Source organism: Ensifer sp. LC163 (assembly GCF_001695855.1).
Lineage (GTDB): Bacteria > Pseudomonadota > Alphaproteobacteria > Rhizobiales > Rhizobiaceae > Ensifer.
The window spans coordinates 57,672-115,342 of record NZ_MBSS01000011.1; the positions used below are offsets into that span (position 1 = coordinate 57,672).

The window sequence follows — 57,671 nt, forward strand, 5'->3', positions numbered from 1 at the left end:
ATAGACGAACCGCCACGGCTGGCGGTTGCTTGCAGACGGCGCCCACCGGGCCGCTTCGAAGAAGGAAAGCAGATCGCGCTCTGCTATCTCCTCGTTGGTGAAGGCGCGGGGCGACCAGCGCTCCAGGAAGATTGCGTCGATTGGATGGTCGGCTTTTCTGTTGTCGGTCGCCGTCATGGACATGCCTCTTTTCTACAATGTCGTGAAATCCGCGACGAGCTGCGCCGGCTCGCTATGGTTCGATTCGTTTCGGACGCTACATGAGGACGGGTGCCGACGAAACCGGATTGAAAGCACGGAAATGCGAGCGCGCCCGGTGCCCGAGCCGGTCTGCAGAAAATGCAGAAATGGATGCGCGGGTCATTGCTGTTTTCAGGAAAAAAGTTGTATAAGTTCTGTAGATTTCGAGAGAGGACGGATCATGTCGTTTAAAGACCCATCATTGTTTCGCCAGGCTGCCTTGATTGGTGGTGAATGGATCGAAGCGGATGCCGCCAATGCGATCGATGTGACGAACCCGGCAACGGGCGAACTCGTCGGGCGCGTGCCGAAGCTTGGAGGTAAGGAGACGAAGGCTGCGATCGAAGCGGCGCGTCTGGCGCAGAAGGGTTGGGCTGCCCGCACCGCCAAGGACCGCGCCGGCGTGCTTCGCCGCTGGTTCGAGCTGATGATCGAGAACAAGGACGATCTCGGCCGCATCCTCACGCTCGAACAGGGCAAGCCGCTTGCCGAGGCGACCGGCGAAATCGTCTATGGCGCCAGCTTCGTCGAATGGTTCGCCGAAGAGGGCCGCCGCATCTATGGCGACCTGATCCCCGGCCACCAGCCGGATAAGCGCATCATGGTGATGAAGCAGCCGATCGGCGTCGTCGCCGCGATCACGCCCTGGAACTTCCCCAATGCGATGATCACCCGCAAGGCCGGTCCGGCCTTTGCCGCCGGCTGCGCCATGGTGCTGAAGCCGGCGGCACAGACGCCGTTCTCGGCAATTGCCATCGCCATTCTTGCCGAACGTGCCGGCCTGCCCAAGGGCCTGTTCAGCGTCATCACCGGCTCGGCCCGCGAGATCGGCGCCGAGATGACCGCCAACCCGGTGGTGCGCAAGCTGACCTTTACCGGCTCGACGGAGGTCGGTGCCGAGCTCTATCGCCAGAGTGCGGGTACGATCAAGAAGCTCGGCCTGGAACTCGGCGGCAATGCCCCCTTCATCGTCTTCGACGATGCCGATCTCGATGCGGCGGTCGAAGGCGCCCTGATCGCCAAGTTCCGCAACAACGGCCAGACCTGCGTCTGCGCCAACCGCATCTACGTGCAGGACAAGGTCTATGACGCCTTCTCCGACAAGCTGGCGGCGGCCGTGGCCAAGCTGAAGATCGGCAATGGTCTCGACCAGGGCGTCATCCTCGGCCCGCTGATCGACACGGCAGCGCTGGCGAAGGTGGAAGAGCATATCGCCGACGCCACTGCCAAGGGGGCTCGCGTGATCCAGGGCGGCAAACGCCATGCGCTCGGCGGCACCTTCTTCGAGGCGACGGTTTTGGCCGATGTCACCCAGGCGATGTCAGTGGCCCGCGAGGAAACCTTCGGCCCGGTCGCACCGCTGTTCCGCTTCAAGGATGAGGCCGATGTCATCGAGCAGGCCAACGACACCGAGTTCGGGCTGGCCTCCTATTTCTATGCCAAGGCCCTGGCGCGGGTGTTTCGCGTGGCCGAGGCGCTGGAATACGGCATGGTCGGGGTCAACACGGGGCTGATCTCCACGGCGGAAGCGCCGTTCGGCGGCGTCAAGCTCTCGGGTCTCGGTCGCGAAGGCTCCAGATACGGCATCGAGGAATTCACCGAGATCAAATATGTCTGCCTCGGTGGCATTGCCTGACGCATTTGTACGTTGATGCAATCTGATCGCGAAACCGGCCGGAAATCTCTGGCCGGTTTTTTCGTTTGCCGGTACAGAGGTTGCAGTCGTGAAAAGAGGAGATGACGCGATGCCGGCACCGACCAACCCCTTCAAGACCGCCCTTCGCGAGCAGCGCTTTCAGCTCGGTCTGTGGGTCGCGCTGGCGAGCCCCTACGCGGCCGAGGTGGTCTCCGGCAGCGGTTATGACTGGCTGTTGATCGACGGCGAGCATGCGCCCAACGACCTGCCGTTGTTGTCGGCCCAGTTTCGGGCGGTGGCGGCATCGGCCAGCCACCCGATCGTCCGCCTCCCCGTCGGCGAGACCGCGCTGATCAAGCAGATCCTCGATGTCGGCGTGCAGACGCTGCTCATCCCGATGGTTGAAAGCGTCGAGCAGGCGAAAGAGCTGGTTCGCGCAACCCGCTACCCGCCGCACGGCATCCGCGGTGTCGGCGCGGCACTGGCGCGCGCATCGCAATTCGGCCGGATCGCCGACTATCTCCACACCGCTAACGACCAGATCTGCCTCCTGTTGCAGATCGAGAGCCGTGCGGGCCTGGCGGCGATCGACGAGATTGCCGCCCTTGAAGGCGTCGACGGTCTGTTTATCGGCCCATCGGATCTGGCCGCGGATATGGGTTATCTCGGCAGCCCGGGGCGTCCGGAGGTGCGGGCGGCGGTCATCGACGCCTTCGCGCGCATTAAGAAGGCCGGAAAGGCGTGCGGAATCATGACGCTCGATCTCGCGCAGGCACGCGACTATCGCGATCTCGGCGCCGATTTCATGGCTGTTGGTACCGACGTCACCTCTCTCGTCCGGGCAACACAGGCTCTGCGTCAGGAGTTTTTGGGCGAGAAAAGCCAAAACGCCAGCAAGCAGGAATCCGGCTACTGATCGAGGATTTCGCTCAACATCGGCATGGCGACATCAGGGCTCCAGCGGCGGAAGTCGGCAATGCGCCGCACGATCTTCTCGGCGTGATGATTGGCGATATCGCTGAGCCGATGGTCAAGGAACGGATTTCGGAAACGGTCGAGCGTCGTCGCGACATAGGCGCTCGCCTGTTGTCCGAGACCGTTGGCGGCGAAGGCAGGCACGACTTCTTGGCCGTAGATATCTTCGAGTCGCCCGGCAATCTCCGTATCGCTAAGGATCTGCCGGACCGTTTCGCCGGGGTCGCGCGCCTGCCTGAGCCAGATGTCTGCGAGCACCGTGTGGCCGAGATTGAGGATATGGAGTTTCAATTTTTCGTAGGGCGTCAGGTCGTCGACCATCAGCACGCATTCATGCTCGCAAGGCGTTTTCAGCCCCGGTTGTCTCTCGATCGCCCATAGCGCGTAGGGCTCCGCCACGGCGCCGGCCGGCTCGATCGGTTCCGAGACGATCCGGTCGACCAGCGTATTGGCCCAGACGATCTCGTTTGCCAGCCAATTTGAAAATTGCCGCTCGCCCAGCCGCTCCCCCGCGAGCTCCAGCACGATGGCTTTGAGCACGTCGCCATTGCGCGACACCAGTTCACAGGGAAGGATGGTAAGCGGTTTGCCGCCGGCATCGAAACGGGCTTTCAGAAGCAGCAGAAGTTTACCGGGAAACGACAACGGCACCCGCACCGACAGGTCGTCTCCGGAGATGTCGTAGCCGGTATCGCCGGTATTCGAGATCAGGAACTCGGCCTCGTCCGCCACGATGTTGCAAACAGCATCCCAGTTGTCACTCGTCGACAGCGCGCGGGCGACGCTGGTGACCCGCTCGACCCTGTCCACCGGCCTGCCGTCGCAAAGCCCGCGGATCGCCACCGGATAGCCGCCGGGCTGCGTCAATGCCGCCAGACGTCCTACCCGCTCGGTCGAGCCTGTCGTCTGAACCACGGTGATTTGCCCGGGGGCCGCCTGCCGGTCCAGCGCCTCGCTGATGAAGAGATCGGCGTGCGCCTGAAGAAAGCGGCTCGTTCCAAACTGCACAAACGGTGTCTTCATGTCGCGGTCCAGTTAGCTGGCTATGGAATGGATTGCAGCAAGGTCTCGCGTGCCGAGCGCAGATGTCGTCGGCAGGCTTCCTCGGCGCGTTTGGGATCGTGTGACCTGAGCGCTTCGATATAGGCAAGATGCTCTTCCAGCGCGCGCGCGTTTCGCTGCCGCGCGTTGGTCTTGTTCCATTGGTAGTGGTAGTGGAACACGATCGAGATGACGTCGTAGAAATCGACGATGAAACGATTGCTCGACGACTTGTGCACCAAGAGGTGGAAGCGCTCGTCGAGCTCGGAGAATTCCTGGTAGCGGTTGTCGATGTCGGCGAGGATCTCGCGGTGCAGCGCCTCGATCTTGTTCAGCTCCTGCCAGGCCGAATGGCTGTCCGGCAGCGCAACGAAGCTTGCGGCCGAGCGAAGCTCGAACATCTCGCGGACCTCGGTCAGCTCCAGCGCAAACTCACGGGTGAAACCTTTGAGGATCCAGTGGCTGTTCGGTCGCTTCTCAATGAGCCCGAACCGGCTGAAGCGGATCAAAAACTCCCGCACGCTTGTGGTGCCGGTGCCGATCTCGCGCGCCAGTTCCAGTTCGTTGATCTGCATGCCCGGCTCGGCTCCGCCGGCCAGAATCCGGCGCATGAAGCTGCGCTCGATGATCTCAGCGAGCGAATCCGTTTCTTCCGTCGGGAAATAATCCTCCGGCTGCGGCTGACGCAGTACGATCTTCTTGCGTTTGTCCCAGGTGATCAGCTTCGCCTCTTCGAAGCGGCCGAGAATGGCGCGCACCGTCGTCCGGCTGACGCCAAGCACTTGACCCAGCTCCGGCTCGGAGGGCAGGGAGGATGTCTCAGCCAGCACTTTCAGGCAGCGGTTATAGGCATCCTTGAAGACGGTGTTTTGCTTTGCCATTGCCAGGATCCGGGCGGTTGGGGTTGCACGGGCGACGAGCCGCCGATCCGATCAGCTTTCGTCGCCCGCCGATCTAGCCTGCCGGCGGGCGCTTGTCTTCGCCTCTCGCACGAAAATCATGACGTTTCTCCCCTGTTGCCACCGTGGCCGCGGCGCGCTTCGTCCGTCCGACACTTGCCTCGATGCATAATACCCATTGACGGCAATCTGTCTATTGTGGATAAAAGACAAATAGACCCCTCTGCGAAATCGCAGAAGCTTTCACGGAGAAATTCAGAGTGTCTGTGCCGTCTTCAATCCTGCTGGCGCCTGAGGACAATGTGGTCGTGGCGACGCTGGCAATCGCTGCCGGCGAGGCCCTGCCGGGCGGCATTCGCGCCGCCACGAAGATCGATCCCGGGCACAAGGTCGCCATACGGCCGATCCATGCGGGCGATCCCGTGGTCAAATATGCCCAGGCGATCGGACGCGCGACCAGCGACATAGAAGCCGGCGAGCATGTCCATTCCCACAACCTCTCCTTCGATCAGGATCGCCTGGCCATCAGCCCGCAAGGTGCGCCGGAAGAGGCGAGCGCTGCCGACAGGGCGCGCACCTTCATGGGCTATCGGCGCGGAGACGGACGGGCGGCGACGCGCAACTACATCGGCATTATTGCCAGCGTGAACTGTTCCACCACCGTCTGTCGGGCCATCGCCGAGGAGGCCAACAGGCGCATCCTGCCGAAATATGATGGCATCGACGGCTTTGTCCCGATCGTCCACGATCAGGGCTGCGGCATGTCTTCGACCGGCGACGGGATGATGAACCTGCACCGAACCCTGGCCGGCTACGCCAGGCATGTCAATTTCGGCGGCGTGCTGATGGTCGGGCTCGGTTGCGAGGTCAACCAGCTGACACTATACGGACAGAGCGGCGCGGGGCAGGAAAAGCGTCACTTCAACATTCAGGAGGCCGGCGGCTCCCGACGCTCGGTGGAGCGCGCGCTCGGCATCCTCGATGAAATTGCCGAGGAAGTCGGCAGGCAACGTCGCGTGGCGATACCGGTCAGCGAGATCATCGTCGGCCTACAATGCGGCGGCTCCGACGGACTGTCGGGCATCACCGCCAACCCGGCGCTGGGAGCGGCGGTGGATATTCTGGCGGCTGCCGGCGGCACCGCCATCCTGTCGGAGACCTCGGAAATCTACGGCGCCGAACATCTGTTGCGCAGCCGCGCCGCCAACGGGGCGGTTGCCGCAAAACTCGACGGGCTGATCGCCTGGTGGGAAAACTACGTCGCGCTGCATGGCGCCTCGCTCGACAACAATCCTTCGCCGGGCAACAAGCGCGGCGGCCTCACCACGATTCTGGAGAAGTCGCTGGGCGCGGTCGCCAAGGGCGGGCGCTCGCCGCTCAATGCTGTTTATGGCTATGCCGAGCGCGTCACCGAACACGGGCTCGTCTTCATGGATACGCCCGGCTACGATCCGGTCTCGGCGACCGGCCAGGTGGCCGGCGGCGCCAATGTGATCGCCTTTACCACCGGCCGCGGCAGCTGTTTCGGCTGTCGGCCCGCACCGTCGATCAAGCTGACCAGCAACACCGCGCTTTTCCGGGCGATGGAAGAAGACATGGACATCGATTGCGGTGTGATCGCATCCGGGGACGCGACCATCGCCAGCCTTGGGCGCGAGATCTTCGATCTCATCATCGATACCGCTTCGGGAAAGAAGACCAAGAGCGAGCTTTTCGGTTACGGCGACAACGAATTCGTGCCCTGGCATCTCGGGGCGACACTCTGACGATGTGACGTTGCGCATGCCCAGGGGGAGGAGACAGGGAATGCAGACGAGAAAGATCGGCCGGACCGACCTGTCGGTGACCGAATACAGCTTCGGCGCGGCCGGCCTTGGCGGGCTCTACCGCGAATGCACGCGCGAAGCGGCGATGGAGACGCTGGACGCTGCATGGGCCACCGGCTTGCGCTACTTCGACGTTGCACCCTATTACGGGCTTGGTCTTGCCGAGCGGCGGGTCGGCGACTTCCTGCGCGACAAGCCGCGCGACAGTTTTGTGCTGTCCACCAAGGTCGGACGGCTGCTGCATCCCGTGCCGGAAGGTGAGGTGCCGGACTATTCCTACGTCAAGCCGCTGAACTTCGACGTGCGTTACGACTACAGCTACGATGCCATCATGCGCTCGGTGGAATTCAGCTATGCGCGCCTCGGCCTCAACCGTATCGATATCCTCTATGTCCACGATATCGGCGTCTACACCCACGGCGCCGCCCGCAATGCCGTTTATCTCAAGCAGCTTCTGGATTCCGGCCTCAAGGCGCTGGAGGAACTGAAGGCCGGTGGCGTGATCGCGGCCTACGGGCTCGGGGTCAACGAAGTCCCGGTTTGCCTGGAGGTGATGCGCCGCGCCGACATCGACTGCATTCTGCTTGCGGGGCGCTACACGCTGCTCGACCGTTCCGCCGTCTCAGAGCTCCTGCCGCTCTGCGAGACGAAGAAGACGTCGCTGGTCGTCGGCGGCGTGTTCAATTCAGGCATCCTTGCGACCGGCCCGGTCGCTGGCGCGCATTTCGACTACATGCCCGCCAGCGCTGAGGTGCGCGACAAGGTCGGCGCGATGGAGCGCATTGCCCGAGAGCGTGGTGTGCCGCTGGCCGCTGCCGCCATGCAGTTTCCACTCGACAATCCGGTGGTTGCCTCGGTCCTGCTCGGGACGGCGAAACCGGAGAGCCTGAAGCGCAACATGGACGCGCTGCGGCACCGAATGTCGACGGACGATTTCTCCGCCTTCGAGCCTTACACGCTTGTGGCGCCAGAGCTTGGATCGGAGGCGGTCCGGGCTTGATGCTTGAGGATGCGGGGCTGGTGCTTTTTCGGACTGAGCCCCGAATTTCACGTGCCGAAACGCGTTGTCGGAGCAGACAGTGCAGTCACGCAATTCGCAGCAACGACTGCTTGCAAAGCGGAGAGCGTTGTATTAGCGTTCCAATATGTTTTTTATCTATAAAAGATCGATTTGTAAGCACCTGGCGAATCGATCTCCATAAGGTGGAACGAGGTGCACTGAGAGGAGAAACCCAATGAGCATAACCAAGCACATTCTTTCCCGTCGTGCCTTCACCGCCCTGGCCGGCGCGGCGATGATCGCCACCATGGCGCCTGTCGCGTCCTTCGCGCAGGATGTAACCATCCCGATCATCGTCAAGGATACCACGTCCTTCTACTGGCAGATCGTGCTGGCCGGCGCACGCGCGGCCGGCAAGGACCTCGGCGTCAACGTTCCCGAGCTTGGCGCCCAGTCCGAATCCGATATCAACGGCCAGATCAGCATTCTCGAAAATGCTGTTGCCGGTTCTCCGGTTGCCGTCGTGATCTCGCCGACCGAGTTCAAGGCGCTTGGCAAGCCGATCGACGAAGCTGCCAAAGCGGTTCCGATCATCGGCATCGACTCAGGTGCCGATTCCAAGGCCTTCTCCTCGTTCCTGACGACCGATAACGTTCAGGGTGGCAGGATCGCCGCTGGTGGTCTCGCCGCAGCGATCAAGGAAATGTCCGGCAAGGAAGAAGGCGAGATCGCCATCATCACCAGCCTGCCGGGCGTCGGTTCGCTCGATCAGCGCCGTGAAGGCTTCCTCGACCAGATCAAGACGAAATATCCGGGCTTCAAGGTCGTGGCCGACAAATATGCCGACGGCCAGGCGACCACCGGCCTCAACATGATGACCGACCTGATCACCGCCAATCCGAACCTCGTCGGCGTCTTTGCCTCCAACCTGATCATGGCGCAGGGCGTCGGCCAGGCGATTGCCGAAAACAAGCTCGGCGACAAGATCAAGGTAATCGGCTTCGACAGCGACGAGAAGACCGTCGGCTTCCTCAAGGAAGGCGTGCTTGCGGGCCTGGTCGTCCAGGACCCCTATCGCATGGGCTATGATGGCGTGAAGACGGCGCTTGCGGTCTCGAAGAAGGAGAAGGTCGAGGCCAACGTCGATACCGGCGCCAATCTGGTGACCAAGGCCAACATGGCTGAGCCGAAGATCGACGCTCTGCTCAACCCGAAAGTGAACTAACGGCAATCGGCGGCAGGCGCGAGCTTCGCCTGCCGCCGAGAATACGGTTGCCAGCGGCCGGCTACGAGGGCCGGCCGCTGGCAGTCTGTGCGATTGGGAGGAATGCGCAGATGCCAGGTCTCGATGAGGTCAGTGATATCAAGAGCGGCGGTTTGAAGACGGCTGCCCGCCACCCCGTGCCGAAGGGCGAGCCGATCCTGGAAATGCGCGCGCTGCAGAAGAAGTACGGCGCTGTCGAAGCTCTGAAGCCTGCCTCCATCACATTCCTGTCCGGGGAGATTCACGCGATCGTCGGCGAAAATGGTGCCGGCAAATCGACGCTGATCAAACTTCTGACCGGCGTGATCCGGCGCACCTCAGGCGAAGTCTATTGGTGCGGCAAGTCGGTCCAGCTCGACAATCCGCATGAGGCGATCGCCCGCGGCATCAACGCCGTGCATCAGGAGGTGGTGCTTTGCCCGCACTTAAGCGTGGCCGCCAACATGTTCCTCGGCGACGAGATCAATAGCGCCGGGCTGATGCGCAAGCGCGCCATGACCGAGGCGGCCCAGAGTGTCCTCGACGATCTCGGTTTCAACCTGCCGGCCGCAGCGGCGCTCGGCAGCCTGACGATCGGCCAGCAGCAACTGGTCGCGACCGCCCGCGCCGCCATGCGCGGCACCCAGTTTCTGATCTTCGACGAGCCGACCGCCTATCTGACCCGTCAGGAATCCGCGCAGCTGTTCCGGCTCATTCGCCGGCTACAGGGCGAGGGTGTGACGATCGTCTATATCAGCCACCGCATGGAGGAAGTCTTCGAACTTGCCGATCGTGTCTCGGTGCTGCGCGACGGCACCCATGTCGGCACGCGAAAGATCGGCGAGACCAATGACGCCGAACTGATCACCCTGATGATCAATCGCACCATCGAGCAGATCTACCACAAGGAACATTTTCCGGCCGGCGAAGTGATCGTCGAGACCCGGGGCTTGAGCGGCCCCGGCTTCGAGGATGTGTCGCTTAACGTTCGCGCCGGCGAGATCGTCGGCCTCTATGGTTTGATCGGTGCCGGCCGCAGCGAATTCGCGCTAGGCCTCTATGGCCGCCATGCCTCGACCGCGGGTGAGGTTTACTGGCAGGAACGCAAGGTGAATATCGCCAACGAGCGGACGGCGATGGATCTCGGCATAGCGTTGGCGCCGGAAAGCCGACGCGATCAGGGGCTCTGCCTCAACCTGCCGATCGGCCTCAACATCAACCTGCCGGTCTTCGGTCGGCTGACGCGCGGGCTGACGATCAACCGTCAGAAGGAAATCGAGAATGCGGATCGGCAGATCAGGGATTTGAAGATCAAGACGCCATCGCGCCGCGTGCTTGTCTCGGCGATGTCCGGCGGCAACCAGCAGAAGATCGTCATCGGCAAGTGGCTGAGCCACGGCGCCAAACTTTTCATCTTCGACGAGCCGACGGTCGGCGTCGATGTCGGCACCAAGGCGGAAATCTACCGGCTGTTTGCTCGGCTTCTGGAGAAGGGAGCGGGGATCATCCTGATCTCCTCCTACCTGCCTGAAGTCTACGAGCTGTCCGATCGCCTGCACGTGTTCCGGCGGGGGCGGCTGGTCGCCAGCCACGACTATCGAGCGGCGAGCCACGAGGAAGTGCTGACGCAGGCGATTGGTGTCTGATCGCGGCAGTGACAATCAAGGGGAAGCAGGGAGGACGACGATGAGTGCTGAAACGGTCGATAGCGGAACGGGCCCGGCGCCGAGGAAGGGCGTGAGCATCCTGTTCGGCCTCACGCTTCTCGGGCTTCTGCTTTTCCTCTGGCTGCTCCTGGGGCTTGCCACCAACAGTTTCTGGACGCCCAACAACATCAGCAACCTGTTGCGTCAGGGCGCCATGACGGCGATCCTTGCCGTCGGCCAGACCTTCGTCATCATCACCGCCGGCATCGATCTCTCCGTCGGTGCCGTCGTCGGCTTCACCAGCGTGATCGTCGCCTGGCTGCTCGCCGCCGGCGTGCCGCTCTGGATTGCCATCATCCTGACGCTCGCCTTCGGCGTGCTGATCGGCGGCTTCCACGCCTTCGGTATCGTCCGCATGGGTCTGCCGCCATTCATCATCACGCTGGCGACCCTGACCTCGCTGCGCGGCATCGGGCTGCTCATCACCAACGGCTCGACGATTTCGATCACCAACGAGGCCTTCACCAATTTCTCCCGCGCCGACTTCCTCGGCGTGCCCAGCCTGTTCTGGATGGTGATCGTGGTGGCGATCCCGGCCTATGTCTTCCTGCACTTGAGCCGCTTCGGCCGCTATCTCTTCGCCGTCGGTTCCAACAGCGAGGCGGCACGCCTTTCCGGCGTCAACGTGCATCGCACCATCTATCTCGCCTATATCCTGTCCTCCACCTGTGCGGCCTTCGTCGGCCTGCTGCTGGCCTCTCGCATCGGCATCGGCAATGCCACTCAAGCCGAAGGCTGGGAGCTGCAGGCGATCGCCTCCTCGGTCATCGGCGGCACCAGCCTCTTCGGCGCGGTCGGCTCGGTGCACGGCCCGCTGCTCGGCGCCTTCATCCTCGCCACGATCAACAACGGCGCCAACCTGCTCAACGTCAATTCGTTCTGGCAGCGCATCATTACCGGCGTCCTGATCATCGTGATCGTCTATTTTGATCAGCTCAGGCGGCGCGGCGCGCGCTAGGCGCCAAACCTCCGACAACATACGGAAAATGACATGAAAGCCGTCCTCTGCCCGCAACCCGGCCGCCTGGAGATTGTTGAACGTGCGCCGGTGCCGGCCCCACCTTCGGGATGGGTCAGCGTGGCCGTCAGCCATGTCGGCATCTGCGGCACCGACTATCACATCTTCGCCGGCAAGCACCCGTTCCTGGAATATCCGCGGGTCATGGGGCACGAGATCTCGGCGACGGTGGTTGCCAATGGACCGGGGACGGCAATCGCTCCGGGGACGCCGGTAGTGGTCAACCCCTATCTCTCCTGCGGCGACTGTGTCGCCTGCCGCCGGGGCAAACCGAATTGCTGCACGGCGATCAAGGTGCTCGGCGTCCACACCGATGGAGCCTTCTGCGAGGAAATTCTCGTTCCCGAGGGCAATCTTTACCCGGCAATGGATCTATCGCCCGAGGCGGCAGCGACGGTCGAGTTCCTCGCCATCGGCGCCCACGCCGTGCGCCGGGCTGCCGCACCTGCCGGCGTTCGCGCCCTTGTCATCGGCGCCGGGCCGATCGGGCTTGGAACGGCCATCTTCTCGCGCATCGCCGGCCACGAGGTGACGCTGATGGATACCAGCAGTGAAAGGCTGGCCTTTGCGACCGACCGGCTTGGCTTCGGTTCCGGCATCGTTGCCGACGAAACGTCCGTCCGGCGCGTCGCCGTGGCCACGGGCGGCGATGGTTTCGATGTCGTCTTCGACGCCACCGGCAATGGCGGCTCGATGGAAGCGGCCTTCGGCCATGTGGCTCACGGAGGAACACTGGTGTTCGTCAGCGTGGTCAAGGACGACATTCGCTTCTCCGATCCGGAGTTTCACAAGCGCGAAATGACGTTGATCGGCAGCCGCAATGCGACGCGCGAGGATTTCGATCATGTCGTGAACTCGATACGTGAGGGGTTGGTGCCGGTGGAGAGATTGGTCACCCATCGAACGACGATGGATGCGGTGGTTGAGGATCTGCCGCGCTGGGCGAACGAGAAGTCGGGGCTGGTCAAGGCGATCGTCCGGATCGCCGCGGCGTGACGACCCGTTCTGCTGCGATGCGGAAGATCGGGCCGAGGACCGACCACGGTGGGCCGCTTCGGAAAAGGCTCTCGTCCTCCTCCAAAACCGCGAATTTCTGACGAAAACGCGCTCTTTCGGCCAGCTTCGAGCAAGTCCGTTTGTTAATTATCAGTAATCCGGGCGCATTCTCGCAGAAGGCGCTTGTATCGAGCCGAAACGGGTATAGTTGTTGCAGTGCACAAGAAACATGGTAGTCTGGCAGGGATTGCGGACACCAAGACAAACAATCGCAAGCTTGCGTCCGACTGGGAGCGGCGTTGTCGTTGATTGAACCAAGGGGTACGCTTCCTATGTTCTACCAGCTCTACGAACTGAACCATGCCATGATGGCGCCGTGGCGAACGGCGGCGGATGCCATGCGGCTTGCTTTCAGCAATCCGATGAACCCGATCTCGCACACCTATTTCGGCCGCGCGACAGCCGCTGGCCTCGAGGTTTTCGAACGATCGACGCGACGCTACGGTAAGCCGGAATTCGGCCTGCCTGAAACCCTGATCGACGGCCAGCCCGTTGGCGTTCATGAGCGCATCGTCTGGCGCGAGCCGTTCTGCAACCTGATCCATTTCGAGCGGGCTCTTCCCAAGGGCAGGGCGGCCGATTCGAAAGTGCTGATCGTTGCGCCGATGTCGGGCCACTATGCCACGCTGCTGCGTGGAACCGTGGAAGCCCTGCTTCCGCATTCCGATATCTACATCACCGACTGGATCGACGCGCGAATGGTTCCCTTGAGCGAGGGCACCTTCGATCTCGACGACTACATCGACTACATCATCCAGATGCTGCACTTCCTTGGGCCCGATACCCATGTCATCGGCGTCTGTCAGCCGGCCGTTCCGGTGCTTGCCGCTGCCGCCCTTATGGAAGCGGCGGACGATCCGCTGTCGCCGGCGTCGATGACGCTGATGGGTGGTCCAATCGATACCCGCATCAATCCGACGGGCGTCAACAAGCTGGCCGAGGAGCGACCGATCGAGTGGTTCCGCGACAATGTCATCATGCCGGTGCCGTGGCCGCAGCCGGGCTTCATGCGCATGGTCTATCCCGGCTTTCTGCAGCTCTCGGGTTTCATGTCGATGAATCTCGACCGGCACCTGATCGCCCACAAGGAATTCTTTGCCCATCTGGTGAAGAACGATGGCGACGCGGCCGAGAAGCATCGCGATTTCTATGACGAGTACCTTGCAGTGATGGATCTGACGGCAGAGTTCTACCTGCAGACCGTTCAGGTTGTCTTCATGCAGCACGCCTTGCCGAAGGGCGAGATGATGCATCGCGGTCGTCGTGTCGATACCACGGCGATCAAGAAGGTCGCCCTGCTGACGGTCGAAGGCGAGAACGACGACATTTCCGGCGTCGGTCAGACGAAGGCGGCGCAGACGATCTGCACCAACATTCCCGAGCATATGCGGATGCACTACATGCAGCCGGACGTCGGACATTATGGTGTGTTCAACGGCTCGCGTTTCCGCCGCGAGATCGCGCCGCGTATCGTCGCCTTCCAGCGCGAGCATGCCCGCCACGCAAAGCCGGTGACGCAGGTGATCAAGGGCGGAAAAACCGCCTGATCCCGGCGAAAAGCAGGCTTTTGCCGGCGTAGGATCAAGGGTTTGTCCGATTCCGGGCACGGGTGTCTTGTAGTCGAAAGCGCGCCTTCCCACATCGTTTTCACCGGGCCGCGATGGGCGGCCCGGGTGATTGCGAGGAATCCTGAAGATGAACCAATCTGCATTGATCCGTCCGGATTGGACGCCCGCGACCATTGCATTGATGGTGCTCGGTTTCGTGGTCTTCTGGCCGCTCGGCCTGGCCATGCTCGCCTACATTCTCTTCGGCGAGAAACTGAAAACGTTCAAGAAAGACGCCAACAGCTCGGTCGATAGCATGTGCTCCGCCTTCAAGCGCGGCAATCGCGCCAACTGGACGCAGCATCATCGCACCGGCAACGTTGCCTTCGATGACTGGCGCGAAGCCGAGCTTGCCCGTCTCGACGAAGAGCGCCGCAAGCTCGATGAAATGCGCGAGGAATTCGATTCCTACGTGCGCGAGCTTCGCCGCGCCAAGGACCAGGAAGAGTTCGACCGCTTCATGCGCGAACGCCGCAACGGCGGTTCCGGGCCCGTTGCTCCGTTCGAGGCAAACTGAGTGACGAAATGGACATCCGGTGTTTCACATGAAACACCGGATGTCGCGATCGGTCGCGCGGGGGCAGGTGTCTCTTGAGATGCGGAAACGCCGTAGCACGTCGCCGAGCATCGGCAATTTTCTGGATCTAAAGCATGGCGCGCAAAAATGTGCAGCGGTTTTGCGATAACGACATGCGAACGAACAAGCCTAAAGTGCGACAAGCGTATCTGAAAGATCGCGGCGCGCTTTAGGGAATTATGCATTAGCCGAAAAGGCCGCGAATCGGATAGAAAGCCGTCATGTTCCCTTCCTTCACGCGGCGGCGCATTCCCCCGGCTCCTGTCGACACGACCCGAGAAATCGAGGTCGCGGGCAAGATGCTTCCGCTGACCATCCGACAGAATTCGCGCGCCACACGAATGACGCTGCGCATCGAGCCCGGCGGTCGGGCACTGAAGCTGACGATCCCGCAAGGGCTGGCCGATCGGGAGGTAACTGCCTTCCTCAACCGCCATCAAGGCTGGTTGATGACCAAGCTGGCGCGGTTCTCCGGCGAAAGCCAGTTGGAAGAGGGCGGCTCGATCCTGATCCGCGGCGTCGCGCATCGGATCGAGCGAACTGGAAAAATCAGGGGTTTGACGGAAACGGTGATCGTCGGCGAGGACGCGATATTGCGCGTCAGCGGCGGCGAGGAACATCTGCGCCGGCGTATCGTCGATTTTCTCAAGAAGGAAGCGCGGCACGACCTCGACCGCCTCGTCGCGGTCTATGCCGGCCGGATCGGCCGGCGTCCAAAATCGCTGAGCCTGAAGGACACGCGCAGCCGCTGGGGCTCATGTTCGGCCGATGGCGCCCTGAGTTTCTCATGGCGTATCGTCATGGCCCCATCGAAGGTCATTGCCTATCTCGCCGCGCACGAAGTCGCGCATCTCCAGGAGATGAACCACGGGCCCGATTTCTGGGCGCTCTGCGAGAAGCTTTGTCCTGATACCAACGATGCCAAGCGCTGGCTGAGGCGCAACGGCACGATGCTGCACGCCATCGATTTCGACTGAATTGTTTTTTTCGGATCAGCCGCGGTTGCGGCCGGCGAGGGCCGCCTGAATCTTCTCGTCGGTCTTATACTGGCTGAGCGCATAGACCGACCAGATCGCCGCCGGCACCCAGCCGATCAGGGTCATCTGCAGAATGAGGCAGATGATGCCGGCAAAGGGTCGGCCGATGGTGAAGAACTGAAGCCAGGGCAGAATGAGGGCAAGCAGCAGACGCATTCGTCTCTCCGTTGTGATAGAATGCATATGGTGAGCGTACGCGGGCACCGCAATGCAGCACCCTCGGGACGACGGTGCGCAGGGTGGTTTTTGGCTCGACTCCAGCGACATTTCATGCAAGGTCGCTTCTCATGAAAACCGAAGTGAAGATATGCGGGCTGAAGACCGCGGAAGCGGTGGATCGGGCTGTGGCGCTGGGCGCATCGCACACGGGCTTCATCTTTTTCCCGAAGAGCCCGCGCAACCTGGAACCCGATGACGCCGGCCGCCTCGCGGACCGGATACGCGGCCAGGCAAAGATCGTCGCCGTGACCGTCAATGCCGACAATGACGATCTCGATGAGATCGTCGCCACTCTCAATCCGGACATTCTGCAGCTGCATGGCAGCGAGACGCCGGACAGGGTACTCACCGTCAAGGCGGTCTATGGCCTTCCTGTCATGAAGGCGCTGTCGATCCGCGACGCCGGCGATCTGGAAAAGGTCGAGCCCTATGTCGGGATTGCCGACCGGTTTCTGTTTGATGCCAAGCCCCCGGCGGGATCGGAATTGCCCGGCGGCAACGGCGTCTCCTTCGACTGGAAGCTGCTCGATGCGCTTGACGGCAGCGTCGATTACATGCTTTCCGGTGGTTTGAACGTGAACAACATCGGTGAGGCCCTGGCGCAGACGCGCGCCCGCGCCATCGATATTTCCTCCGGCGTCGAGAGCGCGCCGGGCGTCAAGGATCTGAAGCTCATGGAATCGTTTTTCGATGCCGTTCGCCAGGCGGAGGCGGTTACGGCGCGGTCAGGGAGCAAGACGTGAACGAGGCGCCAAAACTGAACTCCTTCCGGGCGGGCCCTGACGAAGACGGCCGTTTCGGCATTTTCGGTGGCCGCTTCGTTGCCGAAACTCTGATGCCCTTGATCCTCGACCTACAGGACGAGTGGGACAAGGCAAAGAACGATCCGGCCTTCAAGGCGGAGCTCGACAATCTCGGCGCGCATTATATCGGCCGCCCGAGCCCGCTCTATTTCGCCGAGCGGCTGACGGCTGAACTTGGCGGCGCCAAGATCTATTTCAAGCGCGAGGAGCTGAACCACACCGGTTCGCACAAGATCAACAATTGCATCGGCCAGATCCTGCTTGCCAAGCGCATGGGCAAGACGCGCATCATCGCCGAAACCGGCGCCGGCCAGCACGGCGTGGCCTCGGCCACTGTCGCCGCGCGCTTCGGCCTGCCTTGCGTCGTTTACATGGGCGCGACCGACGTCGAGCGCCAGGCGCCGAACGTCTTCCGCATGAAGCTTCTCGGCGCCGAGGTGAAGCCGGTCACCGCCGGCAACGGCACGCTCAAGGACGCGATGAATGAAGCGCTGCGCGACTGGGTCACTAATGTCGACAACACCTACTACCTGATCGGCACGGCTGCCGGGCCGCATCCCTATCCGGAAATGGTTCGCGATTTTCAGGCGGTCATCGGCCAGGAGGCGAAGGACCAGATGCTTGCCGCTGAAGGCCGGCTTCCCGATCTCGTCGTTGCCGCCGTCGGCGGCGGTTCAAATGCGATCGGCATCTTCCATTCGTTCCTTGACGACGAAGACGTGAAGATCGTCGGCGTCGAGGCTGGCGGCAAGGGGCTCGAAGGCGACGAGCATTGCGCGTCGATCACCGCCGGTTCGCCGGGCGTGCTCCACGGTAACCGCACCTACCTGCTGCAGGACGGCGACGGCCAGATCAAGGAAGGCCATTCGATTTCGGCCGGCCTCGACTATCCCGGCATCGGCCCGGAACACTCCTGGCTCAACGATGTCGGCCGCGTCGAATATGTGCCGATCATGGACCACGAGGCGCTGGAGGCATTCCAGGTGCTGACCCGTCTTGAAGGCATCATCCCGGCGCTGGAGCCCTCGCACGCCTTGGCCGAGGTCATCAAGCGCGCACCGAAGATGGGCAAGGACGAGATCATCCTGATGAATCTGTCCGGTCGCGGCGACAAGGACATCTTCACCGTCGGCAAGATTCTGGGTATGGGGCTATAACGATCATGACCGCACGCATGGACAGAAAGTTCGCCGATGTGGCGTCGGAAGGACGCCCGGTCCTTGTCACCTATTTCATGGGTGGCGACCCCGATTTCGAAACGTCCCTTTCCATCATGAAGGCGCTGCCGAAGGCCGGTGCCGACGTCATCGAACTCGGCATGCCGTTTTCAGACCCGATGGCCGACGGACCGGCGATCCAGCTTGCCGGCCAGCGTTCGCTGAAGGGCGGCCAGACGTTGGCAAAGACGCTCGAGATCGCCCGCCGTTTTCGCGAGGAAGACCAGCGCACGCCGATCGTGCTGATGGGCTACTACAATCCGATCTACATCTATGGCGTCGATCGCTTCCTCACGGCTGCGCTGGACGCGGGCATCGACGGACTGATCGTTGTCGATCTGCCGCCGGAGATGGACGATGAGCTCTGCATCCCCGCGCTGCAGAAGGGCATCAGCTTCATTCGCCTGGCGACGCCGACGACGGATGACCGTCGTCTGCCGAAGGTTCTCGAAAATACCTCGGGCTTCGTGTATTACGTCTCGATGAACGGCATCACGGGCTCGGCGCTGCCGGATCCGTCGTTGATTGCCGGCGCGGTAGAGCGCATCAAGACCCATACGAAACTGCCGGTCTGCGTCGGGTTCGGCGTCAAGACGGCGGAACATGCAAGAGCCATCGGTGCATCGGCCGATGGCGTCGTCGTCGGTACGGCGATCGTCAATCAGATCGCGTCGAGCCTGACCGAAGAGGGCAAGGCAACGGACGCGACGGTACCGGGTGTCGAAGCGCTGGTAAGGGGCCTTTCGGCTGGCGTGCGGTCCGCACGGCTCGCCGCAGCCGAATAATTGCCTATATTAGCGCGCACAACCCGAAGAAAATCTTCAGGAGTCTATAAGTGAACTGGATCACAAACTACGTTCGGCCGAAAATCAATTCGATGCTGGGCCGCAGGGAAGTTCCGGAAAATCTCTGGATCAAGTGCCCCGAAACCGGCGAGATGGTGTACCACCGCGATCTCGAGGAAAACAAATGGGTCATCCCGCAGTCTGGCTTCCATATGAAGATGCCGGCCAAGGCGCGACTGAAGGATCTGTTCGACGGTGGTATCTACGAGGCCCTGCCGCAGCCGAAGGTGGCGCAGGACCCGTTGAAGTTCCGCGATTCCAAGAAATATGCCGACCGGCTTCGTGACAGCCGCACCAAGACCGAGCTGGAAGACACGATCGTGGCCGGCGTCGGTCGCGTCCAGGGCGTCAAGCTCGTCGGCGTGGTGCATGAGTTCAACTTCATCGGCGGTTCGCTCGGCATGGCCGCAGGCGAGGCGATCGTGAAGGCCTTCGAGAAGGCGATTGCGGAGAAGTGCCCGCTGGTCATCTTCCCGGCCTCCGGTGGCGCTCGCATGCAGGAAGGCATCCTGTCGCTGATGCAGCTGCCGCGCACGACCGTTGCGGTCAACATGCTCAAGGAAGCCGGCCTTCCCTATATCGTCGTGCTGACGAACCCGACGACCGGTGGTGTGACCGCCTCCTACGCCATGCTCGGCGACATTCATCTGGCTGAGCCCGGCGCCGAAATCGGCTTTGCCGGCAAGCGCGTGATCGAGCAGACGCTGCGCGAGAAGCTGCCGGAAGGCTTCCAGACGTCGGAATACCTGCTGGAACACGGCATGGTCGACATGGTCGTCAAGCGTCATGACATTCCGTCGACGCTGGCCCGTGTGCTGAAGATCCTGATGAAGAAGCCGGCCGATGCGGTAAAGCTCAACGGCGGCGGTGCGGAACCAGCGGCTCTGCCGGTTGCGGCAAGCGCATAGCATACGATTCTATCGGGGCAGGGCGAGATGACAGCGGTGGAAGCCAGCGAAGCAGGCTACGAGATCGAAAAACTCCTTGCCTTGCATCCGAAAGGCTTCGACCTGTCGTTGGACAGGATAACCCGGCTTCTGGCCGCGCTCGGCAATCCGCAGGAGCGCCTGCCGCCGATCATCCACGTGGCCGGCACCAACGGCAAGGGCTCGGTCACCGCCTTCTCGCGGGCGGTGCTTGAGGCGGCGGGCTTGAGCGCTCACGTCCACACCTCTCCCCATCTGGTCAACTGGCACGAGCGCTACCGGCTCGGCGTCAAGGGCGGCAAGGGCAAGCTCGTCAGCGATCCCGTGCTTGCCGATGCGGTTCGACGCGTCGCGGAAGCCAATGGCGGCGAGAAGATCACCGTCTTCGAGATCCTGACCGCCGTCACCTTCGTCCTTTTTGCCGAACACCCGGCAGATGTCGCAATCATCGAGGTCGGTCTCGGTGGCCGCTTCGACGCGACCAACGTCATAGCCCGGCCGGCCGTCTCCGTGATAATGCCGATCTCGCTCGACCACCAGGCCTATCTCGGCGACCGCGTCGAGCTGATCGCGGCGGAAAAAGCCGGGATCATGAAGCGCGGCTGCCCCGTCGTCATCGGCCAGCAGGAAGAGGAGGGTGTCCGCGACGTCCTGACCTCGACCGCCGAGCGTCTCGGCTGTCCGACGTCCGTCTACGGTCAGGACTTCATGGCGCATGAGGAATTCGGCCGCCTTGTCTACCAGGACGAGCAGGGTCTGTCTGACCTTCCCTTGCCGAAGCTGCCCGGTCGGCACCAGTATGCCAATGCTGCCGCGGCCATTCGCGCCGTCAGGGCGGCCGGTTTCGACGTGCCGGATGCGGCCATCGAGCGCGGCGTTGCCGGGGTCGAGTGGCCCGGGCGCCTGCAGCGTCTTGGCAGCGGCAAACTTGCCCACTACGGCCCGCAGGATGCGGAGATCTGGGTCGATGGCGGGCACAATCCCGGTGCCGGCCTGGTAATTGCCGAAGCGATGGCGAATTTCGAAGAGCGGGAGTCCCGCCCGCTGTTCCTGATCATCGGCATGATCAACACCAAGGATCCGCTCGGTTACTTCCGCGCCTTCCTCGATCTTGCCGAACAGGTCTTCACCGTGCCGATCCGTGGCTCTGATGCAGGGCTCGATCCCGTGGCCTTGGCGCAGGATGCGGCCTCGGTCGGTTTCGAGGCGTCGGCCGTATCATCGGTGGCCGAAGCATTGACGGTCATTGCCAATCTGGTCGACGAAGACCCGGTGCCGCCACGCATCCTGATCGGCGGTTCGCTCTATCTCGTCGGCGACGTACTTGCCGACAACGGCACTCCACCGAAGTGATCGGGCACCCGTGTCGGGCATCGCATTGATCGTTGCAGCACGACATTCTCGCTGAATCTACCGGGCAGTCTTCAAGGCAAGAAAAAAGCCCGGCAAGCCGGGCTTTGAAGTCGCTTCGATAGGATTGCCTTAAGCGGACGCAGTCGAAATCCAGGACGTCAGAGCCGTCTTCGGAGCAGCGCCAACCTTGATGTCGGCAACTTCACCAGCCTTGAACATCGCAAGCGTCGGGATCGAGCGCACGCCATACTGCGCGGCCAGTTCCGGGTTCTCGTCGATGTTCAGCTTCACGACCTTGACCTTGCCGGCGAACTCGTTGGAGATTTCCTCAAGGCTCGGCGCGATCATTTTGCACGGGCCGCACCATTCAGCCCAGAAATCGACAACCACCGGCTCGGCGGCGTTCAGCACTTCCTGCTGAAAATTGGATGTATCGACTTTTACAGTAGCCATCGGCTGCTCCTTGCGTTCGAAATGTCGGTGTCCAGATGTTGTGTCTCATTTGAGACCGTCCCGCTGGATTTTCAATATCGGGTATCTCACTTTGTCGCGAGGTCTTCAAGGCTCCTGTCCAGCGCCCTATCCTCAAGCAGGTGGATGATGGGGCCTTCGGTGAAGATCAACGCACACTGGAAGCGGTGCGCGGGATAGAGCGGCCGCAGCAGCTCGCGATAGATCGCAAGCTGGGTCTTATAGGCAGCGGGGACATCATCGGGCGATGCCGGCACGCTGCGGTTGGTCTTGAAGTCGGCGATGGTGACAACGCCGTCCGCCACCGAAAGCCGGTCGATCCGGCCGGACACCGCGAATTCCCGGTTGCCGAGCTTCAAGGTGCCCATCACCGAGACTTCGGCACGGCTCGCGTCGGAAAAGAGCGATCGCAGGTCGCCATGGTCGAGGACCTGCAGCACCGCATCACACAGGCGTGCGCGCTGTGCTTCGGGCCAGCGCGGCACCGAGCGGGCGAGATATCGGTCCGCCGCCGCAAGGCGCTCGGAAGGGGCGATCGACGGCAGGACCTGCAGCAGCCGGTGCAGGATGGCGCCGCGCAGCATCGAGGCATTGGCGGGCGTCTTCTCGGAAAACAGCGCCGAGCCGACGATCACGCCGCCGTCGTCCTCATCGACCGCAATGCCGACGCCCGACGGACTCAGCGGTCGCGGCAACCGCCGCGGCGGCGGCAGCGGCGTGGAAAGCGCAATCGGCAGGCCGGTCTTCGTGGGGGCTGTGAGGTCGGAAGCTTCATCGCCTGACGGCACCTCGCGTGGCACATGCGCTTCTCGCCAGGAGTGCCCCGCCCATTCCTCATCTCCCGCCTTGAAGGTGACGGGCGTGCTGCGTCCATTGTCGTCCTGGGACAGGCTTGCCTGCACCATGGCGTGCCAGGTGTCGGCACTGGCCCGTTGCCCTCGATACCCGCAGACCACCAGCCGGTCGGCCGCCCGGGTCATGCCCACGTAAAGCAGGCGGCGGTACTCTTCTTCGGCCAGCGTCTTCAGACGCTCGCTGTCGGCGGCGATGAGCGAGTTCGATACCGAGCCGGGGGCTCGCCAGACGGGCAGGGGAAAGCTCGAGCCATTCGAAAGCGGCATCTCCAGGAAGCGAAGATCGGCCACGTGCTGGGCGTTGAACGGCTTGCCGCCGCCGTCGACCAGAAACACGACCGGCGCCTCCAGCCCCTTGGCCGCGTGCACCGTCATGATCCGGACTTCGTCGCGCTCCTTGTCCTGCTCGCGCTTGACGGTCGGCGCCTCGATTTCGAGCGTCGAGATGAAGGCCTGCAGCCCGGGCAGGCCGCTTCTTTCGTGTTCGAGTGCGAAGGTCAGGAATTCGTCGAGGATGTCACTCACTTCGCTGCCAAGACGGGCAAGAAACGCCGCGCGCCCCCCGTGGACGCCAAGCACGCGCGCATAGAAATCATGCGGGGCCAACTGCTGCGAGAGGGCAGTATAGCGAAGTAGCGTCTTGACGCTTCTTTCATGGGAGGAGCCTTCCTCGGCCGCGGAGTCCTGCAGCCTCTGCCAGAGGCTCGCGCCCTCATCCCGCCGGGCCGCCAGTTCGAACAACGTGTCCTCGTCGACGTCAAACAGGGGGCTCTTCAACAGCGCTGCCAGCGACAGGTCGTCCTCCGGCAGCAGCATGAAGCGCCCGAGCGCCAGCAGGTCCTGGATGGCGATATGGCTCGTCAGAACCAGCCGGTCGGCACCGGCGACGGGAATGTCGCTGCGTCGCTTCAGGGCACGCGTCAGCGCATTGACGAAGGCGTCGCGCTTTCTGACGAGCACGATCACGTCGCCCGGGCGCATGGCGCGCCGCACGCCCTTCTCGATGATCGTCTCGCGCCCGATCCAGCTGTCGAGCACGGCAGCAATGCGCCGGGCGAGAATGTTGACCGGTGCCGTTTCCGGCGTGGCATCGAAGGGTGCCGTCCATTCGTCGTCAGTCGCCGTCGGCTCGGCTGCGATCACGTCCCAGATATCGACGGCACCGGGATGGCCGATGCGGTTCGAGGCATGCACGACCGCTTCGTTCTGGGCGCTGAGCCCGCGCGCATGCGCCGGGTTGGCAAAGACGGTGTCGACGGCGGAGAGCACATCGACGGTGGAGCGGAAGGAGAGCTGCAGCCGGATCGGGCTGAATGCCTTGCCGCCGTTGCGAACGCGCCGCTCGGTCTCGATGCTTTCGCGCGAAAAGCGCTCCGGGCGGGCGCCCTGGAAGGAATAGATCGACTGCTTCTCGTCGCCGACGGCAAACATCGTGCGATCGGTGCCGCGGGCGCTGTCGCCGGAGAAGAAATCCGCCGCAAGCGCCTGGATGATCGTCCATTGCGTCGGGCTCGTATCCTGGGCCTCGTCGACGAGAATGTGGTCGATGCCCTGGTCGAGCTTGTAGTGAACCCAGGCGCTGACGTCGCCGCGCGCGAACAATGCGGCGGTGCGATTGATCAGGTCCTCGAAATCGAGCTGGCTGCGGGTGCGCTTGAGCGCTTCATAGTCGTTGTTGAGCCGATCGGCGAGCGTGAGCGCCGAGAGCGTCGCCTCGTACATCTGGACGATGCTCAGCCGGTCGGCGCAGGCGACCACATGATCGCGGGCGGCTTCGACGAGCTCGAGCAGGTCCGGCGCAGCCTGAAGCATGGCCTTGTTGACGAAGGCGGAATCGGCGCGCGGCTTGCCGGTGCCAGTAAAAAACAGCTCCTGCAGGCCTTCGTAGCGAGCCATAGGATCGACAAGCTTCGCCGTCGCGCGCAGTCCTTCGGCGAAATCGAGCACCTTGGCGCCGCCGGCACTGGCGGCAAGCGAAAGGTAACGTTCAAGGGCCGGACCGTTGAGGCCCGCAAGCGGCCACACGTTGTTCAGGATACGTTCGACGCTGTCATTGGGCTCAAGCTTGAGCGCGGCGCGCAGTTGCACCGCGATGCCGCCATGGGCATCGGCATGGTCGAGAAAAGCCTGTATCGCCGTGCGGTTGGAAACGATCGCACCCAGCAGCTTTTCAAGCCCGGTGTCGTCGGCAAGCTCGAGCACGGTGACAAAGGCATCGGCAAGCGGCGCATCGCCCTCTGCCGTCGTCGCCGTCAGCAGAGCGCGGCGAGCGTCCGCCAGCAGCACAGCCGCCGCCCGGTCGTCGAGAACCGAGAAATGCCCGGCAACGTTTGCCTCAAGCGGAAACTGGTGCAGCAGTGCTTCGCAGAAGGCATGGATGGTCTGGATCTTCAGGCCGCCGGGCGTTTCGAGCGCGTGGGCAAACAGCCGCCGTGCCTCCTGGAGCTTCAGGCGCGAGGGCCGTTCGCCTTCGATGGCCTCGATCCGCCTTTCCAGCGCCTCATCGTCGAGCGTCACCCATTCGGCAAGGCGCTCGAAGACGCGGTTGGACATTTCGGACGCCGCCGCCTTGGTATAGGTCAGGCAGAGGATGGCAGAGGGCCTGCAGCCCGCGAGCAACAGGCGGATGACGCGCTGCGTCAGGACATGGGTCTTGCCTGATCCGGCATTGGCGGAAACCCAGGCGGAGCGGGCGGGGTCGGAGGCAAGCGACTGCCGGCGCGATGTCCAGTCGAGCCAGGCTTCGGGCGTCCTTTCGTCGGGGCCGGCGCTTTCATCCCTCATCGCTGTCATCCTCGCTGTCGGCGGTCGACCATTCCGCAACACGGGCCAGATGGTCGTATTCGCCGCCGTAGTCGCGCTCCTTCTGGACGATCAGGCGTGAGGCAAAGCCGTGCCTGCCCGACATCAGTGCGGTCAGCAGCTTCCGCAGTTCGGTCAACGCTTCGTCGGCCAGTTGATCGGCCGATTTCGTTTCCTTCGCCCTGCTGTTTTCGTTGTTGACCGCTTCCACCTTGAAGCGGGCGCCGGGTTTCAACCTGATATAGAGCAGCGATTGCGGGTGGCCGGAACCCATGCCCTTGAACGCACCGGCCTTGAGCGCCGCAGCTTCGAGCGCAAGCTGCGGATCGAGCAGCACGCGCGCTTCCTTGATCGAAGGGCTGGAGCCGGTCTTGTAGTCGATGATCTCCACCGTGCCGTCGGTCAGCGTGTCGAGCCGGTCGGCGATACCGGTCAGGCGAATGTCGGCCACGCCGATGTCCATCGATGCTGCAACCTCGGTCAACGGCTTGCGAATAAACCGCGCCCGCTCCCGTTCCCAGGCGAGGAATGCCTTGCCGACGGCGGCAAAGCGCGGCCGCCATATGGTGTCGATATGGGCTGGCAGTCGCTCTTCGTCGAAGGCCTCGTTGAGCAGGCGGACCATCGCCTCGTCGGCGGCGGGCGACAGGATGTCAAAACCGCCGCGCACGAAGCGATCGACGATGCGATGATAGAGCGTGCCGCGTTCCGACGCACCCGGATCGCGGTTGAATGGGTCGAGCGGATGTAGCCGCAGGATCCGGCGCGCATAGATCGAATAGGGATCGCGGCGAAGCCGCGATACTTCGCTGAACGAGTACTTGCGCGGCTGCAGCTCGACCGGCGGCCTGGGTGCCGGGCGTTCGGCCAGTGCCTGGCGCCCGCCCTTGTCGAGCATTCGTGCCCACAGGAGATAGTCGCTGCCGTTCGATCGCAGGTTCTCTGCCAGCCGTTTACCGCCCAGCGCCAGCAGTCGCTGCAGCCATCGCGATGCCACCGTGGGCGCCGATCCCTGCCGCATCGAGCGGCTGAGGATGAGTTTGCGCGTACCGCACGCCATCTGGAAGTCGTGGGCGAGCTGGCCGATGCGGCGTTCCGGCGGCTCAAGGCCGATCCCGGTTTTCATCGTTCGGGAAAGGAAGGGATCATTGGCGGTTTGTCCCGGCCAGTTGCCTTCGTTCATGCCGCCGAGCACCACGAGATCCATGCTCTGCAGGCGCGATTCCAGTGCACCGAAGATGAAGACGCGGGGGTGGCGCATCGAGCGTGGCTTGACCGCCTCGCTGGCAGCGAGCGCCTCCATGATGTCGCACCATTGCGACCCGTCGGCGTCCATCTGACCCTCGGTCTCGATGATGCCGCGCAGCAGCGTTGCCAGGGCTTCGCCTGCCTCGCCGGACCAGAGGCCGCTCAGGTCGGCGCGCTCGTCGCCGCAGACCGCTTCGAGCGCCTGGCCGGTTCGTGTTGCCCATTCGGCAAAGGTGAACGTCTCGGAGAAGGGGCGGCGACCATCACTGCGCCGAACCAGCGCGCCGGCGAGCGGCTCGGCCGCCATTTTTACGCGGGCCGCCAGGTCTCGCGCTGCGAGGATGTCGTCGTCGGTGATGCCGATCCGCCATTCCGGCGGATGGCGATCCTTCTTGTGGTGGACGGCAGCCTGTTCGAGCAGCGGCTCCAGGAGCGAGATGTCGGCGATATCAGTGCCGCTGCGCAGCGCCAGGCGCTCCAGCACATCGGCGCTGCGGCGCATATCTGCCTTCGGCAGGCCGAAGCGGGCGAGCGGATGTTTGAACAGCGCCACCAGCGGCACCGGATCGCCGGGGCGCAGGCTCGCCTCCAGCAAAAGCCGCATCAGCGTGCCCGCCGCCGTGGAGGCGAGCGGCGTGCCGGCGGAATCGTCGGCTTCGATATCGAAACGTGCCAGTTCCGCACCGACTCGGCGCGCGAGATTTCGGTCGGGGGTGATCAGGGCCGCCTGGCTGTCGTCGCTGCCCTCAAGCGCCAGCCGCAGCGCGATCGCGATCGCGGTCGCCTCTTCGCGTTCGTTGGCGGTTTCGATCAGGGCGACGTCGCCAAACGCACGCTGCAATGTTTCGGGCTTGAGTTCGTTGCGGGTCTCGGTCCAGCCGTTTGTCGCCTTGGCGGGCAGCAGCGCATGCGACAGGATTTCGCTGCGATCTGTGAGCCCGGCATCGGCCTCATCGAGGGCCGGCACATCTTGGCGCTCGACATGCATGCGTTGCAGCAGGCGGTGAAAGCCATATTGCGGGTGGCTGCGGCTTGCCGGATCGGGTCTGCCGCCCGCGGTAACGGTCTCGCCGATGATCATGCCCCATTCGGCATCGGTCATCGTCTGGTCGAGCCCCGGCAGCACGATGGTGCCGTTGGGCAGCTTCTGGACCGCGGCAATCAGGGCGGCGGTCGCCGGGATCGAACCGGTCGAGCCGGCGATGATGATCGGCCCCTGGAGGGCGCCGGCGGCTATGCGCTGCGTCTCGGCCTGCAGGATGGCGTTGCGATGCCGCGCCGGCGAGGATTGCTTCAGTTCTTCCAGTCGCTCCGGCCAGTAGGTCCGGGCGATTTTCAGGAATTCGAGCGTCAGCTGCCACCACAGCGCATGTTCGCCGGCGTCGAGACTGTCGAGCTCATCCCAGTCGAGTTCTTCCGTCTCCATCGCGTCGATGAGTTCGGCCAGATTGCGCGCCAGCCAGATGGCGTCCGCCGGGCTTGCGGGGGCGATCAGCGGACTTTCCGCGTGAATGTCGAGCACCACCTTTGGCAGCCGGTTGCGCCAGGCAAGGATAAGCCGGCCGAGCTCGATGAGGCGCGCGGTGCCGGGCAGGGGCGGCGCCAGGTCGAGGATCGCCGGCACTTCCGCATCGAAGAAGCCGCTGTCGTCGTCGGTTTCGCCGAGTGCCCGGATCGTCGGCAGGATTGCCGAACGGCCGCCGAGCAGATCGACGAATTCGGAGCGCAGCACGCGGGCGGAGCGGCGGGTGGGAACGAAGATCGTCACGCCTGCAAGCGGCAACGGATCCGCGGGGTCGTAGCGAAAATCCGGTGTCAGCGTGCCGTCGCAGAGTTTGCGCGCCAGTGTCTTCAGGAAGGGCAGGCCCGGCGGGATCGTGAAGACGTTGGGCTCGCGATAGGACACGCTCACCCTCCCGGCTGACAGCGACGGATCGCGGCTTCAGCGTCTTCGATTGCCTCCGGCGTGCCCACCGTCATCCAGTGGCCGTTGAGCACAATGCCGAACAGTCGCCCTGCGGCAATCGCCCGATCGAAATAGATGTTCAGGTTGAACGCATCGTCCGGCGCATCGGCAAACAGTTTCTTATCGAGCGCGATCGCGCCGGCATAGACGACGGGATTGTCCATGCCCTCGGCATAGCGGACCAGGCGGCCATCGGTGCCGAGCGAGAAGTCCTTCTTGCCGTTGTGTCCGGTGGTATCCTCGTCGCGCACGCAAAGCAGCGCCATATCCATGCGGTCCGGATCGAAGAAGCCGGCGAGCCGTTGGAGATTGCTGGGCTCGCCCGTATCCTCGCCGACCCAGAAGAGATCGGCGTTCATCACCAGAACAGGCCCATCGGCAAGCAGCTTCAAGCCCTTGACCAGGCCACCGCCCGAATTCATCAGCGTGTCGCGTTCGTCGGAGATCACGATCTCGGGCGCCGCGCGCTGTGCCAGATGCGCCTCCATCTGGTCGGCGAAATGGTGGACGTTGACGGCTGCCCTGGTGACGCCAGCGTTCACCAGCAGATCGAGAACATAATCGATCATCGGCTTGCCGGCGATCTTCACCAATGGCTTCGGGATAGTGTTGGTGATCGGGCGTAGGCGGGTACCGAGGCCCGCCGCGAGCACCATCGCATTGCTGATCGACATTGCTTCTCTGTCAGTTCGCTGATTCGGGAACGATGATTCCCGTCTTCATACACCAGTCGCGCAAGGGTTTCAGCGCTTCGTGCAGGAGGGCGACTTCGAGATAGGCGAAAGTGCGCGGCATATGTTTCATGTAGCCGGGTTTACCGTCCCGCTGCATCAGCCGCACCCAGATGCCGACAAGCTTGCAGTTGCGCTGCGCCGACATCAGATGCCAGTCGCGAAGGAACAGGGCTTCGTCGAACGGGCCGGCGGCGCGGCGATCGCCGAGATAGGCATCCATCATTCGGCTCGCCAACGCCGGCTCGATCGTCACCCGGGCGTCCTGCACCAGCGACGCCACGTCATAGGCCGTCGGGCCGATCATCGCATCCTGAAAATCGATCAGGCCGATACGTTGGATACCTTTGTGTTCGGGACGCCAGATGATGTTCGGCGAATGAAAGTCGCGCAGCAGCAGGTTCTTCTCGGACGTCTCGAGGAGGTCGATGAGATCGTCCCAGATCGCGGCGTATTCCTGCTTTTCCTGTTCCGTCGCCGGCTCGCCGCGTTTCCACGGCAGGTACCAGTCGGTGAGCAGCCGCGTCTCGATCTTCATCGCCGTCCGGTCGAAATCAGGGATATGGTGCTCGACGCCGCCAGAGAGCGTGATATCGCGCCTTGCCGGTGTGGCATGAAGCCTGGCGAGCAACCGCGCGCCTTCGACGTAGCGTGCCTCGATCGGCCTTCCGGCATCGTCAAGGACGCCTTCGGAACCGAGGTCTTCGATCAGCAAAATTCCCTGGTCGAGATCGCGTGCGTAGATCGCCGGCGCCGCAAAGCCCCGTTCTCTCAGGAGCTCGTCGATGGCGACGAAGGGGATCACATCCTCGGCGAGATGCGCGAGTTGCTGGTAGTACTTGCCGTCCTCCAGGATGGGACCGGGCTTGTGCCGTGCCGCATCCATCAGGATCCTGGCTGGAAGGCCGTCTCGGCCGTCGACGCGCTCGTATGCCCGCACCGAGGCATCGCCGCTCAGGTGCCGTCGCCGCGCGTCCACAAAACCGTTTTGTGCAAGGAAGTCGCGGATCGCCAGCGAGCGCGCAATGCGCTGCTGGGCATCCTCGGGGCCGGCGATGCTGACGGTCCGTCCGGACGCCTCATGGGTGATCGACAGCACGATCCTGCTCACGGGCAACGCCTCATCGGCTCGCTCGGGCCATTCGACCAGGCAGATGCCGAGAGACAGCGCTTCATCGAAGCCGAGTTCGTCGAGTTCGCTGGCGTCGGCGAGGCGATAGAGATCGAAATGCGCCACGGGAATGCGAAGCTCGTAACTCTGCACAAGCGTAAAGGTCGGGCTCGGGACTTCCAGGCCATCGTCATCGGCAACGGCGCGCAGGAAGGCGCGTGCCAGCGTCGACTTGCCGGCGCCAAGATCGCCCGACAGGGCAAGGCAGTCGCCCACCTTCAGCGCCAGAGCCAGGTCTTCGCCGAGCCGGATCGTGGCGGCCTCGTCCTTCAGGAAGCGTTCGATCGGTTGCATTATTCCGCCGCGACGATCTTCGGGATCTCCGCCGAAGGAATGCGGCAGCTCACCTCGGTGCCTTCGCCCTCGTGGCTGCGGATCGATACGGTGCCGTGGTGAAGGCTGACGAAGCTCTCGACGATCGAAAGGCCGAGGCCGGCGCCGCCGCGCTGGCCGTGGCTTTCGAAGCGGTTGAACACCGTATCGAGCACATCCTGGGGGATGCCTGGTCCGCTGTCTGAAACGGAGAAGACGAAGTCTCCACCTTCGCGCCGGCAGGTCAGTTCGATGACGCTACCGTCAGGTGCAAAGTTGGCGGCGTTGGTCAAAAGCTTGATGAAGATCTGCTTCAGCCGCTGCTGGTCGGCGACCATGCGACCGAGGTTGTCGGGTGCCGCAACGCGCAGCGTCACGCCGCCTTCGACCAGCCGGTCCGCCATCTGGTGGGCGATGTCGTCGAGGAAGTCGGTGAGATTGATCTCCGACATGTCGAGCTCGACGATGCCGGCATCGACGGTGGCAAGGTCGAGAATGTCGTTGACGATGGTCAGAAGCAGCGACGAGGACGTGGCGATGTGGTCGACATATTCCGCCTGGCGATCGTTGAGGTCGCCGAAGGCAGGCGTCTTCAGCAGATCGGCAAAACCGATGATGTTGGTGAGCGGCGAGCGCAGCTCGTAGGACACGTGATGAACGAAGTCGTTCTTCAGCGCATCCGCCTTGCGCAGCGCATCGTTCTTCTCGGTCAGGGCCCGTTCGACCCGCACACTGTCGGTGATGTTGACGAAGGTCAGCATCGTCTGGGCGTTCGGCAGCGGAATGACGGCGAAGTCGAGGATCAGGCCGGTTCTGAGTTCAAGAATGCCACGGCTCGAGGGCCGCTCGTCGTCGAAACTGGTGATGATATGGGAGAACCGTTTCCAGCCGTCCGGCTGGTCGTAGGACATGAGGCAGGCCTGCTCGATCGCGCGGATATGGGTGCCCGGCTGCGCCTCGGTCTCGTTGATGCCCCAGATCGCGCGGAAGGCCGGGTTGGAAAGCCTGATGCGGCCATCGGGACCGAACACCGCCACGCCTTCGGCCAGATGGTCGATGGTCTCGCCCTGGACCTGCACCAGCGTGTTGTAGCGCGTTTCCAGATCGACCTTCTCGGTCAGGTTCTCGAACACCCAGGTGACGCCGCCCTGCGGCCGGGCCGTCGCAAACACCCGCAAGGTCTGGCCGTTCGGCAGGTGCCAGAGGTCGGATTGCGTATCGAGCGCCTGGTAGACGGAGAGCGCATTCGCCTTCCATTGTTTCCAGTTGAGCTGCTCGGGCAACTGACCGCCGGCGCGCAGGCGGTCGAGCACTTCGCCGTTGTCAGGCTTGCGCTCGAGGAAGCCCATGTCCAGATTCCAGAGGCGCTGGAAAGCCTGGTTGTAGAACTGCAGGCGCTGATTGCCGTCGAAGATGGCGACGGGCGTTGCGAGATGATCAAGCGTTTCCGCGTGGCTCTTGAGCGTGCGATTAAGCTCTTCCCGCACCGCCTCGACGCCGGAGACGTCGATGGCAATGCCGGTCGTTCCGGCTGGGCTGCGGGCGTCGACGACGTCGAGGAATGTGCGGTTGCCCCTGACGACGGTCGAAAGCTTGTCGCGGAACGGCGTGTCGAAGGTCGAGACGGCGCGGATCTTTTCGCGCGCAACCGTCGCCAGCAGTTCACGGCCCTCGGCAATGGCCGCAGCGACGTTGGGTGCTTCCACCGCATCGGCATAGGCCTCATTGACCCATGTCAGCGCTCCATCGGTGCCGCGCTGCCAGACCGGCAGGTCGATCGCGTCGAGCAGGGTGCGGAAGGACGTCAGCGAGTTGTTGAGGCGATCGCGCTCGAGCTTCAGCTCGGCGAGTTCGGCCCGCATGTTGTTGAGCGCGATGAAGCGCACGAAAGCGCGTCCGCCGGAAACGCGGCCTTGGGCTTCAAGGACCTCGTTGCGCTGTGTTTCGAGCACCAGATCGAAGCTGCGCGCCTGCGTGCGCAGAGTGTCGATCGCCTTTTCGAGCTCACTGGCGGAATGCGCCTTGATCCAGCGTCCGAACGCCAGGAATTCGCGATCGTCCGCCGGCGCCCCGGTTTCGGCCGGCAACTGGCCGAGCAGTTCGGCCCGTTCAGCCAGCCCGTCCCAGATGACGATGCGGCGGTTCTTGTCGGCAATGAGCGCCTGGAAGCGCGAGAGGCGTTGATTGGCGTCGGAAAGATCGGACCGCAGCTCGCGGTTTTCGGCTTCGATATTGCCGCGCTGGCGGATCAGCCAGATCGCCGAGATCATCGCTGCGGAAACGACGCCGATGAGGACGGAGAAGGTGATGACTTCCGACGAGCCGAAGATACTCGCCTTCTGCGCCGAGACCTGGGCGACCGCATCCGTTGCGGCGAAAAGCGCCGTGCAGGCCATCAGGCGGCGAAGGAGTACCGGGCCTCTGCGGCGCGCGCCCGATGAGGTTTCTTGTGCTGTTGTCATGGCGCTGCCGTCCCCATCTGCCCGAAGGGTGCTGCCGGCCCTGTAGTGCCATGCGCAGTTCCGGCGATCCCATGAAGGGTTCGCGTCAGTTCCGATTGCATCCCCGGTCTGTCTCCGTCTGTTTGCCGCTTGCCGACAAGACATCCCACTCGCAACGCCCGAAGGTCCGCACCGGCATCACGAATCAATGGGTTAGAGCATACTTCGTTGACGAATCGCCGGGAAGGGAGCCGCCCAAAAAAGAGGCCGCGCTCTCTTGTCAAGAACGCGGCCACAACATGTTGTGGATTGCCCGGGTAACGATTAGTACCGGTAGTGTTCCGCCTTGAACGGACCCTGCTGGCCGACGCCGATATAGTCGGCCTGTTCCTGCGACAGTTCGGAGAGCTTCGCGCCGAGTTTGTTCAGGTGCAGGCGGGCGACCTTCTCGTCGAGTGCCTTCGGCAGAACGTAGACTTCGTTCTTGTAGTTCTCACCCTTGGTGAAGAGCTCGATCTGCGCCAGCACCTGGTTGGAGAACGAGGCGGACATCACGAAGGACGGGTGACCGGTGGCGTTGCCGAGGTTCAACAGGCGACCTTCCGACAGAAGGATCATGCGGTTGCCCTTCGGGAACTCGATCATGTCGACCTGCGGCTTGATGTTCGTCCACTTCAGGTTACGCAGCGCGGAGACCTGAATTTCATTGTCGAAGTGGCCGATATTGCCGACGATCGCCATGTCCTTCATCTCGCGCATGTGGTCCATGCGGATGACGTCCTTGTTGCCGGTCGTGGTGATGAAGATGTCGGCAGACGAAACAACGTCTTCGAGCTGGACGACTTCGAAACCGTCCATGGCGGCCTGCAGGGCGCAGATCGGGTCGATTTCCGTGACCTTGACGCGGGCGCCGGCGCCGCTGAGCGAGGCTGCGGAGCCTTTGCCGACGTCGCCGTAGCCGCAGACAACGGCAACCTTGCCGGCCATCATCACGTCGGTGCCGCGGCGGATGCCGTCGACCAGCGATTCCTTGCAGCCGTACTTGTTGTCGAACTTCGACTTGGTGACGGAATCGTTGACGTTGATTGCCGGGAACGGCAGCAGGCCCTTGGCCTGGAGCTGGTACAGACGGTTGACGCCCGTGGTCGTTTCTTCGGTCACGCCCTTGATCGCGTCGCGCTGCTTGGTGAAGAAGCCCGGCGAAGCCTGGAGGCGCTTCTTGATCTGCGCGAACAGGATCTCTTCTTCTTCCGAACCCGGGTTGGAGAGAACGTCCTCGCCAGCTTCGGCGCGGGCGCCGAGCAGGATGTACATGGTCGCGTCGCCACCGTCGTCCAGGATCATGTTCGAGACGCCGCCGTCGGCCCACTGGAAGATCTTGTCGGTGTAGGTCCAGTATTCTTCGAGCGTTTCGCCCTTGACGGCGAAGACCGGGATGCCGCTGGCAGCGATGGCCGCAGCTGCATGGTCCTGGGTCGAGAAGATGTTGCACGAGGCCCAACGGATGTCGGCGCCCAGAACGGCGAGCGTTTCGATCAGCACGGCGGTCTGGATGGTCATGTGCAGCGAACCGGTGATCCGGGCGCCCTTCAGCGGCTTGGATGCGCCAAACTCTTCGCGGCAGGCCATCAGGCCCGGCATTTCCGTTTCGGCGATCGTAATTTCCTTGCGTCCGAAATCGGCAAGACCGATGTCGGCGACGATGTAATCCAGAGTGGTGGTCATGAAATTCTCCAGGCTAATCTCTTCAAGCCGCTCTGGCCCTCTGGCCATCCGGCGGCACGACAATGCCTCCCGCGCATACCATCGCGGTGAGAGTGCGATCGATCTATCAGGATTTCCGGGGCAGGGCAACCTCGATATAAAGAAGTCTTTATATCTTTATATTGTCGGTTACATTTCTTCGCCGAACTTGTCGCGCACCAGCGCGTCGAGCGCATTCAGCGCTTCTTCGGCCTGCACGCCGCTGGCGGTGACGTAAACGCTGGAACCGGTGCTGGCGGCCAGCATCATCAGGCCCATGATCGAGGTTCCCCCGACAGTGCTGCCGTCCTTCGACACAGTGATTTCGGCATCGTAGGCCTCGACTGTTTGGACGAACTTCGCCGAAGCGCGAGCATGGAGCCCGCGCTTGTTGACGATGAGAAGTTCGCGCGTCAGGGACATGTCGGGGCGATGGTCCATCATTTTCCACTCAGGACGCGGCTGGCGACATTGATGTATTTGCGTCCCGCCTCGGAGGCTTCCAGCAGGGCCTTGTCCATGTCGCTCTCGCCACGCACGCCGGCGAGCTTGATCAACATCGGCAGGTTGACGCCGGCGATGACTTCGACGGTGCCACTGCGCATGACCGAGATGGCGAGATTGGAGGGCGTGCCGCCGAACATGTCGGTGAGAATGATGACGCCGTGGCCCTCGTCGACATTGGTCACGGCGTCGAGGATATCCTGCCGACGCTGATCCATGTCGTCCTCGGGGCCGATGCAAACGGTCTCGATAGCTTTTTGCGGACCGACAACATGCTCGAGCGCATGCCGGAATTCCTCAGCCAGCTTGCCATGGGTGACAAGCACAAGTCCGATCATGGGTATCTTTTCTCCGACTGCACGCGCAATTCACTGATGGTCAGATATCGCAATGCAGCAATTTCGTCCACCTGTTGGGGCGGCCATCTTGGCAAGGAAAAGGCGAAGTGCAAGCCAAAAATGCCGAAAAACCAGCCCGGTTGCCTGCAACTATAGCTAAAATCCTAATTTTTCGGGTAGCAGTGCACGCAGAGCAGCAAGCATATGTACGCCGTTTTCAATGGGAACGCGAACAATTGGCAGTCTACCACCGACGGGTAGGGGGAGTTCCTCGTTTTCCGGCGGCAGGCGCGGATCGAATGGCGCGCCGACGGGCAGGATTGCCCAATCCATAACCGCCGCCGGTACCGTCTCGAGCCTGGCAATGCCGGCGCCGCGGATCTCGATCAGGCCCTCGATCGGCGCGGGGCAACGGGCGATGATCCGATCCTGCGCCAGGCAGAGCTCGACGCGATCGTCGGCGACCAGTGCCGCGAAATGCCCCATCTGGCGTGCCGCCGATATGCAGGCGAGCGCCAGCCTCGATTTGCCGATGCCGGAAGGCCCGGTTACCAGGAAGCCGGTCGTGCCCAGGACCATTGCCGTGCCGTGAACGTTGTGCCGCGGCGGCGTCACGCGTGCGGCTCCGCGGGCAGCGAAAGCACGAAGCGGGCGCCGACGATCTGCCCACCCGGGCCCATGACGTTCTCGGCCTTTAGCGTGCCGCCATGCGCTTCGGCGATCTGGCGGGAGATCGACAGGCCGAGGCCGGAGTTCTGGCCAAAATCTTCGCCTTCCGGCCTGTCCGTGTAGAAGCGCTCGAAGATCCGGTCGATGTCTTCCGCCTGGATGCCGGGACCGTTGTCCTCGACATAGACGAGGACGCGCGACCGGGAACGGGTGAGGCGCACGACGATGCGGCCGCCCTGTTCGGGCACGAAGGAGCGGGCGTTTTCGATCAGGTTGGTGATGATCTGGCCGATGCGCAGCTCGTAACCGTTGATGGCGAAACGCGCCTTGGGGCTGTCCTTCCGGTCGATGACGAAATCGAGCAGCACCGGCTTCTTCTTGCTGCGGATCTGGCGGGAGATATCGACGAGATCGCCGAGCAGCCTTTCGAGGTCGACCACCTTGGCATCGCTGCGCGCCAGTTCCGCGTCGAGGCGCGAGGCGTCGGAGATATCGCTGATCAGGCGGTCGAGGCGACGGACGTCGTGCTGGATGACATCCATCAGCCGCTTTTTCGATTCGTCGGTGCGGGCAAGCGGCAGGGTCTCGACCGCGCTGCGCAGCGAGGTCAGCGGATTCTTCAGCTCATGGCTGACATCGGCGGCGAAATTCTCGATCGCCGCGATCCGGTCGTACAGTGCGGTCGTCATCTCGCGCAGCGCGACCGACAGATTGCCGATTTCGTCCTGACGCGACGAGAAATCCGGAATTTCTTCGCGCTCCTTGGCGCCGCCACGGCGCACCCGGATGGCGGCGGCCGAGAGGCGCCGCAGTGGGTTGGCGATCGTCGACGACAAGAGCAGCGACAGAATGACGTTGACGAGGGCGGCTACCCCGAACACGCGGATAATGGCGAGGCGCTCGGCATGCACGATCTTGTCGATGTCGCCAGCCTGGGTGGACAAGAGCAATACGCCGAGAACGGCGCGGGACCGCTGAACCGGCACCGCGACCGAGACGATGAGTTCGCCCTTCTCGGTCACACGGCGCACCGCGCCACGCACGCCGGTCAGCGCGTTCATCACTTCCGGATAGATCGACCCGTTGCCGCCCGGCGGTTCCTTGTAGAGCGGCAGGTCGCCCGACTGCAGCAAGCGGTTGATCCAGCTTCCGAACTTTTCCTCGATACCGGTGGCTTCGGGATCGACGGGCGGCAGGTCGAAGCGCAACACCTGGCCGCCGCTATAGAGGTGGCGTGAATCGAGCAGCAGATCCGCATCGGCGTCGAACAGGCGGGCGCGGGTGCGGGTCGGCGAGATCAGCCGCCTGAGGACCGGGGCAACCCGTTCCTGGATGATCGGAAAATCAAGGTCTTCGTCGCTCGGCAGCGGCGTGATGCTCTGGCCGGCCTGCAGCTCCAGCAGTTTTTCGGGATCGATGGTGATCGAATTGGTGTCGACCGAGGCGGAGGCCGAAATGGCGCCGGCGATGATTTCGCCCTGAGTCAGCAGGCTTTCGACACGCGCGTCGATCAGGCCTTCGCGGAACTGGTTGAGATACATGATCCCGCCGACCAGGACCACGAGCGCGACGAGGTTGAAGAAGACGATTCGTCGCGTCAGGCTCGAAAAGACGGCGTTGCCGAACAGGCGGCGAATCAGCGTGAAGGAATAGGCCCAGCGCCGCTGGCCGTTGCGGGCCGATGCCCGTCCATCAAGTTCATCGACATCGCCTTGCAAGACTTCCACCAAGTCTTTCCGCTCCTGCAGCGGATCACCCCCGCCGTATCTTCTGATTGCGAACACGCGTTACCCGCATGCCGGGTTTCGCAGGTTCGCCGATGTTCTTTTCTGGTCTTCGGTCTCGTGGATCCAATGCCACCGGCCAAGCCAAGAGGCGGGTCGAAGCCTGCCCGCCATCGCATCGGTTCTGAATGCTCCACAAACGCCGCGATGGCAAGTCCTCGAGGCCCCTATCGCCTCAGGCCATCTCGCGAAAGCGGTAGCCGACGCCGTAGAGCGTCTCGATCATGTCGAAGTCGTTGTCGACCATCTTGAATTTCTTGCGCAGCCGCTTGATGTGGCTGTCGATGGTGCGATCGTCGACGTAGACCTGCTCGTCATAGGCCGCGTCCATCAGGGCATCGCGGCTCTTCACCACGCCCGGGCGCTGGGCAAGCGAGTGAAGAATGAGAAACTCGGTGACCGTCAGGGTTACCGGCTCGTTCTTCCAGGTGCAGGTGTGGCGCTCCTGGTCCATGACCAGCTGCCCGCGCTCCAGCGAGCGCGAGGGCGCGTCGGACGTCTTGGGTGTTCCGGCGGTGCCGCCGGCTGCCGCCGCTTCGCGGTTGGCCGCCCGGCGCAGGATCGCCTTGACGCGCTCGACCAGCAGGCGCTGGGAGAACGGCTTGGTGATGAAATCGTCGGCCCCCATCTTCAGGCCGAAGAGCTCGTCGATTTCCTCGTCCTTCGACGTCAGGAAGATCACCGGCAGATCCGACTTCTGACGCAGGCGCCGCAACAGCTCCATGCCGTCCATGCGCGGCATCTTGATGTCGAAGATCGCAAGCTGCGGCGGCCGGGCCAAAAGGCCTTCGAGCGCGGAGGCGCCGTCCGTATAGGTCTCGACCTTGTAACCTTCAGCTTCAAGGGCGATGGATACGGACGTCAGGATATTCCGGTCATCATCGACAAGCGCGATGGTCTGCATCGTGTTCAACTCCGTCATTTGAGGCCGATTACCGGTTTCGTCGCCGAATCCGCGGCAACCGCGAGTCACGGGTGCGTTACTTGAGTATAAAGGTGGAACAAATTGTGGCGAAGCCCAAAAAGCTCTCGAGCGTACACTCCGTCGCTCAGAGGCAGATATGGCGCAGGGAACTCGGATTCAACCGATTAAAAAAACGATAATTTTCTTTAAATCGATTAATATACTGAAATCATTATTCTTTTTTTGACGTCGCCTTGTTTTTGAGCGAGCATGCAAGTATGTTCCGGCCAAATTCAACGCCAATGGCCAAACACGAAGGAAGCTTGACCATGGAGCAACTCGGCACTCGCAATGCAGCGAACGGCTTGGAAAAACTCGGCTTTACCGACCTGGACGTGGTTCGGTACAACTTTGAAGCCGCAGAACTTTATGAAGAAGCCATCCGCCGTGGCGAGGCTCAGCTGACGGCGCATGGTGCGATCGTTGCGCGCACCGGCCAGCACACCGGCCGCTCTCCGAAGGACAAGTTTGTCGTCCGCGATGCGTCGACCGACGATCAGATCTGGTGGGACAACAACAAGCCGCTGTCGCCGGAGCATTTCGCCGTGCTGCGCCAGGATATGCTTGATCATGCCAAGGGCATGTCGCTCTATGTCCAGGACCTCGTTGGCGGCGCTGACAAGGACAATGCCCTGCCGACCCGTGTCGTCACCGAATTTGCCTGGCACTCGCTGTTCATTCGCAACCTGTTGATCCGTCCGGAGCGCGGGGCGCTGGCTTCCTTCCTGCCGAAGCTGACGATCATCGACCTGCCGAGCTTCAAGGCCGATCCCGAGCGCCACGGCTGCCGTACGGAAACGGTTATTGCGTGCGATCTCGCCAATGGGCTCATCCTCATCGGCGGCACGTCCTATGCCGGCGAAATGAAGAAGTCGGTGTTCACCGTTCTGAACTACCTGTTGCCGAAGAAGGGCGTCATGCCGATGCATTGCTCGGCCAATGTCGGCCCTGATGGCGATACCGCCATCTTCTTCGGCCTGTCGGGCACCGGCAAGACCACGCTCTCGGCCGACCCGACCCGCACGCTGATCGGCGATGATGAGCACGGCTGGGGAGATGAGGGCGTCTTCAACTTCGAAGGCGGCTGCTACGCCAAGGCCATCCGTCTTTCGGAGGCCGCCGAGCCGGAAATCTTCGCGACGACCCGCCGCTTCGGCACCGTCATGGAGAATGTCGTTCTCGACGAACGCCGGGTCCCCGATTTCGACGATGGTTCGCTGACCGAGAACACCCGCTGCGCCTACCCGCTGGATTTCATTCCGAATGCCAGCGAAACCGGTACCGCGCCGCAGCCGCGCACGATCATCATGCTGACCGCCGACGCCTTCGGTGTGATGCCGCCGATCGCCAAGCTGACGCCGGAACAGGCGATGTACCACTTCCTGTCCGGCTACACCGCCAAGGTCGCCGGCACGGAGAAGGGCGTCACCGAGCCGGAAGCAACCTTCTCGACCTGCTTCGGCGCACCGTTCATGCCGCGCCATCCGTCGGAATACGGCAACCTGTTGAAGGACCTGATCGCCAAGAACGGCGTCACCTGCTGGCTGGTCAACACCGGCTGGACCGGCGGTGCCTATGGCGCCGGCAGCCGCATGCCGATCAAGGTCACCCGCGCTCTGCTCGCCGCCGCGCTCGACGGTTCGCTGAATGCGGCTGAACTGCGCACCGATGCGAACTTCGGTTTCGCCGTACCCGTCTCGGTACCGGGCGTCGACAACGGCATCCTCGATCCACGCTCGACCTGGGCGGACGGCAACGCCTATGACGCCCAGGCCCGCCGCCTGGTCGATATGTTCATCGCCAACTTCGCCAAGTTCGAAGAGCATGTCGATGGCAGTGTGCGCGATGCCGCACCAGGCCCGAAGATCGCCGCCGAATAAGCATTGCTGGCTATGATTCACGTGAAACCCGGTCTTGATGGCCGGGTTTTTCGTTTTCCTGGCGAATGTTTTCAAGAGGTTCGCTCTGTGCCATAGATCGGGCGAGGTGAATCATGGCTAGCGACCCGCTTTACATAAACGACAACATCGTGCTTGCCGGCTGGGAACTGACGGAGCAATTCGTGCTGGCCGGCGGCCCAGGCGGCCAGAACGTCAACAAGGTATCGACGGCCGTCCAGTTGTTCTTCAACGTCCAGGCGTCGCCCGCGCTGACCGATCGCATCAAGGCCAATACCCTGAAACTCGCCGGTCGCCGCGCCTCAAAAGACGGCGTGCTGATGATCGAGGCCAGTCGTTTCCGCAGCCAGGAGCGCAACCGTGAGGACGCGCGCGACAGGCTGAAGGAGATGATCCTCAAGGCCGCGGAGCCACCACCGCCGCCACGCAAGAAGACCAAGCCGACACGCGGTTCGATCGAGCGCCGGCTGAAGGAAAAGACCGGCCGCGGTGAGACCAAGAAGTTGCGCGGACGCCCGACCGGCGAGTGACTTCCGGTTGCGGAATCTTTTCACCGGTCTCTTGTCTTTTGCCGTCAAGCGCCCTCTCTTATCCCGCAGGGATTTTTGCAGACGGAGGGATCCATGGGCCTTTTCAGTTTTATCAAGAACGCCGGCAAGAAGTTGGGCATTGGCGGCGACGACGATGCCCCTGATACCGAAAGCGTCCAGAAGGAACTCGCTTCGCACGATCTCGGCACCAAGGACGTCCAGGTCGAAGTCGTCAATGACAAGGTGGTGCTGAAGGGTATCGTCAAGGATCAGACGGCGTTCGAAAAGGCCGTCGTCGCCGTCGGCAACACGCTTGGCGTTTGCTCGGTCGAAGCGTCGGATCTGAAGGTGGCGGATGCCGGTGCGGCGCCGGCACCCGCCAAGGCCCCCGTCCTCTATACCGTCAAGAAGGGCGATAACCTCTGGAAGATCGCCGAGGCGCAGTACGGGAAAGGCAAGGGCGCCAAGCACACGGTGATCTTCGAGGCCAACAAGCCGATGCTGACCCATCCCGACAAGATTTATCCCGGCCAGGTTCTGCGCATTCCGGATCTGGATGCCGCGTGACAAGATTGTCGAAGCGAGCATTTTCAAGTGTCGTTCTGGTGGTGGCAAGTCTGGGACTTGCCACCACCGGTACCGCGCAGACGCTGCGTGAGCCGGCTACTGCATAATTCCTTAAATCGGATCCGATTTAAGGATAAAATTATGCAGCAGGTTTAAAGCGTTACAGCGTCCTTTGCGCGTCATATTTGACGCGCGGCGCTGTAAGGGCAGTTCGGAGCGGGCGGCGATCCTCGATGCCTTGCGGCCTGCCGTCGAGGCAGAGATGCGCGGTTCGGTCGAATTCGTCGTCTCCACCATGCGGGCCACGCCGAATTGGGCCTTCGCACAGGTCGAACCGCAGCGTGCCGGTGGCGGCGCCATCGATCTCAAGCAAACCGGCTTTCGCGATGAAGCCGACATGATGGATGGTTTGACGGTGTTCGCGCTCGTCAGCTTCCAGGGCGGTCGATGGCATCTCGTCGATCACGTCGTTGGCCCGACCGACGTCGCCTATGCCGGCTGGTCTGAGCGCTACGGCGTCCCGGCAAAGCTGCTCGGGCTTGAGGAGTGAGGGCAACCTCATGCAGGTTCTCCCGAAAGGGATAAAACACATCCCCGGCTTTCTGGACCGGGCCCGTCAGGAGCAGATCGTCGACGCGATCCGCGGCGTGGTTGCCGAAGCGCCGCTGTTCGTGCCGGAAATGCCCAAGACCGGCAAGCCGATGTCGGTGCGCATGACCAATTGCGGACCGCTCGGCTGGGTGACCGACCGCGAGAAAGGCTACCGCTATCAGCCGCAGCATCCCGCAACGGGCAGGCCGTGGCCGCCGATGCCGGAGGTTCTCCTTGAAATCTGGAACGCGGTGTCGGCCAGCGACAAGCAGCCGGAAGCCTGCCTCGTGAACTTCTATTCCGAAGAGGCGCGCATGGGCCTGCACCAGGACAGGGACGAGCGCGATCTCGAGACGGCTGTCGTTTCTATTTCTCTTGGGGACAGCTGCCTGTTTCGGGTCGGCGGCAAAGAGCGCGGCGGCCAGACCGTATCCTTCAGGCTCGAAAGCGGCGATATCGTCGTGCTTGGCGGAGAAGGGCGTCTGGCCTTCCACGGCGTCGACCGGATCTATCCGAATACGTCGACACTGCTGAAAAATGGCGGCCGGCTCAATCTGACGCTGCGCCGGGTCAATCCCTAGCGCCCGTCACCTGAAAATGGCGCCGCAGGCCCTCGCATCGCGACCGTTTTTCCGCGAAGCCGTTGTGTGTTTTCGGGCGACAGGCACCAGCGCGCTCACAGCTTGCGCAGAGCCACCTTCTCGGTGAGGTGGTTGGGGCCTTTCTGCAGGATCAGGTCGGCGCGCGGCCGCGTCGGCAGAATGTTCTGGTGCAGGTTCTTCAGGTTGATGTTGTGCCACAGCCCTTCGGCGATCGCACGCGCCGCGTCTTCGCTGATCGTCGCATAGCGGTGGAAGTAGGATTCCGGATTCTTGAAGGCCGTTTCCCTGAGGCGCATGAAGCGGCTGACATACCAGCTGTGGATCAGGCTCTCCTCGGCATCGATATAGATCGAGAAATCGAAGAAGTCCGAGACCATCGGCACGATCTTGCCGTCGGCGGGCAGGTTGCGCGATTGCAGGACGTTGATGCCTTCGAAGATCAGAATGTCGGGCCGGTCGATGACCGTGAACTGATCCGGCAGCACGTCATAGGTCATGTGCGAATAGCTCGGCGCCTTGACGTTCGGCTGGCCGGCCTTGATCGCCGACAGGAACCGCAGCAGCGCGCCAAGGTCGTAGCTCTCCGGGAAGCCCTTGCGATCCATCATGTTTTCGCGCTGCAGGACCGCGTTCGGATAAAGGAAGCCGTCCGTCGTGACGAGATCGACCTTCGGGCTCGATGGCCAGCGCGACAAAAGCTGGGCAAGGATACGGGCTGCCGTCGACTTGCCGACGGCGACCGATCCGGCAATGCCGATAACGAAGGGCGTCTTCGTCTCGCCGGACATGCTGAGAAAGCGCTTGCGCTGCTCGAACAGAAGCTGGGACGATTCCACATGTGCGGAAAGAAGCCGCGATAGCGACAGGTAGATCTGCCGGACTTCGCCGAGATCCACCGGGTCGTTCAGCGAGCGCAGCCGCTGCACTTCGTCCGCTGTCAGCGTCAGGGGCGTGTCGGCGCGAAAGCGGGACCACTCTTCGGCAGAAAACAGATGATAGGGCGAATAATCCCGCTTCTGGAGATTGTCCGGGAGGTCGGCCGCTTCGATGTCTTGCGCAGCTAGGGTCATGGATCCTGCCGATTAGCCTTTTCCTGCAGACCGGATTGGCTTGTCCGCCGTGCAAGTTCGTCGAGCACATCCTGCAACGGAATGTCCGCAATTTTCAATACGACCATAAGATGATAGAGCAGATCGGCGCTCTCATCGACGAGATTCTGGCGATCGTTCCGGATCGCCGCGATCACGGTTTCGACCGCTTCCTCGCCCAGTTTCTTGGCCGCTTTCTGCTGGCCGTTTGCGACCAGTTTCGCCGTCCAGGATTCATCCGGCGAGGCTTTGGCGCGCGCGGCGACGATGGTCTCGAGGTCGGAAAGGGAAAAATCACTCATCAACGAAACCCCGAAACTCAATCGAGACGCATGGCGATGCCATGGTCGGCCATATAGCGCTTGGTTTCGCCAATACTATAGGTGCCGAAGTGGAAGATCGACGCGGCCAGAACCGCCGTCGCATGGCCGTCGCGGATACCGGCGACCATGTGGTCGAGGGTGCCGACGCCACCCGAGGCGATAACGGGCGCGCGCACGGCATCGGCAACCGCCCGGGTCAGCGCGATATCGTAGCCGCTCTTCGTTCCGTCACGATCCATCGAGGTCAAAAGGATTTCGCCGGCGCCGAGATCGACGACGCGCCGGGCAAATTCGACTGCGTTGATGCCCGTTGTCTGCCGGCCGCCATGGGTGAAGATCTCCCAGCGGTTTTCTTCGCCTTCCCCGGAGACTTTCTTGGCATCGATCGCGACGACAATGCACTGGTTGCCGAACTTGTCGGCGGCTTCGGCCACGAACTCCGGGTTCTTCACCGCCGCCGTATTGATCGAAACCTTGTCGGCGCCTGCGAGCAGCAGCTTGCGGATATCCGCCACCTGGCGCACGCCACCGCCGACGGTCAGCGGCATGAAGCATTGTTCCGCCGTGCGGGCCACCACATCGAAGATGGTTTCGCGGTTGTCGGACGAGGCGGTGATGTCGAGGAAGCAGAGTTCGTCTGCTCCGGCCGCATCATAGGCGCGTGCCGCCTCGACCGGATCGCCGGCATCGATCAGATCGACGAAGTTGACCCCTTTGACGACCCGACCGTCCTTGACGTCGAGGCAGGGGATAACGCGGGCTTTGAGGGTCATCGGCTCATGCCTTTCTCGTGGCGCGGATCAGCGCCAGTGCTTCCTGCGGGTCGATGCGGCCATCATAGAGCGCACGGCCGGAGATGGCGCCTTCGAGCTTTGCCGCATCCGGGGCGATCATTCGCCGGATATCGTCCATCGAGGCGAGGCCGCCCGAAGCGATCACCGGGATCGAAACGGCATCGGCAAGCTCCAGCGTCGCTACCCAATTGATCCCCGTGAGAATGCCGTCGCGATCGATGTCGGTGTAGATGATCGCCGAAACGCCGGCGCCCTCGAATTTCTTCGCAAGCTCGATCACGCCGAGCTCCGACGCCTCTGCCCAGCCCTCGACGGCGACCTTGCCGCCCTTGGCGTCGATGCCGACGGCGACCTTGCCCGGAAACCGGCGGCAGGCTTCGATCACCAGCGCCGGGTCGCGCACAGCGACGGTGCCGAGGATGACGCGGGCGAGCCCGCGCGACAGCCAGTTCTCGATATGCTCAAGCGTACGGATGCCGCCGCCGAGCTGCACCGGGTTCTTGGTCGACTTGAGGATCGCGTCGACGGCCGCACCATTGACGGTCTCGCCGGCAAAGGCACCATTGAGGTCGACCACATGCAGCCATTCGAAGCCCTGCTCCTCGAAGGCGCGCGCCTGGGCGCCGGGATCCGGGTTGTAGACCGTTGCCTGCTCCATGTCGCCGAGCTTCAGGCGCACGCATTGCCCGTCTTTCAGGTCGATAGCGGGGAAAAGGATCATGTATCTATCCGATCAGAGATCGCCGGAGCCTTCAGGGCTTCCAACGCAGGAAATTCGAGATGAGGGCAAGGCCGAGTGCCTGGCTCTTTTCCGGGTGGAACTGCGAGCCGGCCTTGTTGCCGTTGGCGACGAAGGCAGTGACGGCGCCGCCGTAGTCCGCCTCGGCGATCACATCGTCGGCATTTTCGGCAGCCAGGTGGTAGGAGTGCACGAAATAGGCGTGCAGGCCGTCGTCGCCCGTGTGGATGCCGTCAAACAACGGATGCGTGCGCGCCAGTCGCAGCGTGTTCCAGCCGATCTGCGGGATTTTCAGCGACGTGTCCGCAGGCTTCATTTCGACGACGTCGCCGGGGATCCAGCCGAATCCATGTGTCGTGGTCTTCTCGAGGCCGCGCGACGACATCAGCTGCATGCCGACGCAGATGCCGAGAAACGGCCGCCCCGCCTGCTCGACAACTTCGGTCAGTGCCTGCTCCATGCCGTCGACGGCAGCAAGGCCGCGACGACAATCCGCATAGGCGCCGACACCCGGCAGGACGATACGGTCGGCGGTCGCCACCCGTTCGGGCCTGTCCGTCAGGTCGATTTCGGCGGCGATGCCGGCTTCCCGTGCAGCCCTTTCGAAGGCCTTCGTTGCCGAGCGCAGATTGCCCGATCCATAGTCGATAATGGCGACGCGCATCAGCGTTCTCCGTAGGATTCAAAAAGCCCAAGTCCCGGGCCGGCCTTTGCCGGCGCCTGTCTTGGCCAGTCGACAGATGGCCGCTCCGTTGCCTTTCGGTCGGCCGGGACCACGTTTGCGAAGTAGATTTCCTCGGCGGTCTCAAGATCGCGTGCAGGAACAATCGAGCGCAGCGTCCAGTCGCGGGAGATCAGTCGGCGGGCGATGAATACAGGGCCTTCCAGCGAGACCATGAGCCCGAGCGCCAGATGCAACAGAAGTGCTGCCAGCAGGCCGCCACCGATCGCCGACAGAGAGATTAACAGAATCTGCAGAACAGCAACTGCGATTCCGGTGAGCCACATGCGCTTGGCAAAAAGCCAGAGCGCCGGAAACAGAAAGGCGCACCAGGAGAAGCCGTCGGCGACGAAACGTGCCCGGTCATCGTCAGCGCGGGCGCCCGGCGGGGTCAGGATCATGTAAGAGGCCATGGTCATCAGCCAGATAATGACCGCTCAGGCAAGCGTACCCTTGGTCGAGGGAACGCGGCCGGCCTGGCGCGGATCGATTTCGGTTGCCGTGCGAAGCACGCGGGCGACGGACTTGAAGCAGGTCTCGGCGATATGATGGTTGTTGGCGCCGTAGATGTTCTGGACATGCAGCGTGATCCCGGCATTCTGGGCGAGCGCCTGGAAGAATTCGCGCACCAGTTCGGTGTCGAACGTGCCGATCTTCGGCGAGGTGAAGGTCACGTTCCAGACGAGGAACGGCCGGCCGGACACATCCACCGCCGCACGGGTCATTGTCTCATCCATGGCAAGATCGAGCGAGGCATAGCGGGTAATGCCGCGCCGGTCGCCAAGCGCCTTGGCGATGGCCTGGCCGATGGCAATGCCGGTGTCTTCGACGGTGTGGTGATCGTCGACGTAGAGGTCGCCGTCGGTCTTGATCTCCATGTCGATCAGCGAATGTCGGGAGAGCTGGTCCAGCATGTGGTCGAAGAAGCCGACTCCGGTCGCAATCTTCGACGTTCCGGTTCCATCGATGTTGACGGATACGGACACGGCAGTTTCATTGGTCTTTCGCGAAACTTGGCCGGTGCGGCTGGACGTGGCTTCTGCCATCAGGCTCTCCTGTATGCGCTGGAGCCGCTCCTTATCAGGGGAGGCGGAAAATATCCAGAACCGCGACCGAGATTCGAACGATTCGGGCAGGCGCCCAATTTGCGGTCAACTGCGTGGCTGGACGGCATTTGCAATCGCGTTTGGCGCACTTACATAGGCTTCAAGCAACCAGGCTCGTTCGAGCCCCCCAACGCCCCTGGTTCTGGGGCCGACAGGTATCTTTAATGAGTGAACACAATCCCTACGGAACGATGCATGCGACCACCATCATCACGGTGCGCAAGGACGGCAAGGTGGTCATGGCCGGCGACGGCCAGGTCAGCCTTGGGCAGACGGTGATGAAGAGCAATGCCCGCAAGGTGCGGCGCCTTGCCAAGGGCGACGTGATCGCCGGCTTTGCCGGGGCGACGGCCGACGCCTTCACGCTTCTGGAGCGGCTCGAAGCCAAGCTCGAACAATACCCCGACCAGCTGATGCGCGCGGCGGTGGAGCTCGCCAAGGATTGGCGCACGAACAAGTATCTGCGCAATCTGGAAGCCATGATGCTGGTCGCCGACAAGTCGATCACGCTGGCGATTACCGGCAACGGCGACGTGCTGGAGCCGGAACATGGAACGATCGCCATCGGCTCGGGCGGCAATTACGCCTTTGCCGCGGCCCGCGCCCTGATGGACAGCAACAAGTCGGCCGAGGACATCGCCCGCCGGGCACTCGAAATCGCAGGCGACATCTGCGTCTATACCAACCACAATGTCGTGGTGGAGACGCTGGATGCCAACTGACCAGGTTCATGTCAGCTTCGAGCGGGTGGCCGATAACCACCTGCCGATGCTGCATGGCTGGCTGAGCGAGCCGCATGTCCGGCAATGGTGGGGTGATCCGGACAAGGAAGTCGAGCTGATCCGCGACGGCTGCGCCACGGGCGAGGTGGATGGCTTCATCTTCCACGTCGCCGGCGAGCCGGCAGGCTACATCCAGTCCTGGACACCGTCCCAATATGACGAAGAGCCGTGGGCGAAGGAGCTGCCAACCGATGTCCCCGGCGTCGATATTTTCATCGGGCCGCCGGAGATGACCGGAAAAGGCGTGGCGTCGCTGGCCTTGCGGGCCTTCGCGCAGACGCTTTTTGCCGCCGGCGCACCACGGATCGTGATCGACCCCGATGCGGGTAACAGAAGGGCCGTCAGGGCCTATGCGAAAGCGGGCTTCGTGCCCTTTGGCGAATGGATAGATGCATCCGGCCGCACACTCCTGATGGAGCTGACGCGGACCGAGTTTGAGAGGAATTCATGAGTACTTTTTCACCCAGAGAAATCGTGTCGGAACTCGATCGTTTCATCATCGGCCAGAACGACGCCAAGCGCGCGGTCGCGATTGCGTTGCGCAATCGCTGGCGGCGCCAGCAGCTCGGTGACGAGCTGCGCGACGAGGTCATGCCGAAGAACATCCTGATGATCGGGCCGACCGGCGTCGGCAAGACGGAAATCTCCCGCCGCCTGGCGAAACTTGCCGGCGCGCCCTTCGTCAAGGTCGAGGCGACCAAGTTCACCGAAGTCGGCTACGTCGGCCGCGACGTCGAGCAGATCGTCCGTGACCTCGTCGAAGTCGGCATCGGTCTCGTGCGCGAAAAGCGCCGGGCGGAAGTCAAGGCGAAGGCCCATCAGAATGCCGAGGAGCGCGTGCTCGACGCACTGGTCGGCGCCACGGCCTCGCCCGCAACGCGCGATTCGTTCCGCAAGAAGCTGCGCGCCAACGAGCTGGACGACAAGGAAATCGAGGTCGACGTCGCCGAGACCGGTGCGCCGGGCGGCTTCGAAATCCCGGGCATGCCGGGCGCCAATATCGGCGTGCTGAACCTGTCGGAAATGTTCGGCAAGGCGCTTGGCGCACGCACCAAGAAGGTCAAGACGACGGTCAAGGCTTCCTACGAGGTGCTTGTCAACGACGAGTCCGACAAGCTGCTCGACAATGAGCAGATCCAGCGCGAGGCGGTGCGGGCGGTCGAGGACGACGGCATCGTCTTCCTCGACGAGATCGACAAGATCGCGTCGCGCGAAGGCGGCATGGGCGCCGGCGTATCGCGCGAAGGCGTGCAGCGGGATCTGTTGCCGCTGGTCGAAGGTACGACGGTGGCGACCAAGTATGGACCGGTGAAGACCGACCACATTCTCTTCATCGCGTCGGGCGCGTTCCATGTGTCGAAGCCTTCCGACCTTTTGCCCGAGCTGCAGGGCCGACTGCCGATCCGGGTCGAGCTGCGCGCGCTGACGAAGGAAGACTTCCGCCGCATCCTGACGGAGACCGAGGTGAGCCTCATCCGCCAGTACAAGGCGCTGCTCGAGACGGAAGAAGTGAAGCTCGACTTCACCGACGACGCCATCGATGCGCTGGCCGACGTGGCCGTTCAGCTCAACTCAAGCGTCGAGAACATCGGCGCCCGGCGCCTGCAGACAGTGATGGAGCGTGTATTGGACGAAATCTCGTTCAACGCCCCGGACCGTGCCGGCCAGGGTGTAACGATCGATGCGGAATATGTCCGCAAGCATGTCGGCGATCTCGCCGCCAACACCGACCTGTCGCGTTACATCCTGTAACGCTGGCGTTACAGGATGTAACGCAGGGGTCGCCGCAGTACTTTGCGTGTCGGCAACTGTGAAGATGCAAGGCGCCCGTCTCTCGACAGGCGCCTTCATTTTTTCTAACACGGAAACCGCAATCGATTGTGGCCGGAGGCATTATTCCGACATGATCCTGTCGTAGGAGCCGCGCCGCCGGATATGGCGTCTCCACCGTTCATAGGAAGAAGAGATCGTGCGTTTTACCGCCTGCATGCTCGCTATCGCCACGTTTTGCCTGACCGCAGGCCAGACGATGGCGGCCAATGTTGTTCCGCCGGGCAACCGGAACGTCGAACAACCCGGCATCCCGGGCGCATCCGTTCGCCGCACCAAGGCCGGCCGCACATCCTTCGATGCCAAATACGAGAAGGTGCGGGATCTGCTTGCCAATGACCGGCAGCTGATCAGCAAGATCAAGTCGACGTCACGCGCCTATGGCATCGCGCCGATCCACATGATCGGCGCCATCGTCGGCGAACACACCTATAATGTCGACGCCTACGATCGGCTGCAGTCCTATTACGTCAAGGCCGCGGCCTATGCCGGCAACAGCTTCCAGTTCGGTTATGACGGCGAGACGGTGGCTGATTTCGTCGCCCGTCCGCAGTTTGCCGACTGCACGGGAAAGAAGAGTTCCTATTCGCTGTGGAGCTGCCGCGAGCGGGTCTGGGACAGCGAGTTCCGCGGCAAATCCGTCGGTGGCAAGTCCTTTCCGGACAATCGCTTCAGTGCCGTCTTCTTCCAGCCTTTCTTTGCCGGCCAGACCTTCGGTCTTGGGCAGATCAATCCGCTGACCGCCCTGATGCTGACCGATATCGTGTCGAAGACGTCGGGCTACGAGCGGCTCGACGAGAACAACGCCGCCGGCGTCTATGAGGCGATCATGGATCCTGATGTCTCGCTCGCCTATATGGCCGCCTCGATCCGCCACTCGATCGACGTCTACAAGTCCGTCGCCGGCGTCGACATTTCAGGCAATCCCGGCGTCACCGCCACGCTCTACAATATCGGCAACCCCGATCGCCGCGCAGCAGCCCTTGCCGCCAGGAACCAGGGCGGCGAGACCCAGTGGCCCGAGGAAAACTATTACGGCTGGCTGGTGAACGACAAGCTTCAAGAGCTCGAAGGCCTGTTGTGATTCACGTGAAGCACTTTCCTTGATTGCGCCGTAAAAACCTGAAATCCTGGCGCAATCGAGAAAGGCCTATCACCATGGACGTGCGTCCGGAGCCCTTCGAACCACCGGCTCCCATTCCTCGGGTCGGCGTGCCGTCCTACCTGAAGATCATCAAGACCGTTCTGCGCAATCCGCTCGAACTCTGGGGCGAGCCATCCTACACGCTGCCGTGGATCGAGACCAGGTTCATCACCCAGCGCACCCTGATCGTCAACGATCCCGGCCTCATCCGCTATATCCTCGTCGAAAACGTCGGCAACTATGAGATGTCTAAGGTCCGGCGGCTGATCCTTCGCCCGATCCTGCGCGACGGTCTTCTGACTGCCGAAGGCGAGATCTGGAAACGGTCGCGCAAGGCGATTGCGCCGGTGTTCACCCCGCGCCACGCCAAGGGATTTGCCGGGCAGATGCTGCGTCGGTCGGAAGAGTTCGTCGAGCGCTACGCGCAGGCGAAGGTGAAACCGTTCACCACCAATGTCGCCAGCGACATGACCGAACTGACCTTCGATATCCTGGCGGAAACGCTGTTTTCCGGCGAGGTCGCGGTCGAAAGGGAGGGCTTCGTCCAGAGTGTCGAAGAGCTTCTCCACCGCATGGGGCGCGTCGACCCGATGGACATTCTGTTGGCGCCGGAATGGCTGCCACGCCTGACGCGCATCGGCGGCAAGAAGGTCATGAACCGCTTTCGCGCGATCGTTTCGGAAACGATGGCGCTGAGACGCCGGCGCATGGCGACGGACCCCGCCGGCACGCCCAACGATTTCCTTACCCTGCTGCTGCAGACGGAGGGCGCGAATGGTCTTTCGACCGCGGAGATCGAGGACAATATCCTCACCTTCATCGGCGCGGGGCACGAGACCACCGCCCGGGCGCTTGCCTGGACGCTCTATTGCGTCGCCAACACGCCGGCTTTCCGCGAGACCATGGAGGCGGAGATCGATGAGGTGCTCAGGAGCGGTGCCGAACCGGTCGAATGGCTGAACCTGATGCCGCATGTGCTGGCCGCCTTCGAGGAGGCGATGCGGCTCTACCCGCCGGCGCCATCGATCAATCGCGCTGCGATCGAGGACGACGAGTGGACATCGCCGACCGGCGAGCGTGTGCGGATACCCAAGGGGATTGCGGTGCTGGTGATGCCATGGACACTGCATCGACACGTGCTCTACTGGGACCGCCCACGTGCTTTCATGCCCGAGCGTTTCCTGCCGGAAAACCGCGAGAAGCTGCACCGCTTTCAGTATCTGCCTTTCGGGGCGGGGCCACGCATCTGCATCGGCGCGACCTTCGCGCTGCAGGAGGCCGTCATCGCCCTTGCCGTCCTGATGCACCGGTTCCGCTTCGACGTTACCGAAGAAACGCAGCCATGGCCGGTGCAGAGGCTGACTACTCAACCGCGGGGCGGCTTGCCGATGAGGGTTTCGGTTCGCTGAAGGTCTTGCCGGGAATGGGCGATTGTACGCCGCGTACCGGTGAGTCGGCGGGCATCGGCTGTGGCAGTTGCTTCGATGGCTTCTTGATCGTCTTGATCGCGGCACAGGTCGCATCCCCGACATTGTCGCAGGGCTTGTAGACGACGATCTCGCTGCCGGCGCCGTCGTCCCAGACCGCCTGGATCGTCAGCGTCTTGGCTTCGTTTGCGGGCAGTGAGATGTAGACATACTCGGCCGTTTCGTCGGCGGGCAGGTTGAAGGGGATCTGCGGATTGCACTTGGCCAGCGGGAAGCGCTTGTCGAGAGCGTCCGAATTGATCGAGTAGCGGATTTCCGATAGCCGGCAATGCATCGTTTGCAATGCGGTAAAATAGATCAGCTGCCGGTCGTCGTAGTTGCGAAACTGGATCCACCCCGTCTGCTTGTTGGCATCGAGCATCGCCTTGTAGATCGACACATCGGGCAGTTGCGGCTTGTATTCCTCTTCCTCGGCTGCGTCCTGTGCGCCGCCGGGCTGGGCGAAAAGCAATGCCGCGGCAAGCATGCCGGCGACCGCCGAACCTCTGGAAAATGTCATGCCGCACCCCCGTTCGTATCATGTCGCTCTGCTGATCGCGAATGTCCGCGACACGATGGCCTTCTCTTCCAATATGTCATATCACCGGATCGATCCCCAATGAACCCGGGCTGCCCCGGCCGAAACACTGGACTGGTTTGAATTGACGTCCCATTTTCTTCTCGGCATCGATACCGGTGGAACCTACACCGACGCCGTTCTCTTCAGCGAAACGGCGGGTGTCGTCGCCAAGGCAAAGGCGCTGACGACGCGGCACGATCTGGCCGTCGGGATTTCCGGCGCGGTCGAGCAGGTGTTGCAAAAGGCAGATGTCCCGGCCTCCGCCATCAGCCTCGTGTCGTTGTCGACCACCCTTGCCACCAACGCGCTCGTCGAGGGCCAGGGCGGCCGTGCCGGCCTGGTGATGATCGGCTTTGGCCCCGACGACCTCAAGCGCGACGGGCTGCAGGACGCGCTCGGCTCCGATCCGGTCATATTCCTGCCGGGCGGTCACAACGTTCACGGCGGCGAGACGCCACTCGACATGACCGCGCTTGACGAGGCCCTGCCGATCCTGGCCGCTCAGGTTTCCTCCTTCGCGATCGCCGGCTATTTCGCCGTCCGCAATCCGGATCACGAGAAGCGGGTGCGCGACCGCATCCGCGAAGTCTCGCATCTGCCGGTCACCTGCAGCCATGAGCTCTCTTCAAAGCTCGGTGGCCCGCGCCGGGCGCTGACGACACTTCTGAACGCCCGGCTCGTCTCGATGATCGACCGCCTGATCGGCTCTTGCGAAGGCTTTCTGAAATCCCGTGGCATCGATGTGCCAATGATGGTGGTGCGCGGCGATGGCGCCTTGATCTCGGCCGAAGAGGCGAGGCTCCGGCCGATCGAGACGATCCTCTCCGGACCCGCCGCCAGCCTTGTCGGCGCGCGGCACCTGACCGGCCTCGACAATGCCGTCGTCTCGGATATCGGCGGCACAACGACGGATGTCGCTGTGCTCGACCGGGGTCGTCCGCGGCTCGACGCCGAAGGTGCGGTGGTCGGCGGCTTCCGCACCATGGTCGAGGCGGTGGCGATGCGGACCTATGGTCTCGGCGGCGATTCGGAGGTTCGCATCAATGATCGCGGGCTGAAAGCGAAGATCGATCTTGGGCCGCGGCGGCTGATGCCGCTCAGCCTTGCGGCTGCATTGCATGGCGATGCGGTGTTGTCCGTGCTCGAAAGGCAGTTGCGAGCTCAGCATGTCGGCCGTCACAACGGTCGGCTGGCCGTACGCACCGGTCTCCCCGACCACCTGGCCAGCGGTCTGCAACCACAGGAGCAGGCGCTTTACGAGCGCATCGGCGCAGTGCCGATCTCGCTGGAAAACCTGCTGACATCCACGCCGCAGCGGGCAACGCTGGACCGGCTGGTGGCGCGAGGCCTGGTCCATATCTGCGGGCTGACGCCCTCCGACGCGATGCATGTGCTCGGCCGACAGTCGCAATGGAGCGCCGAGGGTGCGCGTCTCGGCATCGAACTTGCGGCGCGCACCCGCGACGGCTCTGGCCAGCCGATTGCCGCATCCCCCGAGAAAATGGCTGAGATGATCGTCGACCGCGTCACGCGCCAATCGTCCGAAGTCATCCTGCAGGCCTGTCTCGGCGAAGACGGGGCGGGGGCCATCGACCCGGCGGTCTCGCAGGCGGTCGACCGTGCGCTCAGGCGCGCGCCGGGCATCGTGCGATTTTCGATCGGTCTCGATCGCCCACTCGTCGGCCTAGGCGCCTCGGCTCCGGTCTATTATCCCGCCATCGCCGGCATGCTCGGCACTGAGCCTGCTATTCCTGATGAGGCCGACGTGGCGAATGCGGTGGGTGCGGTCGTCGGCCAGGTGCGGGCATCCGTCACCGTGTTCGTCACCACACCGGAAGAGGGCATCTTCATTGTCAACGGGGCGGGGGTGAGCGAGCGTTTTCTTGATCAGGAGCAGGCGTTTTCAGCGGCGCGGCGTCGTGCCGAAACGATGGCGCTCGAAGCTGCTCGCACCAACGGTGCCGACGAGCCGGCCTCGATGCTGCGGGAAGAGATCGACGCCCCCGAGGTCGAGGGAAGCCGCAAGCTGGTCGAGGCACGCTTCATCGCGTCCGCGAGCGGCAGGCCGCGCATCGCCCATGGATGATCTTTTCGATTTTGGAAACAATTCTTAGCATCCTTGCTGAATTGACAGGGAATGAATTGGTGAGAAACTGCCGGCCTTTCACGCGCGCGAATGGCCTATTTTAAGGAGTTAGAAGATGGACCGCATTGAGAAGTACGGATTGAAGATCGATGCTGGTCTGCATGACTTTCTGGTCGACGAGGCGATGCCGGGCACGGGCGTCGATGCCGAGCGGTTTTTTGCCGCGCTGGCGGAGATCGTTCATGGCCTTGCGCCGAAGAACCGCGCCTTGCTCGCCAAGCGCGACGATCTGCAGGCCAGGATCGACGCCTGGTATCGCGAAAATGGTGCGCCGAGCGACCTCGAAGCCTATCAGGGCTTTCTGAAGGAGATCGGTTACCTCCTGCCCGAAGGCCCCGGCTTTTCCGTTTCGACAGGCAATGTCGATCCGGAGATCGCAACGATCGCCGGTCCGCAACTCGTTGTTCCCGTCATGAACGCCCGCTATGCCCTCAACGCTGCCAACGCACGCTGGGGCTCGCTCTACGACGCGCTCTACGGCACCGACGCCATTTCCGACGAAGACGGTGCGGAAAAGGGACGCGGCTATAACGCCAAGCGCGGCGCCAAGGTCATTGCCTGGGCGCGCGACTTCCTCGACGCGAGCGCACCGCTGGAAAACGGCAGCTGGACGGATGTCGCGTCGCTGACGATCGCCTCCGGCAGCCTTTCGGTAACGCTTGCAGGCGGAGCGAAGACGACGCTTCGCAATTCCGCGCAGTTTGCCGGCTATGCGGGTTCGGCTGACGCGCCGTCACAGATCGTTCTCCGGCACAACAATCTGCATGCCGTCGTCGTTCTCGATGCGACCACGCCGATCGGCAAGGATGACCCGGCCCATATTTCCGACGTCATTCTCGAATCCGCGATCACCACGATCATGGATTGCGAAGACTCCATTGCCGCCGTCGACGCCGAAGACAAGATCGTCGTCTACAGGAACTGGCTCGGCCTGATGAAGGCCGATCTCGAGGAAGAAGTCGCCAAGGGCGGCCGCACCTTCACGCGCCGTCTCAACGCCGACCGTGTCTACACGGCGCCGGGCGGCGGAACCCTGACCTTGCCGGGCCGCTCGCTGATGCTCGTGCGCAATGTCGGGCACCTGATGACGAATCCGGCTATCCTTGATCGCGAAGGAAACGAGGTGCCGGAAGGCATCATGGATGCGATGGCAACCGCGCTGATCGCGTTGCACGACATTGGCGAGGGCGGCCGCCGCATGAACTCTCGCGAGGGTTCGATGTATGTCGTCAAGCCGAAGATGCACGGGCCGGAAGAGGTCGCCTTCGCCTGCGAGATCTTCTCGCGCGTCGAGGCGGCGCTCGGCATGCCTGAGAACACCATGAAGATGGGCATCATGGACGAGGAACGCCGCACGACGGTCAACCTCAAGGAGTGCATCCGCGCCGCGCGCGAACGCGTCGTCTTCATCAACACCGGCTTCCTCGATCGCACCGGCGACGAGATCCATACCTCGATGGAAGCGGGCCCGATGATCCGCAAGGGCGACATGAAACAGGCTGCATGGATCGCGGCTTACGAAAACTGGAACGTCGACATCGG

General features: G+C 62.8%; 52 protein-coding genes (2 of these 52 cut by a window edge). 28 read left to right on the top strand and 24 right to left on the bottom strand.

The features are described 5' to 3' along the window. Positions 1–177 carry the start of a nitroreductase family protein gene (locus BC360_RS09570; protein ID WP_065795101.1) on the bottom strand. 420 nt of this gene lie to the left of the window's left edge, so 177 of the gene's 597 nt are visible here — the first part of the coding sequence; the start codon lies at positions 175–177; the stop codon falls past the left edge of the window. 244 nt (positions 178–421) lie between these two features. On the opposite strand from BC360_RS09570, the gene gabD reads away from it, so the two are divergent. Next, the gene (gabD, locus tag BC360_RS09575; RefSeq protein WP_065795065.1) at positions 422–1,876 is read left to right on the top strand and encodes an NADP-dependent succinate-semialdehyde dehydrogenase; all 1,455 of its coding nucleotides are present in this window, start codon (positions 422–424) and stop codon (positions 1,874–1,876) included. A gap of 109 nt (positions 1,877–1,985) precedes the next feature. After that, positions 1,986–2,792, top strand: coding sequence for a 4-hydroxy-2-oxoheptanedioate aldolase (hpaI, locus tag BC360_RS09580; RefSeq protein ID WP_065795066.1), 807 nt, complete (start codon positions 1,986–1,988; stop codon positions 2,790–2,792). Here the strand turns inward: hpaI and BC360_RS09585 are convergent. Both BC360_RS09585 and BC360_RS09590 read right to left on the bottom strand, forming a co-directional pair. Next, on the bottom strand, positions 2,786–3,874 hold the full coding sequence (locus tag BC360_RS09585) for a D-mannonate oxidoreductase (protein WP_065795067.1): 1,089 nt from the start codon (positions 3,872–3,874) through the stop codon (positions 2,786–2,788). The genes hpaI and BC360_RS09585 overlap by 7 nt on opposite strands. A 20-nt stretch (positions 3,875–3,894) precedes the next feature. Further along, positions 3,895–4,773 carry a GntR family transcriptional regulator gene (locus BC360_RS09590; RefSeq protein ID WP_065781591.1) on the bottom strand — a complete coding sequence of 293 codons (879 nt, stop codon included), beginning with the start codon at positions 4,771–4,773 and terminating at the stop codon, positions 3,895–3,897. A gap of 278 nt (positions 4,774–5,051) precedes the next feature. Between BC360_RS09590 and BC360_RS09595 the strand changes: the two genes are divergently transcribed. The 9 genes from BC360_RS09595 (at position 5,052) to BC360_RS09635 (ending at position 15,801) form a co-directional block, all read left to right on the top strand. Next, positions 5,052–6,557 carry a UxaA family hydrolase gene (locus BC360_RS09595; RefSeq protein ID WP_065795068.1) on the top strand — a complete coding sequence of 502 codons (1,506 nt, stop codon included), beginning with the start codon at positions 5,052–5,054 and terminating at the stop codon, positions 6,555–6,557. A gap of 40 nt (positions 6,558–6,597) precedes the next feature. After that, entirely contained in the window at positions 6,598–7,617 is a 1,020-nt protein-coding gene (locus tag BC360_RS09600; protein WP_065795069.1) for an aldo/keto reductase, read from the top strand. A 235-nt stretch (positions 7,618–7,852) separates the two neighbouring features. Further along, positions 7,853–8,842 carry an ABC transporter substrate-binding protein gene (locus tag BC360_RS09605; RefSeq protein WP_065781594.1) on the top strand — a complete coding sequence of 330 codons (990 nt, stop codon included), beginning with the start codon at positions 7,853–7,855 and terminating at the stop codon, positions 8,840–8,842. 110 nt (positions 8,843–8,952) lie between these two features. Further along, complete coding sequence (locus BC360_RS09610; protein ID WP_065795070.1) at positions 8,953–10,506, top strand: sugar ABC transporter ATP-binding protein; 1,554 nt, start codon at positions 8,953–8,955, stop codon at positions 10,504–10,506. Positions 10,507–10,546: 40 nt separating this feature from the next. Continuing rightward, entirely contained in the window at positions 10,547–11,524 is a 978-nt protein-coding gene (locus tag BC360_RS09615; RefSeq protein WP_065795071.1) for an ABC transporter permease, read from the top strand. A gap of 33 nt (positions 11,525–11,557) precedes the next feature. Beyond that, complete coding sequence (locus BC360_RS09620) at positions 11,558–12,580, top strand: zinc-binding alcohol dehydrogenase family protein (RefSeq protein WP_065781597.1); 1,023 nt, start codon at positions 11,558–11,560, stop codon at positions 12,578–12,580. A 332-nt stretch (positions 12,581–12,912) separates the two neighbouring features. Beyond that, positions 12,913–14,187, top strand: coding sequence for a polyhydroxyalkanoate depolymerase (gene phaZ, locus BC360_RS09625; protein ID WP_065781598.1), 1,275 nt, complete (start codon positions 12,913–12,915; stop codon positions 14,185–14,187). A 148-nt stretch (positions 14,188–14,335) separates the two neighbouring features. Further along, complete coding sequence (locus tag BC360_RS09630) at positions 14,336–14,764, top strand: DUF2852 domain-containing protein (protein WP_053251179.1); 429 nt, start codon at positions 14,336–14,338, stop codon at positions 14,762–14,764. 281 nt (positions 14,765–15,045) lie between these two features. After that, complete coding sequence (locus BC360_RS09635) at positions 15,046–15,801, top strand: M48 family metallopeptidase (protein ID WP_065795072.1); 756 nt, start codon at positions 15,046–15,048, stop codon at positions 15,799–15,801. Between the two features lie 15 nt (positions 15,802–15,816). On the opposite strand, the gene BC360_RS32345 is transcribed toward BC360_RS09635, so the two are convergent. Next, complete coding sequence (locus BC360_RS32345) at positions 15,817–16,017, bottom strand: YqaE/Pmp3 family membrane protein (protein ID WP_065781600.1); 201 nt, start codon at positions 16,015–16,017, stop codon at positions 15,817–15,819. A gap of 131 nt (positions 16,018–16,148) precedes the next feature. On the opposite strand from BC360_RS32345, the gene BC360_RS09645 reads away from it, so the two are divergent. The 5 genes from BC360_RS09645 to BC360_RS09665 are packed head-to-tail and all read left to right on the top strand — an operon-like array spanning position 16,149 to position 21,224. Further along, positions 16,149–16,823, top strand: coding sequence for a phosphoribosylanthranilate isomerase (locus tag BC360_RS09645; protein ID WP_065781601.1), 675 nt, complete (start codon positions 16,149–16,151; stop codon positions 16,821–16,823). Next, positions 16,820–18,040 (top strand): tryptophan synthase subunit beta, encoded by a 1,221-nt coding sequence (trpB, locus tag BC360_RS09650; protein ID WP_065795073.1) that lies wholly within the window; start codon positions 16,820–16,822, stop codon positions 18,038–18,040. The genes BC360_RS09645 and trpB overlap by 4 nt, the downstream gene beginning before the upstream one ends. A gap of 5 nt (positions 18,041–18,045) precedes the next feature. Continuing rightward, entirely contained in the window at positions 18,046–18,885 is an 840-nt protein-coding gene (gene trpA / locus BC360_RS09655) for a tryptophan synthase subunit alpha (protein WP_065795074.1), read from the top strand. Positions 18,886–18,935: 50 nt separating this feature from the next. Further along, positions 18,936–19,853 carry an acetyl-CoA carboxylase, carboxyltransferase subunit beta gene (gene accD / locus BC360_RS09660; protein ID WP_065781604.1) on the top strand — a complete coding sequence of 306 codons (918 nt, stop codon included), beginning with the start codon at positions 18,936–18,938 and terminating at the stop codon, positions 19,851–19,853. A gap of 27 nt (positions 19,854–19,880) precedes the next feature. Beyond that, the gene (locus tag BC360_RS09665; RefSeq protein ID WP_065795075.1) at positions 19,881–21,224 is read left to right on the top strand and encodes a bifunctional folylpolyglutamate synthase/dihydrofolate synthase; all 1,344 of its coding nucleotides are present in this window, start codon (positions 19,881–19,883) and stop codon (positions 21,222–21,224) included. Between the two features lie 129 nt (positions 21,225–21,353). Here the strand turns inward: BC360_RS09665 and trxA are convergent, their stop codons facing one another. The 12 genes from trxA to chvI all read right to left on the bottom strand — a co-directional run bounded on the left by trxA (position 21,354) and on the right by chvI (position 39,162). Continuing rightward, entirely contained in the window at positions 21,354–21,677 is a 324-nt protein-coding gene (gene trxA / locus BC360_RS09670; RefSeq protein ID WP_065781606.1) for a thioredoxin, read from the bottom strand. Between the two features lie 86 nt (positions 21,678–21,763). After that, positions 21,764–25,333 carry a double-strand break repair helicase AddA gene (addA, locus tag BC360_RS09675; RefSeq protein ID WP_065795076.1) on the bottom strand — a complete coding sequence of 1,190 codons (3,570 nt, stop codon included), beginning with the start codon at positions 25,331–25,333 and terminating at the stop codon, positions 21,764–21,766. After that, complete coding sequence (gene addB / locus BC360_RS09680; RefSeq protein ID WP_139109978.1) at positions 25,323–28,505, bottom strand: double-strand break repair protein AddB; 3,183 nt, start codon at positions 28,503–28,505, stop codon at positions 25,323–25,325. The genes addA and addB overlap by 11 nt, the downstream gene beginning before the upstream one ends. A 2-nt stretch (positions 28,506–28,507) precedes the next feature. After that, positions 28,508–29,239: a nucleotidyltransferase family protein gene (locus BC360_RS09685; protein ID WP_065795078.1), complete on the bottom strand. Its 732-nt coding sequence runs from the start codon at positions 29,237–29,239 to the stop codon at positions 28,508–28,510. A 10-nt stretch (positions 29,240–29,249) separates the two neighbouring features. Beyond that, the gene (tsaE, locus tag BC360_RS09690) at positions 29,250–30,761 is read right to left on the bottom strand and encodes a tRNA (adenosine(37)-N6)-threonylcarbamoyltransferase complex ATPase subunit type 1 TsaE (RefSeq protein WP_065795079.1); all 1,512 of its coding nucleotides are present in this window, start codon (positions 30,759–30,761) and stop codon (positions 29,250–29,252) included. Next, positions 30,761–33,241 carry a PAS domain-containing sensor histidine kinase gene (locus tag BC360_RS09695; RefSeq protein ID WP_065795080.1) on the bottom strand — a complete coding sequence of 827 codons (2,481 nt, stop codon included), beginning with the start codon at positions 33,239–33,241 and terminating at the stop codon, positions 30,761–30,763. The genes tsaE and BC360_RS09695 overlap by 1 nt, the downstream gene beginning before the upstream one ends. Positions 33,242–33,544: 303 nt before the next feature. Then, a complete protein-coding gene (gene ahcY, locus BC360_RS09700) occupies positions 33,545–34,945 on the bottom strand; it encodes an adenosylhomocysteinase (RefSeq protein ID WP_065781612.1) in 1,401 nt (466 codons plus the stop codon). 168 nt (positions 34,946–35,113) lie between these two features. Next, entirely contained in the window at positions 35,114–35,407 is a 294-nt protein-coding gene (locus BC360_RS09705) for an HPr family phosphocarrier protein (RefSeq protein WP_065795081.1), read from the bottom strand. Next, complete coding sequence (locus tag BC360_RS09710; RefSeq protein ID WP_025425343.1) at positions 35,404–35,805, bottom strand: PTS sugar transporter subunit IIA; 402 nt, start codon at positions 35,803–35,805, stop codon at positions 35,404–35,406. Before BC360_RS09710 ends, BC360_RS09705 begins: the two co-directional genes overlap by 4 nt. 156 nt (positions 35,806–35,961) lie before the next feature. Continuing rightward, positions 35,962–36,420 carry an HPr kinase/phosphorylase gene (locus tag BC360_RS09715; RefSeq protein WP_083222504.1) on the bottom strand — a complete coding sequence of 153 codons (459 nt, stop codon included), beginning with the start codon at positions 36,418–36,420 and terminating at the stop codon, positions 35,962–35,964. Continuing rightward, a complete protein-coding gene (locus BC360_RS09720) occupies positions 36,417–38,204 on the bottom strand; it encodes a sensor histidine kinase (RefSeq protein ID WP_065795082.1) in 1,788 nt (595 codons plus the stop codon). The genes BC360_RS09715 and BC360_RS09720 overlap by 4 nt, the downstream gene beginning before the upstream one ends. Before the next feature lie 229 nt (positions 38,205–38,433). Beyond that, positions 38,434–39,162: a two-component system response regulator ChvI gene (gene chvI / locus BC360_RS09725; protein WP_139109983.1), complete on the bottom strand. Its 729-nt coding sequence runs from the start codon at positions 39,160–39,162 to the stop codon at positions 38,434–38,436. A gap of 329 nt (positions 39,163–39,491) precedes the next feature. Here chvI and BC360_RS09730 point away from each other — a divergent pair, with 329 nt between their 5' ends. The 5 genes from BC360_RS09730 (at position 39,492) to BC360_RS09750 (ending at position 43,389) form a co-directional block, all read left to right on the top strand. After that, complete coding sequence (locus tag BC360_RS09730; protein WP_065781616.1) at positions 39,492–41,102, top strand: phosphoenolpyruvate carboxykinase; 1,611 nt, start codon at positions 39,492–39,494, stop codon at positions 41,100–41,102. Positions 41,103–41,215: 113 nt separating this feature from the next. Continuing rightward, positions 41,216–41,650, top strand: coding sequence for an alternative ribosome rescue aminoacyl-tRNA hydrolase ArfB (gene arfB / locus BC360_RS09735; protein WP_065795083.1), 435 nt, complete (start codon positions 41,216–41,218; stop codon positions 41,648–41,650). A 93-nt stretch (positions 41,651–41,743) separates the two neighbouring features. Continuing rightward, positions 41,744–42,217 (top strand): peptidoglycan-binding protein LysM, encoded by a 474-nt coding sequence (gene lysM, locus BC360_RS09740; RefSeq protein ID WP_065795084.1) that lies wholly within the window; start codon positions 41,744–41,746, stop codon positions 42,215–42,217. Positions 42,218–42,479: 262 nt separating this feature from the next. After that, positions 42,480–42,767, top strand: coding sequence for a hypothetical protein (locus BC360_RS09745; protein WP_208858170.1), 288 nt, complete (start codon positions 42,480–42,482; stop codon positions 42,765–42,767). Positions 42,768–42,777: 10 nt separating this feature from the next. After that, the gene (locus BC360_RS09750) at positions 42,778–43,389 is read left to right on the top strand and encodes an alpha-ketoglutarate-dependent dioxygenase AlkB family protein (protein WP_065795086.1); all 612 of its coding nucleotides are present in this window, start codon (positions 42,778–42,780) and stop codon (positions 43,387–43,389) included. Between the two features lie 95 nt (positions 43,390–43,484). Here BC360_RS09750 and coaA read toward each other — a convergent pair whose 3' ends face one another. From coaA to hisB, 7 genes are read right to left on the bottom strand one after another with little or no spacing between them, the layout of a single operon-like run. Continuing rightward, the gene (coaA, locus tag BC360_RS09755) at positions 43,485–44,480 is read right to left on the bottom strand and encodes a type I pantothenate kinase (RefSeq protein WP_053251202.1); all 996 of its coding nucleotides are present in this window, start codon (positions 44,478–44,480) and stop codon (positions 43,485–43,487) included. Then, positions 44,477–44,800, bottom strand: a complete 324-nt coding sequence (locus BC360_RS09760; RefSeq protein ID WP_053251203.1) for a phosphoribosyl-ATP diphosphatase — start codon at positions 44,798–44,800, stop codon at positions 44,477–44,479. The genes coaA and BC360_RS09760 overlap by 4 nt, the downstream gene beginning before the upstream one ends. A gap of 17 nt (positions 44,801–44,817) precedes the next feature. Next, complete coding sequence (gene hisF / locus BC360_RS09765; RefSeq protein WP_065795087.1) at positions 44,818–45,594, bottom strand: imidazole glycerol phosphate synthase subunit HisF; 777 nt, start codon at positions 45,592–45,594, stop codon at positions 44,818–44,820. Between the two features lie 4 nt (positions 45,595–45,598). After that, complete coding sequence (gene hisA / locus BC360_RS09770; protein WP_065795088.1) at positions 45,599–46,336, bottom strand: 1-(5-phosphoribosyl)-5-[(5-phosphoribosylamino)methylideneamino]imidazole-4-carboxamide isomerase; 738 nt, start codon at positions 46,334–46,336, stop codon at positions 45,599–45,601. 31 nt (positions 46,337–46,367) lie between these two features. After that, entirely contained in the window at positions 46,368–47,018 is a 651-nt protein-coding gene (hisH, locus tag BC360_RS09775; RefSeq protein WP_065795089.1) for an imidazole glycerol phosphate synthase subunit HisH, read from the bottom strand. Further along, positions 47,018–47,488 carry a DUF2628 domain-containing protein gene (locus tag BC360_RS09780; protein ID WP_065781648.1) on the bottom strand — a complete coding sequence of 157 codons (471 nt, stop codon included), beginning with the start codon at positions 47,486–47,488 and terminating at the stop codon, positions 47,018–47,020. The genes hisH and BC360_RS09780 overlap by 1 nt, the downstream gene beginning before the upstream one ends. Before the next feature lie 24 nt (positions 47,489–47,512). After that, positions 47,513–48,121 (bottom strand): imidazoleglycerol-phosphate dehydratase HisB, encoded by a 609-nt coding sequence (gene hisB / locus BC360_RS09785; RefSeq protein WP_065795090.1) that lies wholly within the window; start codon positions 48,119–48,121, stop codon positions 47,513–47,515. A gap of 224 nt (positions 48,122–48,345) precedes the next feature. On the opposite strand from hisB, the gene hslV reads away from it, so the two are divergent. The 5 genes from hslV (at position 48,346) to BC360_RS09810 (ending at position 53,346) form a co-directional block, all read left to right on the top strand. Next, a complete protein-coding gene (hslV, locus tag BC360_RS09790) occupies positions 48,346–48,903 on the top strand; it encodes an ATP-dependent protease subunit HslV (protein ID WP_065781625.1) in 558 nt (185 codons plus the stop codon). Further along, entirely contained in the window at positions 48,893–49,414 is a 522-nt protein-coding gene (locus tag BC360_RS09795; protein WP_065781626.1) for a GNAT family N-acetyltransferase, read from the top strand. The genes hslV and BC360_RS09795 overlap by 11 nt, the downstream gene beginning before the upstream one ends. Continuing rightward, positions 49,411–50,715: an ATP-dependent protease ATPase subunit HslU gene (gene hslU, locus BC360_RS09800; RefSeq protein WP_065781627.1), complete on the top strand. Its 1,305-nt coding sequence runs from the start codon at positions 49,411–49,413 to the stop codon at positions 50,713–50,715. The genes BC360_RS09795 and hslU overlap by 4 nt, the downstream gene beginning before the upstream one ends. A gap of 217 nt (positions 50,716–50,932) precedes the next feature. After that, the gene (locus BC360_RS09805; protein WP_139109979.1) at positions 50,933–51,877 is read left to right on the top strand and encodes a DUF1402 family protein; all 945 of its coding nucleotides are present in this window, start codon (positions 50,933–50,935) and stop codon (positions 51,875–51,877) included. Between the two features lie 74 nt (positions 51,878–51,951). Beyond that, entirely contained in the window at positions 51,952–53,346 is a 1,395-nt protein-coding gene (locus tag BC360_RS09810; RefSeq protein WP_065781629.1) for a cytochrome P450, read from the top strand. Here the strand turns inward: BC360_RS09810 and BC360_RS09815 are convergent. Continuing rightward, positions 53,300–53,923 carry a hypothetical protein gene (locus tag BC360_RS09815; RefSeq protein WP_139109980.1) on the bottom strand — a complete coding sequence of 208 codons (624 nt, stop codon included), beginning with the start codon at positions 53,921–53,923 and terminating at the stop codon, positions 53,300–53,302. The two genes, BC360_RS09810 and BC360_RS09815, sit on opposite strands and share 47 nt — an antisense overlap. Positions 53,924–54,065: 142 nt before the next feature. Between BC360_RS09815 and BC360_RS09820 the strand changes: the two genes are divergently transcribed. Further along, positions 54,066–56,069, top strand: coding sequence for a hydantoinase/oxoprolinase N-terminal domain-containing protein (locus BC360_RS09820; RefSeq protein ID WP_065781631.1), 2,004 nt, complete (start codon positions 54,066–54,068; stop codon positions 56,067–56,069). A gap of 115 nt (positions 56,070–56,184) precedes the next feature. Further along, positions 56,185–57,671: the 5' portion of a malate synthase G gene (locus tag BC360_RS09825; RefSeq protein WP_065795092.1), read on the top strand. It continues 685 nt past the right edge of the window; 1,487 of the gene's 2,172 nt are visible here — the first part of the coding sequence; its start codon is at positions 56,185–56,187; its stop codon lies off the right edge, out of view.

Excerpts from the sequence above, each read along its gene's own strand:
- chvI (WP_139109983.1), bottom strand. The coding sequence starts at position 39,162 with ATGCAGACCATCGCGCTTGTCGATGATGACCGGAATATCCTGACGTCC.
- hpaI (WP_065795066.1), top strand. The coding sequence starts at position 1,986 with ATGCCGGCACCGACCAACCCCTTCAAGACCGCCCTTCGCGAGCAGCGC.
- arfB (WP_065795083.1), top strand. The coding sequence starts at position 41,216 with ATGGCTAGCGACCCGCTTTACATAAACGACAACATCGTGCTTGCCGGC.
- BC360_RS09780 (WP_065781648.1), bottom strand. The coding sequence starts at position 47,488 with ATGGCCTCTTACATGATCCTGACCCCGCCGGGCGCCCGCGCTGACGAT.
- BC360_RS09610 (WP_065795070.1), top strand. The coding sequence starts at position 8,953 with ATGCCAGGTCTCGATGAGGTCAGTGATATCAAGAGCGGCGGTTTGAAG.
- hisF (WP_065795087.1), bottom strand. The coding sequence starts at position 45,594 with ATGACCCTCAAAGCCCGCGTTATCCCCTGCCTCGACGTCAAGGACGGT.
- BC360_RS09795 (WP_065781626.1), top strand. The coding sequence starts at position 48,893 with ATGCCAACTGACCAGGTTCATGTCAGCTTCGAGCGGGTGGCCGATAAC.
- hisH (WP_065795089.1), bottom strand. The coding sequence starts at position 47,018 with ATGCGCGTCGCCATTATCGACTATGGATCGGGCAATCTGCGCTCGGCA.
- hisB (WP_065795090.1), bottom strand. The coding sequence starts at position 48,121 with ATGGCAGAAGCCACGTCCAGCCGCACCGGCCAAGTTTCGCGAAAGACC.
- BC360_RS09815 (WP_139109980.1), bottom strand. The coding sequence starts at position 53,923 with ATGACATTTTCCAGAGGTTCGGCGGTCGCCGGCATGCTTGCCGCGGCA.
- trpA (WP_065795074.1), top strand. The coding sequence starts at position 18,046 with ATGACCGCACGCATGGACAGAAAGTTCGCCGATGTGGCGTCGGAAGGA.
- BC360_RS09635 (WP_065795072.1), top strand. The coding sequence starts at position 15,046 with ATGTTCCCTTCCTTCACGCGGCGGCGCATTCCCCCGGCTCCTGTCGAC.
- BC360_RS09730 (WP_065781616.1), top strand. The coding sequence starts at position 39,492 with ATGGAGCAACTCGGCACTCGCAATGCAGCGAACGGCTTGGAAAAACTC.
- BC360_RS09605 (WP_065781594.1), top strand. The coding sequence starts at position 7,853 with ATGAGCATAACCAAGCACATTCTTTCCCGTCGTGCCTTCACCGCCCTG.
- BC360_RS09620 (WP_065781597.1), top strand. The coding sequence starts at position 11,558 with ATGAAAGCCGTCCTCTGCCCGCAACCCGGCCGCCTGGAGATTGTTGAA.
- BC360_RS09705 (WP_065795081.1), bottom strand. The coding sequence starts at position 35,407 with ATGATGGACCATCGCCCCGACATGTCCCTGACGCGCGAACTTCTCATC.
- BC360_RS09590 (WP_065781591.1), bottom strand. The coding sequence starts at position 4,773 with ATGGCAAAGCAAAACACCGTCTTCAAGGATGCCTATAACCGCTGCCTG.
- BC360_RS32345 (WP_065781600.1), bottom strand. The coding sequence starts at position 16,017 with ATGCGTCTGCTGCTTGCCCTCATTCTGCCCTGGCTTCAGTTCTTCACC.
- BC360_RS09750 (WP_065795086.1), top strand. The coding sequence starts at position 42,778 with ATGCAGGTTCTCCCGAAAGGGATAAAACACATCCCCGGCTTTCTGGAC.
- BC360_RS09810 (WP_065781629.1), top strand. The coding sequence starts at position 51,952 with ATGGACGTGCGTCCGGAGCCCTTCGAACCACCGGCTCCCATTCCTCGG.
- BC360_RS09685 (WP_065795078.1), bottom strand. The coding sequence starts at position 29,239 with ATGTCGATCAGCAATGCGATGGTGCTCGCGGCGGGCCTCGGTACCCGC.
- BC360_RS09710 (WP_025425343.1), bottom strand. The coding sequence starts at position 35,805 with ATGATCGGACTTGTGCTTGTCACCCATGGCAAGCTGGCTGAGGAATTC.
- BC360_RS09645 (WP_065781601.1), top strand. The coding sequence starts at position 16,149 with ATGAAAACCGAAGTGAAGATATGCGGGCTGAAGACCGCGGAAGCGGTG.
- hslV (WP_065781625.1), top strand. The coding sequence starts at position 48,346 with ATGAGTGAACACAATCCCTACGGAACGATGCATGCGACCACCATCATC.
- BC360_RS09760 (WP_053251203.1), bottom strand. The coding sequence starts at position 44,800 with ATGAGTGATTTTTCCCTTTCCGACCTCGAGACCATCGTCGCCGCGCGC.
- BC360_RS09665 (WP_065795075.1), top strand. The coding sequence starts at position 19,881 with ATGACAGCGGTGGAAGCCAGCGAAGCAGGCTACGAGATCGAAAAACTC.
- BC360_RS09745 (WP_208858170.1), top strand. The coding sequence starts at position 42,480 with ATGCGCGGTTCGGTCGAATTCGTCGTCTCCACCATGCGGGCCACGCCG.
- BC360_RS09615 (WP_065795071.1), top strand. The coding sequence starts at position 10,547 with ATGAGTGCTGAAACGGTCGATAGCGGAACGGGCCCGGCGCCGAGGAAG.
- BC360_RS09630 (WP_053251179.1), top strand. The coding sequence starts at position 14,336 with ATGAACCAATCTGCATTGATCCGTCCGGATTGGACGCCCGCGACCATT.
- ahcY (WP_065781612.1), bottom strand. The coding sequence starts at position 34,945 with ATGACCACCACTCTGGATTACATCGTCGCCGACATCGGTCTTGCCGAT.
- hisA (WP_065795088.1), bottom strand. The coding sequence starts at position 46,336 with ATGATCCTTTTCCCCGCTATCGACCTGAAAGACGGGCAATGCGTGCGC.
- gabD (WP_065795065.1), top strand. The coding sequence starts at position 422 with ATGTCGTTTAAAGACCCATCATTGTTTCGCCAGGCTGCCTTGATTGGT.
- tsaE (WP_065795079.1), bottom strand. The coding sequence starts at position 30,761 with ATGCAACCGATCGAACGCTTCCTGAAGGACGAGGCCGCCACGATCCGG.
- BC360_RS09695 (WP_065795080.1), bottom strand. The coding sequence starts at position 33,241 with ATGACAACAGCACAAGAAACCTCATCGGGCGCGCGCCGCAGAGGCCCG.
- hslU (WP_065781627.1), top strand. The coding sequence starts at position 49,411 with ATGAGTACTTTTTCACCCAGAGAAATCGTGTCGGAACTCGATCGTTTC.
- trxA (WP_065781606.1), bottom strand. The coding sequence starts at position 21,677 with ATGGCTACTGTAAAAGTCGATACATCCAATTTTCAGCAGGAAGTGCTG.
- BC360_RS09600 (WP_065795069.1), top strand. The coding sequence starts at position 6,598 with ATGCAGACGAGAAAGATCGGCCGGACCGACCTGTCGGTGACCGAATAC.
- lysM (WP_065795084.1), top strand. The coding sequence starts at position 41,744 with ATGGGCCTTTTCAGTTTTATCAAGAACGCCGGCAAGAAGTTGGGCATT.
- phaZ (WP_065781598.1), top strand. The coding sequence starts at position 12,913 with ATGTTCTACCAGCTCTACGAACTGAACCATGCCATGATGGCGCCGTGG.
- addA (WP_065795076.1), bottom strand. The coding sequence starts at position 25,333 with ATGAGGGATGAAAGCGCCGGCCCCGACGAAAGGACGCCCGAAGCCTGG.
- BC360_RS09585 (WP_065795067.1), bottom strand. The coding sequence starts at position 3,874 with ATGAAGACACCGTTTGTGCAGTTTGGAACGAGCCGCTTTCTTCAGGCG.
- coaA (WP_053251202.1), bottom strand. The coding sequence starts at position 44,480 with ATGACCCTAGCTGCGCAAGACATCGAAGCGGCCGACCTCCCGGACAAT.